We start from the raw sequence: 57671 nt of genomic DNA, 5'->3' as shown, positions 1-57671 counted from the left end.
GTCTCGGGGCGGAGCGCCGAGCAGCGACTCGCCATCGACCTGCTGCTCGACCCGAGCGTCGGGATCGTCTCGCTCGGCGGTCGTGCCGGAACCGGAAAGTCGGCGCTGGCGCTCGCCGCGGGGCTCGAAGCGGTGCTCGAGCGGCGACAGCACCGCAAGGTCATGGTCTTCCGGCCCCTGTACGCCGTCGGCGGGCAGGAGCTCGGCTATCTGCCGGGCGATCAGCAGGAGAAGATGAACCCCTGGGCTGAAGCGGTGTTCGACACGCTCGGCTCGATCGTCTCGGAGAACGTGCTCGATGAGGTCGTCGCCAGGGGACTGGTGGAGGTGATGCCGCTGACGCATATCCGCGGGCGCTCCCTGCACGACGCCTTCGTCATCGTGGATGAGGCGCAGTCGCTCGAACGCGGCGTGCTGCTGACCATGCTGAGCCGCATCGGCCAGAACTCGCGGGTGGTCCTCACGCACGATGTGGCGCAGCGGGACAACCTCAGGGTAGGGCGCCATGACGGGATCGCCGCGGTGATCGAGAAGTTGAAGGGGCACGCGCTCTTCGGACACGTCACGCTCACCCGGTCCGAACGCAGTGCGATCGCGGCACTGGTCACGGAGGTGCTCGAGGATCACGCCGGCTGAAGCTCACGATCGGGGCTGACGATCGGCGCCTCGACAAGAGCGTTGCGCCGACTCGACGTTCATTGATGTACGACACGTAGAGTGTCCTCGTGACGCTCCTCTCGTGCTCCCCCGAGCCGACCGGGAGCCCGCAGTAAGGGGAGGCGATATGTCGGCGATCGCAGCGGCATACGGCGCATTCGATGCGGACACGGGATGGCGGATGCTCGAGCGCATGCGCCATCGCGGGCCGGACGGGCTCGATGGTCGCGCACTCGCGCACGCCTGGATCGGCACGGCCCGACTCGCGACGAGCGACATCGCCGACCCGGAGACGTCGGCGATGCTGGGGGGTGATGCGTCGGGAACCTGGCTCGTGGGCGACGGCGAGATCATCCACGGTCGTCGATCGCGCCCGGAGGCAGCACCGGATCGACGCACGACGGCGCCAGACCTCGATGCGGCGCTCCGTCTCTTCACGGAGAGCGGCCCGCAGTCGTTCCCGCGGCTGTGGGGGTCGTTCGCCCTCGTGATCGCGGGTGACGGAGGAACGTTCGCGGCGGCACGCGACGTGTTCGGCATCGCCCCGCTCTACTGGGCACAGCGTGACGGCACGGTCCTGTTCGCCTCGGAGATGAAGGCGTTCGACGCGGACTGGCGGCGCGATGTGCGGCCGTTCCCGCCCGGCCACTCGTGGACCCCCGAGGCCGGACTCGTCGCGTTTCCGGATCCGCCGGGGCGCTCGCCCGTTCTGATGCAGAGCCGCGCGCCCGCCGAAACTCCGCCCGAATGGGTGCTCGGGGCGGTGCGGGAGACGCTCACGCGCGCCGTGGAGCGCCGGCTCGATGCGGAAGCACCCGTCGGCATCCTGCTCTCCGGTGGCGTCGACTCGAGTATCGTGGCGGCGATCGCGAGCCGGATCGCTGCGGAGCGCGGGGTCCGCCTCCCGACGTTCTCCGTGGGTATGGAGGGCTGCCGCGACCTCGAGAGCGCGCGGGCGGTCGCCCAGCATCTGCGCACGGTGCACCGCGAGCACGTCTACACTGCTAACGATGCGATCGCGCTGGTCCCGCAGATCATCGCGGATCTGGAGGGGTTCGATCCCACGCTGGTGCACAGCGCGGTACCGCACTTCCTGGTCGCAGAGCTCGCGTCTCACCATGTGGGGGTCGTGCTCGCGGGCGAGGGCGCCGATGAGCTCTTCGCCGGGTACGCGCACTTCGGTCGTCATTCGGATGCCGAAGGGCTGCACGCCGAATTGCTGGCGACACTGCGCGACATGCATGCCGGGGGCCTGCAGCGTGTGGACCGCATGGCCGCAGCGCACGGGCTCGAAGCACGATTGCCCTATCTCGACCTCGATGTGGTCGAGCTGGCCATGTCGCTTCCACCCGCCTGGAAACTCATGAACGCACGTCGACCCGCCAAGTGGTTGCTGCGCCGCGCGTTCGCGGGCTGGTTGCCCGATGACGTCCTGTGGCGACGGAAGGAGCAGTTCGGCCAGGGGACGGGGATGAGCGATGTGCTGCGGACGCACTACGGCAGCCGCGTCGGACCGCAGGACTTGGCTCAGCACGCTGCGCAGGTGGACCCGCCACTGCGCACCGGTGAGGAACTGGCCTACTACCGGATGTTCGTCGAAGCCTTGACCGGCATCGATGCCGATCGCACCGTGGTGCGGTTCGCGGAGGCGTAACCGCGAACCGCACTCGGCGCAGGGCTCGACGGATCAGGAGAGGAGACCCTGCTCCTCCAGCCACTCTTCGGCCACATCGCGCGGATCCTCGCCATCGTTGTCGACCTTGCCGTTCAGCTCGATCATCACCTCGTTGGTGAGTTCCGCGCTGATCGGGTCCAGGATCTCGGCGATGGCCGGGTACTCGTCGAGGGTCTCCTGACGCAGGGTCGCGACACCGGCGTACGGCACGAAGAAGTCGGCGTCGTCCTCGAGCACCGTCAGCTCGTTCGACGTGATGCGCGCATCGGTCGAGAAGACCTCGCCGAACTGGCAGGAGTCCCCGACCTGGGTGTAGATGAGGTTCAGGTCGAGCTCGACGACCTCGCCGAACTCGAAGCCGTAATCCTCTTCGAGCCCGGGAAGCCCGTCGTCCCGGTTGATGAACTCGCTCGCAGCGCAGACGGACGACTGATCCGAGTTGTCGTTGATGAACGCCGCCGCCTCGGTCATGTTGGTGAGCGAGTTCTCGGAGGCGAACTCATCGGTCGTTGCAATGCGATAGGTGTTCTCGAACGGTGCGGGCTCGAGCCAAGCAATACCGTTCTCGGCGTCGGCTTCGACCACGGCTCCGTAGAGGTCCTCGGGAAGATCCTCGGTGGTGTTGCCGAGAATGTTCACCCAGGCCGTCCCCGTGTAATCCCAGTAGAGATCGATCTCGCTGGTCTCCAGTGCCTCGCGCACCGTCGCGCTGCCCGAGATGCCGGTCTGGTCCGTGATGTCCGCACCCGCGTTCTCGAGCGCGACCATGCTGATCTGTGCGAGCACGTGCGACTCGGTGAACTCCTTCGAGCCGACGGTGAAGGACGCACCGGACAGCTCGCCCTCGCCGCCACCGCCTGATCCGCCGTCGCTGCAACCGGTCAGGGCGAGTGCGACCGCCGCACCGACCGCGGTGAGCGCTGCGAATGTTCTGCGCGGGGTTCTCATATGTTCTCCTCGGATCGTGGTGATGTCTCAGGACATCGGTGGGTGGACGAAGTCGTGGGCCCGGGTCACAGACCTTTCGGCCGTAGCAGGTCTTCGGCGATGCCGGCCAGGTAGTCGATGAGCAGGGCGAGCACGGCGGTCAGCACGGCTCCGACGAGCTGGACGACGAAGCGGTTCGTCGTCAGGCCGGCGACGATGATGTCGCCGAGACCCCCCGCGTTGATGTAGGTGACGAGTGTGGCGGTTCCGACATTGATGACGAGCGCGGTGCGGATCCCCGCCAGGATCACCGGCACGGCGAGCGGCAGCTCGAGGCGACGCAGCACGGTGCTCCGCGACATCCCCATGCCGCGTCCGGCCTCGAGCACGGTCGCGTCGACCTGCTCGAGCCCGACGATCGTGTTCAGGAGGACCGGGACGATGGCGTACAGCACGAGACCGAGGATCGCGGCCGGGAAGCCGAGGAAAAGGAATGCGACGGCGAGGAGGACGAGGATCGCGATCGTCGGCACCGCCTGACCGAGCGTCAGGATCGTGATGATCACCGGCCGCACGCGCCGGGTGAACCGGCGGCTGAGCAGCACGCCGAGCGGTACGGCGATGAGCAGGGTGAACACCGTCGACACGGCTGCGAGCTGCACGTGCTGCCAGATGGCGGTGGTCAGTCGAGCGGGGCTCAGTGCGCGCGCCTCGATGGTGTCGAGGGACTGCGACTGCACGTAGAGGAACAGGGCCAGGCATACGCCCGCCAGCACGAGGGGCATGGTGAGGTACCGGCCCCACGCGATTCGGCGGCCGCCTCCAGGCCGGCTCGTCACCGCGGCGGCGGGGGTGAGCCCGGTCGTCGCGGTCATTCGCGCTCCTGCGGGGCGGCCCCGCTGCCGACCTCGGCCAGCCCGGCGCGCGCTTCGCCGACGGCGACACTGCGCATCTCTCGAATCGTCTCGTTGATCTGGTCGAAGTCGATCACGCCACGGGCGACACCGGTGTCGTCGAGCACGACGGATACGCTGTGCCGCGCGGTGATGAGCTCGTTGAGCACGTCGCTCAGCGTGGCACGCGGTTCGACCGTGTGGTCGATGGGCGTTCCGAGGGCGGAGAGGGGACGGCCCTCCGGGGCGCGCAGGTCGTCCGCCAGGAGCCAGCTCACGGGTCGCCCCGCGCCGTCGACGACGAGGAGCGCGCTCTCCGGAACTCCGCGCAGTACCTCGAGGGCCGCTTCGGGCGGTGTATCGATGTCGACGGTCGGCCATTCCCGCAGCGGCACATCGGCGACGCGCGTGAGGTTCAGGCGTTTCAACGACGCACCGCGGCCGATGAAGCTGCGGACGAAATCGTTGGCCGGCGCCGTGAGGATGCGCTCGGGGGTGTCGTACTGCGCGATCCGCGATCCCTCCTGCAGAATCACGATCCGGTCGCCGAGTTTGATCGCCTCATCGATGTCATGGGTCACGAAGACGATGGTCTTGCGCATCTCGGCCTGGAGGCGCAGCAGCTCGTTCTGGAGTCGATCGCGCGTGATGGGGTCGATCGCTCCGAACGGCTCGTCCATGAGCAGCACCTCGGGGTCGGCCCCGAGCGCGCGTGCGACGCCGATGCGCTGCTGCTGACCGCCCGAGAGCTGCTTGGGGTAGCGATCGCGGTACTCCTCCGGATCCATCCCGACCGTGGTGAGCAACTCATCGACGCGGGCCGCGATGCGATCCTTCTTCCACCCCAGGAGTTTCGGCACCGTCGCGATGTTCTCGCCGATCGTGAGGTGCGGGAACAGTCCGATCTGCTGAATGACGTAGCCGATGCGGCGGCGCAGCTGGTCGGGATTCGCCTCGGTGACGTCTTCGCCGTCGAGCAGAATGCGACCGGTCGACGGCTCGATGATGCGGTTGATCATCTTCATCGTCGTGGTCTTGCCACACCCGGACGGCCCGACGAAGACGACGATCTCACCCCGCCGGATGTCGAGATCCAGCGATGCGACGGCATCGCGCTGCTGGCCTGGGTACCGCTTCGACAGGCCGTCCAAGCGGATCATGATGTCGTGCGCTGTGGTGTCGGTCATCGGAGTCCCTGAGAGGTCGTGAGGCGTCGAGCCACGTGGAAGAGGATGTCGAAGAGGATCGCGAGGACCACGACCCCGAGCGTGCCGGCCAGCACCAGGTTGACGGCTACCGGAGTGCCGACCCTCGCGAGACCCGTGAAGATGAGCTCGCCGTATCCGGGACCGTTGACGATCGCACCGATCGCCGCGATGCCGAGGAGGGTGAGCGTCGTGACCCTGATCCCCGTCAGAATGATGGGCCAGGCGAGCGGAAGTTCGATGCGCAGCAACCGCTGGATGCGGGTGAGCCCCATCCCCTGAGCCGATTCCGACACCGCGGGATCGACGCTGTTCAGACCGGCGACCGTGTTGCGGATCACAGGCATCAAGCCGTACATCGTGAGTGCCACGATGACGGGTCGCGCGCCGAGCCCCAAGGGCCCCAACAGGAGGATGAAGAGCGCGAACGATGGGATCGTCAGCATCGCGCCCGTGAGCGAGAGCACGAAGTCTCGGGCGCGACGGTTCCGATAGACGAGCACGCCGAGCCCGATACCGATCACGGAGGCGAGGACGACGGAGATGCCGACCACCGCCGCGTGGCCCAGGCCCAGCTCCCACATGTCGTCGGCGCGCTTGCCGAGAAAATCGATGAACTCTATCGCATGCTCCATTCGGTGCGGCGCGAGGGGTTCTCGGCCTGACAAGACGTACTTACTTTACAGTAGGCGATTTTCTGAACGGCCGAGTCGTGGAACGGTCACGGTGCGGTCTCTCGGATGCGTGCGGCAACGGCGCGCGCGTGCGCGTCGACCCGCACATAGGCCTCGCGCGCCAGTGCTCGCCACAACCGCACCGCGAGTTCGGGGTCATCGGCCTCCAGGGTCGCGATCGCGTCGGCGCTCAACAGTAGGGCCCGCGTGTCGGACTCGGCCTTCACAGTAGTCTCCTGCCGATCCGTGTCTGCGAGGGCGAGGTCGCCGATCATCATGCCGGCGCTGAGGGTGCTCAGCCGGAACCGGTTGCCCTCGGCGTCCGAAGCGATCGTCGACACCGCGCCGGACAGGATGAAGAAGACGCCCGCGAAGCGCTGACCGACGCGGCGGATCACCTCGCCGGAGTCGTAGGAGACGGGCTCCATGAGTGCCGTGATGACTCGAAGATCGTCGGCGTCGAGCATCGCCAGTGCCGGAGCATCCTCGATCGGCACTTCTGCGGGCATCGACTCCGCGCCGTACCGCTCGAGCAGGGTGCGTTCGCAGTGGATGATCGCGAGGTCGTGATCGTCGAACGTGTGGGTGTGCTCGTCGTCGAACGCGTGATCGATCAGTCCATCGGGATCGACCAGGATCAGCTGTCGTCCCTCCGCTTCGAAGCGCTCCGCCGTACGGGGGAGCACCGAGAGGGCCAGCGGGCCCACCTCGTTCACCCGGCGCAGGTCGAGCACCGCCATCTCCACGTCGTCGGGGAGGTCGCTCAGCTCGCGGACGACGGACTCGGTGCCGGCGAAGAAGAGATCCCCCGACAGCTCGACGACGACGGCGCGCTGGCTGTGCTCGGCGAGGACGGCCGACGCCTCCTCCGTGCGCCGGATCCGTGAGGGGACGCGGTCGATCGTGTGCGTGCTGCGGATCGCGGAGCGCCCCGCGCGCGCCGATCGCACGAAGTGGAGCTCCATGTCCTGCGAAACCCGTCGGCTCGTCGCCGTTCCCCGCACGCTGTTGCCGTGCTGGTCGAGCGGAGGCGAGAAGACCGCGAGGCCCGCCTGACCGGGGAGGACGGCCATGATGCCGCCTCCGACTCCCGACTTCGCCGGCATGCCGACGCGCGCGACCCAGTCACCGGCGTCGTCGTACATGCCGGACGTCATCATGACCGAGAGGGTGCGCTCGACGGCCTGCGGATCGAGGGCCTCCACACCCGTCACGGGGTTGGTGCCGCCGTTCGCGAGCGTCGCCCCGATCATGGCGAGGTCGCGGGTCGTGACCTGCACGGTGCACTGTCGCAGATACGTCTCGAGTGCTGCGGAAGGACGGCCGTCGATGACCCCGACCGAACTCAACAGGTAGGCGAGCGCGTGGTTGCGGTCGCTGATCGCACGCTCGCCCTGGTAGGCGCGACCGTTCGTGCGGAGTGTTCGACCCGCGCAGGCGGAGTAGGTGTCGACGATGCGCCGGATCGCGCTGCGCCCGCCCGAACCCTTGATGAGCGAGGCGATGGCGATAGCGCCGGCGTTGATCATGGCGTTCGCCGGGCGGCCCGTCTCCTCGGCGAGCGACATCTCGTGGAAGGGGTCGCCCGAGGGCTCGACATCGACCTTCGCGTCGACCGCCTCGGTGCCGAGGTCGCTGAGCGCGAGCGCGTAGCTCAGCGGCTTCGACAGCGACTGCAACAGGAACTCTTTGTCAGAGTCGCCGACCTCGTACACCTGACCGTCGACGGTCGCAAGCGCGATCGCGAAGTCGTCCGGGTCGATAGCGCCGCCCGGGATGTTCACCGGATACGGCTCGCCGTCGCGGAGTTCGGAGAACTCGTCGAGCACTCCGCGGAGGTAGGTGATGATCGGCGATTCCATGGGAGTCGAGCCTAGCCTGCGTGCTCCTCCGCAGACGAACGAGCTCGCGTGGTTGCGTCGATGCGGGCGCGAACGTAGGGCCAGAACGTGTCGGCCCAGACGGTGTACCCGCTGTCGGTCGGGTGGAAGCCGTCGACGGCGAATTCGGTGAGGATGCCGCGGATGCCCCGCGCACGAGTCGCCGCGTGCAGCGGGACCACGGTGAGGCCTCGGGCCGCGGCGAGCGTGTGGAGGATCCGGTTCGCGGTGCGCACGCGGCGCTGCGCCCGAGGGGTGAAGAAGCAGGGGAGCTCGGCGACGAGCGCGTGGTCGGGGACGGCGTCGAGAATCTCGGAGAGGTTCCGGTGGAAGACCACGGGGTCCCACTGAGCGATGTCGTTCGCGCCGATCGCCACCGTCACGACCTCGGGATCCTTCGTGAGGGGGTTCACCAGTCGGGGCAGCTGGTCGCGGGCGCAGAGCGTCGTCGTGGCGCCGGAGACCGCCAGGTTGGTCACGTGCACTGGGGCTGCGGTGTACGCCTCCATCCGGTCCACCACCTGCCCGACGTAGCTGTATCCCGGCCGGCTCGCGCCGATGCCCTGCGCCGTCGAGTCTCCGAGTGCGATGATGAAGACGTCGCCCGGGGTTTTCCGGCGCGCGCGCCACCAGTCCGCCGTCACGGGCTGCTGATCCGAGAGCGCCATGACCGGTCGGTTCGCGAACTCCGCGGCCTGCTGCCAACCGAGACGTCGGGCCACCGTTCCGAGTACGACCGTGCCGAGCGCGACGAGACCCCGGAACGGATGCACGGGCGGCATGTGCTCGGACATGCGCTCCTCCGTTCCGGGGTCTCGTGAGACGTCGATGGAGGCGTCGATTACTGAGCGACGCCCGGGTGCGTCATCGAGAGCAGGTCGAGTGCCCGATCGAGATCCGACTCCGAGACCTCTCCGCGCTCAACGTACCCGAGGTCGACGACCGCCTCCCGCACCGTGATGCCCTTCGCCACCGAGTGCTTCGCGATCTTCGCCGCGGCCTCGTACCCGATGAGTCGGTTGAGCGGGGTGACGGTCGAGGGGCTCATGCCCGCGAGCTCGGCTGCCCGGTCGAGGTTCGCCTCGAGGCCGTCCACCGTCTTGTCGGCGAGCACCGTCGCACCGTTCGCGAGCAGGCGAATCGACTCGAGCAGCGCGGTCCCCATCACCGGGATCTGCACGTTGAGCTCGAACGAGCCGGACGCTCCGGCCCATGCGATGGTCGCGTCGTTGCCGATGACCCGCGCGCACACCATGAGCACGGCCTCCGGGATCACGGGGTTCACCTTGCCCGGCATGATCGATGAACCCGGCTGCAGGTCGGGGATGTGGAGTTCGCCGAGTCCCGTGTTGGGGCCCGACCCCATCCACCGCAGGTCGTTGTTGATCTTCGTCAGCGACACGGCGATGGTGCGCAGGGCACTCGACGCCTCGACGAGTCCGTCGCGGTTGGCCTGCGCCTCGAAATGGTTGCGCGCTTCGGTGATCGGCAGGCCGCTCGACTCGGCGATCTCGGCGATGACCTTCTCCGGGAACCCGGCGGGCGTGTTGATGCCCGTGCCGACGGCGGTGCCGCCCTGCGGTACCTCCGCGACGCGGGGGAGTGCCGCCTGGACGCGCTCGATGCCGTAGCGGATCTGGGCGGCGTAGCCGCCGAACTCCTGTCCCAGCGTGACCGGGGTCGCATCCATGAGGTGCGTGCGACCCGGCTTCACGGCCTCGGCCCACAGATCGGCCTTGCGCTCGAAGGCCTGAGCGAGGTGCTCGAGTGCCGGCGTGAGCTGCTCGATCAGCGCACCGGTCACCGCGATGTGCACCGAGGTCGGGAACACATCGTTCGAGGACTGGGACGCGTTGACGTGATCGTTCGGGTGCACGGTGCCGCCGAGGTGGCGACTCGCCAGCGTTGCGAGCACCTCGTTCATGTTCATGTTCGACGAGGTGCCCGAACCGGTCTGGTAGGTGTCGACGGGGAACATGTCGTGGTGGTCGCCGCCGATGATCTCGTCCGCAGCGGCGACGATCGCGTCGGCGATCCCCGAGTCGAGAATGCCGAGCTCGCCGTTCGCGATGGCCGCCGCGCGCTTGATCCGGGCCAGCGCGATGATCTGAGCTGGCTCGAGTCCCGACCCCGAGATCGGGAAGTTCTGGACGGCGCGCTGCGTCTGCGCGGCGTAGAGGGCGTTCTTCGGAACGCGGACCTCTCCCATGGTGTCGTGCTCGATGCGGTAGTCGGTCTCTGCGGTCACGGTGATCCTTCGTTCGGTGGCTGGGGGTCTGAGGCGGTTACGCCCGCGACGCGAGGTCGGGTGCGCCGCTGGAAGCGAGGTCGAGGGGGCCGACGGCTGAAAGCGGCACGGCGAACCCCTCGGCGAGGCGGTACTGGCATCCGACCACGGCGAGCTGCCCGGCGGCGACGGCGTCGCTGATGATGCGCGAGCTCCGCAGGAGTTCGCTCACGGTGGCCGCGAGGTGGATGCGACCGACGTGGTCCGCATCGATGTTCGCCGGATCGGCGTACGGGGTGTCCGTGTGCTCGGCGAGCCACAACTGCTGCACCGACGGCACGATCGATCCCAGCACGTTCTCGACAGCCTGCGGCACCGGCGTCGGGGTGCTCGACGCGCGATCGATCGCGGCCGCGACAGCGCCGCACGAGTCGTGCGCGAGCACGACGATGATCGCGACACCGAGCTCGCTCACCGCGTACTCCATGGACGCCGTGATCGATTCCGCGACGACGTGGCCCATGTTGCGCGCGACGAACAGATCGCCGAGCCCGGCATCGAAGATGATCTCGGCCGAGAGGCGCGAGTCGGCGCAGCCGAACAGTGCCGCGTCCGGCGTCTGCACGGCCTGCAGTTCACTGCGGCGCTCGACGTCCTGCCTCGGGTGCTGGGGGGTGCCCTCGATGAATCGGGTGTTGCCCTGGCGCAGGGCGTCCCACGCCTGCTGCGGGGTCACGCGGGGTGCGGTCACGCGTTCTCTCCTTCGGTTGTTCGGCTCTATTCCACGGCCTGCTCGGCGACGGACGTCGCCAGGGCGTCGATCGACTCGGCGCTGTCGGTCCCGTACACCAGCAGAGTAGTGTCGCCGCCGACTCCCTGCACGCCGTACAGCATGTTCGCCTCGTCGGGGTTCCGATCCCGGTGGTCGTAGACCGTCCAGTCGACCCCGCCGAGCGCGGTCTCGCCCGTTGCGGACTGCTGCTCCATCTGCGTGGCGATCCACCGGTCCTCGACCGGGGCGCCGTCGGGCGTGAACGCCTGCACCACGGCGGCGTACCGTTCGTCGTCGGTGGTGTACCCGATGTACCAGTACGTGATCCGGGTGTCCGAGTCGTGCCGCAGTTCGGCCTGCTTCGCTTTCCAGCCCTCGGGAACCTCGGGCGCGACGAGCGTGTGACCCGCGCTGGGCGAGGCTTCGGCGGCGAGCGAGGCGACATCGACCTCGTGCTCGGAGAACCCTCCGGTGCCGCGCGGGACGATGAGGACCATGAGGAGGACCAGCGCCAGGCTTACGAACAGCGAGAGGACGAGGTTGTTCACCGTCTTCCGCTCGCGGTACAGACGGCTGTCGCGCGCTTTCCGCGTTGCCGTCTCCTGAGGGGTCTCGGGTCGTCCGAGTTCGGCGACGACCGCGGGTGGCTTCTGCTTCCGCGCCATTACTCCGCGTCGCCTCCGACCGTCTCCGATGCGGCATCGGACGTCCCTGCGTTGCGGGCCTGCTCGAGCCGCTTTCGCGCGCCGAGCAGCCACTCCTCGCAGCGGGCTGCCAGCGCTTCGCCGCGCTCCCAGAGCTGCAGGGACTCCTCGAGGGTGGTGCCGCCCTGCTCCAGGCGGTTCACGACCTGGATCAACTCGTCGCGCGCCTGTTCGTAGCTCAGCTCATCGGGTGCGGCGATGGCATCGGCCGGCGTCGAGTCAGACATGCCCTCAACTCTACCCCTCGTCGCGCGGTCCCCCCTCGGAGACCGCGGAGAGCCGGCCCCCGGCCAGCGAGAGGCGCAGCGACGCGCCCTCGGGTGCCTGCACCGGGTCCCGCAGCACGGTCCCGTCGCCGAGCTGGGCGATGGCGTACCCGCGCTCGAGCGTCGATTTCGGAGAAAGCGCGGACAGACGGAACCGGTCTTCGGCGAGCGATCGCTCGCGATCCTCGACGGCGCGATCCGCCAGCTCCGTTCCGCGCGCGATCCAGCGCACCAGTTCCTCCGCGCGCTGGTCGACGATGCGCTCGGGGTCGGCGAGGACGGGGCGCATCCGCAACTGCCCGATCCGCTCCGTCTCGGCGGTGAGCAGGTGACCCAGGCGCGAAGTGAGTCGTCCGCGCGCCTGATCGATGCCGGCGAGCTCTTCGCCGACGTCCGGCACGATGCGCTTCGCCGCATCGGTCGGCGTCGACGCCCGGAGATCGGCGACCTCGTCGAGCAGCGGCCGGTCCGCCTCGTGACCGATCGCACTGACGATCGGTGTCGTCGCCGCGGCCGCCGTGCGCAGCACCTGCTCGTCGCTGAAGGGCAGCAGATGCAGGAAGTCGCCGCCGCCGCGGGCGACCACGATGACATCGACCTCGGGGTCCGCATCGAGTGCACCGATCGCGGCGGCCACCTCGCTTGCGGCGCGATCCCCCTGCACCGCGCTGTGCCGCACGCGGAACTGCACGCCGGGCCAGCGCAGCGTCGCGTTGCGGATCACATCCTTCTCGGCATCGGAGTCGCGACCGGTGACGAGTCCGATGCGGTGGGGGAGGAAGGGGAGCCGCCGTTTGCGTGATGCATCGAACAGGCCTTCGCGCTGCAGCTGGGAACGGAGCCGCTCCAGCCGTTCGAGCAGCTCGCCGACGCCGACGTGCGAGAGGTCGAAGACCTGCACCGTGAGCGACCCGCCCTTGACCCAGAAGTTCGGCTTCACCAGCGCGATCACTCGATCGCCCTGCGCGAAGTCGCTGGTGAGCCGCTGCGCGACGGACCGCCAGACGGTGAAGCTCACCGTCGCATCCTGCTCGAGGTCCCTGAGTCGCCCGTAGACGTGGCCGCCGCGCACCTGCCACTGCGTGATCTCGCCCTCGATCCAGAGCTGCCCGAGACGGTCGATCCAGTCGCGGATCTTCTGACTCATGAGTGCGACCGGCCACGGCTGCTCTCGAGTGGCGGGCGCGGGCGAGGAATCTGCCATGTTCCGACCCTACCGGGAGCTCCGCACTGAGGTCGGGCCCAGCGCGGGCGCGTAACATGGGGTGCATGGTGGAGACTCAGCTTGCGGAGACGGCGGCGGGTGCGGGGATGACGGATCGCACCCGTGATCAGCGAACCATCGGTGCTCCGGTGGTGACCCTCGCCATGCCGCGCATGCGCCGTCAGTCCGGTCGGTTGAAGAACGTGCCGGTGGACGGCGAGAAGAAGGTGCTGCTCGCGGCGCCCCGCGGCTACTGCGCCGGTGTCGACCGTGCGGTCGTCGCCGTCGAGAAGGCGCTCGAGCGCTACGGTGCCCCGGTGTACGTGCGCAAGCAGATCGTGCACAACGTGCACGTCGTGAAGACGCTGGAGAAGATGGGAGCCATCTTCGTCGAAGAGGTCGACGAGGTGCCCGAGGGGGCGAACGTCGTGTTCTCCGCCCACGGAGTCTCGCCCGCAGTGGTGAACGAAGCGGCGGACCGCGGTCTGCACGCGATCGACGCCACATGCCCGCTCGTGACCAAGGTGCATCGCGAAGCGGTGCGGTTCGCGAAGCAGGACCGCGAGATCCTGCTCATCGGTCACACCGGTCACGAAGAGGTCGAGGGGACGGCCGGCGAGGCCCCCGAGCACATCACGATCGTGAACTCGCCCGAAGACGTCGACACGCTCGAGGTTCGGGATCCGGATCGCCTCGTCTGGCTCTCGCAGACCACGCTGTCGGTCGACGAGACCATGGAGACCGTGCGGCGGCTGCGGGAGCGCTTCCCGAACCTCCAGGATCCGCCGAGCGACGACATCTGCTATGCCACGCAGAACCGCCAGGTCGCCATCAAGAAGATCGCGCCGCAGGCCGACGTGGTCATCGTGGTCGGCTCGTCGAACTCGTCGAACTCCGTGCGGCTCAAAGAGGTCGCCCTCGAGTACGGTGCCCGTGCCGCCTACCGTGTCGACTTCGCCAGCGAGGTGCAGCAGGAGTGGCTCGACGGCGCACGCACCGTCGGCGTGACGAGCGGTGCTTCGGTGCCCGAGGTGCTCGTGCAAGAACTGCTCGACGACCTCGCCGACGCCGGCTACGCCGACGTCGAGGCCACCGTGACCGCCGAAGAGGATCTGGTCTTCTCGCTGCCCAAGGAGCTGCGTCAGAACGCCGATGGCCAGCGCGATGCACGCGCGTTGGGCGGCCGCGTCCGAGCGTAGGCGCGAGGCCCTCGTCAAGGGGCTCAGCATGTTCATGGGACGCACACATTCCTGCGCTACTGTCGAGGAGTGACTGCATTAGACGACTCGGAGTACGACACTCTCTCGACCGAATGGGTCGACGCCACCGGCGAAGGAGCCCCGGCGATCGATCTCTCGGCCATCGACCTCTCGAAGTCGGAGGATCGACATGAGCTGCGCGAGGTGCTCACCCGCTTCTTGATGCCCTACAAGTTCGCCATCGACGAAGTCACCACGCGCTTGAACATTCTGCAGGAAGAGTTCGTGCACACAGGCGAGTACAACCCGATCGAGCACGTGTCGGGGCGCCTGAAAGATCCCGACAGCATCATGGAGAAGATGCAGCGACGCAACGTATCGGGCGACTTGAGTGCGGTGCGCAGCGAGATCACCGATATCGCGGGCGTGCGCGTGGTCTGCAGTTTCATCTCGGACGTCTACCGGGTCTTCGAGCTGATCACCAGCCAGGACGACGTGAGCGTGCACACCGTCAAGGACTACATCGCTCGGCCGAAGGAGAACGGGTACCGATCGCTGCACGTCATCCTCGAGCTGCCGGTCCACCTGTCCAGCGGCCCGGTGAAGACCCTCGTCGAACTGCAGATCCGCACCATCGCGATGGATTTCTGGGCGAGCCTCGAGCATAAGATCTACTACAAGTACGACCGGGAGGTGCCCGACAAGCTGCTCGGAGGCCTGCGCGACGCCGCGGAGCAGGCCGGGCAGCTCGATGCGAGCATGGAGTGGCTGCACATCGCGATACGCGGTGGCGATCGCGGCGTCCTCGTGCGCCGATCCACTGATGCGCTGCTCGCCAGCGGGCAGAAGTTCGAGCGGGCCGCGCTCGAGTCGGGCAACTCGAGCGCGACCTGAGCCGCTCAGCTGGGCGGGGTCTGCATCGCCGTGAGCTGCTCCACGATCTCCGGGGTCTGCAGCATGGCGGCCGTCAGCACGATGATCGCGGGGACCATCGCGATGCCGGCGGCGGCGAGCGGCACCCAGAAGGCTCGCTTGCCCGCGCGCATGCGCTGAATCGAGAAGAGCAGGTTCAGCGCCCACACCAGCAGCACGAACAGGCCAGTGATCGTACCCACGGTGCCGGCCCATCCCGGCGGCGTCGCGCCGTCGGCCCCGACCAGCGACGCGCTCATGGACAACTGCGGCCCGAGATTGAACATGCTGCTCGACATGTTGAACGCGCCGAACGCGCCGATGGCGAGCAGGATGATCGTGACGACGCGGTCGCCCGTCCGGACCCGGGGTGCTCCCGCAGCGGACGGTTCGTACCGGGGAGCCGCCGGAGCTGCTGCGGGGGGAGCCGTGGGCCGCGTCGCGGGCGGGGCGGCATCATCGCGGTACTTGCGCGGCGTGTGAGCGGCTGCCTGCTCGGGCGTCGCGCGCTCCGGTTCGGGCTGACCGGTGCGCGTCTCGCGCCGGGACGTATCTGTGCCGCCCGGGGTGGGCGCAGCGCTCTGACCACTCCGGTTGGACCGCTTCGACGCCTTGCCGGCACCGCGAGTGGGTTTCGCCGCACCGGCACCGAGGTTGTGCGGCACGCCGTTCACCCGGGCGGGCTGAGCCCCGCCGGCGGTCGGCGTCGCCGACCCCTCGCCAGCGGACGGAGGAGCCACGCTCGCCGAGCCGTCCTCATCACTGGGCGGTGTCCACGACCACCCCTCAGGGGCGTACTCGCCGTACTGCGGCCGCGGCCGCGCGTCCCGGACCGGCTGGGTCGACTCGGCGGACTGATCTGATTCCGGACGGTGCGACTGCTCAGGCCGGTCCGTCTGCTCGGGCTGCTGCGCCTGCTCCGGGCCATCGCCCGTCGCGTCGGCGCGGTGAGCCGAGTCGTCCTCGGGGGAGTGCGGGTATTCGGTCGACACTTAGGCGCTCACCGACTTCCCTGCGGAGCCGAGCCACTGCGTCGCCTCGACCACGCGCGCAGCCATGTCGGCCTCGGCGACCTTGCCCCACGCCCGGGGGTCGTACTTCTTCTTATTGCCGACCTCGCCGTCGACCTTCAGCACCTCGTCGTAGTTCGAGAGCATGTAGCCGGCGACGGAACGCGTGAACGCGTACTGGGTGTCGGTGTCGATGTTCATCTTGATGACGCCGTTGCGCACCGCCTCATTGACCTCTTCCTGCGACGAACCGGAGCCGCCGTGGAAGACCAGATCGAGCGGGTTCGCACCGGTGCCGTACTTCTCGGCGACACCCGCCTGGATCTCGGCGAGCAGTTCGGGGCGCAGCTTCACATTGCCCGGCTTGTAGACGCCGTGCACGTTGCCGAAGGTCAGCGCGGTCAGGTAGCGGCCCTGATCCCCGAGTCCCAGCGCCTCGACCATGGCGACGGCATCGTCGAGGGTCGTGTAGAGCTGATCGTTGATCTCGTTCGCAACACCGTCCTCTTCACCGCCGACCACGCCGATCTCGACCTCGAGGATCATGCGCGCTGCCGCGATGCGCGGCAGCAGATCCTTCGCGATCTCGAGGTTCTCGCTGAGCGGCACCGCCGAGCCGTCCCACATGTGCGACTGGAAGTAGGGCAGGCCGCCGTCTTTCACGCGCTCCTCGCTCGCCGCGAGCAGGGGGAGGAGGAACGTGTCGAGCGCGTCCTTCGGGCAGTGGTCGGTGTGCAGCGCAACGGTGACGTCATAGGCCTTCGCGACTTCTTCGGCGAACTTCGCGAACGCGATCGCGCCGCCGGCGCGGTTCTTCACCGTGCGGCCGGCGAAGTAGTCGGCGCCACCCGTGCTGACCTGGATGATGCCGTCGGATCCCGCCTCGGCGAAACCCTGGATCGCGGCGTTCAACGTCTGCGAACTCGAGACGTTGACCGCGGGGAACGCGAATCCACCGCTCTTGGCGGCGTCCAACATCGCTGCGTACTGTTCAGGGGTAGCGACCGGCATCAATAGCTCCTTGCTTCGTAGCGACAGGGTGTCACCAGTCTAGGGCGTTCCGACTGTAAACTGGGGCCGGATCGGTCCAACCAGCACGGAGGCTATACGCATGACTCAACCAGACTCTCTCGACACCTGGCAGCCCGATCGCAACCTCGCGATGGAGCTGGTGCGAGCGACTGAGGCGGCGGCGATCCGAGCCACACCGTACGTGGGCCGTGGCGACAAGAACGCCGCGGACGGGGCAGCCGTCGATGCCATGCGCCGCTTCCTCTCCACCGTCTCGATGAACGGAACCGTCGTCATCGGTGAGGGCGAGAAAGACGACGCCCCGTGGCTCTACAACGGCGAACGCGTCGGCAACGGCATGGGTGCCGGCTGCGACGTGGCCGTCGACCCGATCGACGGGACCCGGCTCACCGCCGAGGGGCGCCCCGGCGCCATCTCGGTCATCGCGGTCGCCGACCGCGGCAGCATGTACGACCCGTCCGCCGTGTTCTACATGGACAAGCTCGTGTGCGGCCCCGACGGTGTCGGCATCGTCGATATTCGCAAGCCAATCGGCGAGAACATCCGCGCCTTGGCGGCGAAGAAGGGCGTCGACGTCTCGGACCTCCGCGTCGCGGTGCTCGACCGCCCCCGCCACGCGCAGCTCATCGCGGATATCCGTGAGGCCGGCGCGGGTACGCGGCTCCTCATGGACGGCGATGTCGCCGGTGGCGTGAACGCGGCCCGGTGGGACTCCCGCATCGACCTGTGCGTCGGCGTCGGCGGCACTCCCGAAGGCATCATCACCGCCTGCGCCGTGAAAGCGCTCGGGGGCGTCATCCAGGGCAAGCTGTGGCCCAAGGACGACGACGAGCGTCAGAAGGCCATCGACGCCGGACACGACCTCGACCGCGTGCTCGAAGCCGACGACCTCGTGAAGAGCGACAACTGCTATTTCGTGGCGACGGGCATCACCGACTCCGACTTCATCGATGGGGTGCAGCGCAACGGTCCGTTCGTGCGCGCCGAGAGCATCGTGATGCGGTCGCACTCGGGCACGATTCGTCACGTCGTGAGCGACATGAAGGCGGATCGCTGGACGTAGTCCCGGCGGCCACGTGGCTTGGGGGTGCCGCTCGGCGGCGGCGCCTCCCGTGCGGCATCACCGCTCGGCGCGCGCTGCCACGCTGCGGACGTCCCGCTGCACCTCGGGCGGTCGAGTGGGCCCTTCCGCAGGGTATGGGGCCCGAATAACCGGCGAAACCCTCCACTGAATCCGTGCCCTGAGGGACTGGCCGCTGCGGGCCTTTCAGTGCGGGATTCTGTGTACTTTGCTTCCGAATAGAGCACAGAATCCCGCACAGAATGGCCGGGCGGTCGCACCGGTGCGGGCGGTCGCACCGGTGCGGGCGGTCCCACCGGTGCGGGCGGTCCCACCGGTGCGGGCGGTCCCACCGGTGCGGGTGGTCTCACCGGTGCGGGCGGTAACGCCCGGCGCTGGGCGCGGGTGGCGGCGTCGACGGGCGCCGAGTGCAGTGAGAAGGGACCCGGGTCACCGCGCTCAGTCTCGGGTAGAGGATGCGGTCCCGGTCGTGGCCGACGCGGGGCCCGCGGGCTCAGGAGCCGACGTGCCACTCACCCCAGTGCCACTCACCCCAGTGCCACTTGCCCTAGCGCGACCTGCCGCAGTGGCACCCTGCCCGGCGCCACCTGTCCCGTCGCGATCGGAGCCGGCGTCATCGGGACGGTCGTCATCGGCTCCGGCGTCGGGTTCCGGGGTGCGGAGTTCGGGGGCCACGAGCGGACGTGTCGCATCCTCGAGTTGGCGTGGTTCGGTGCCGATCTTCTCACCGTTGAGCGCGCCGATCTTGCGCGCAGTCGGGAGCACCTGGCGTTCCAGCGATCCGACGTAGGCGTTGTAGTCCTGCACGCCGCGCGAGAGGGTGCGCCCCAGCTTGTCGAGGTGGGTCGCGGTGCGGCCGATGCGTCGGTGCAGTTCGCGGCTGAGGTCGAAGAGGGTGCGCGCCTCCGCGGTCAGCGATTCCTGTCGCCAGCTGTGTGCGATGGACTTCAGGATCGCCCACAGACTGACTGGTGAGGCGAGCGCGACGCGGCGCTCGAAGGCGAACTCGAGCAGCAGCGGGTCGGCATCGAGAGCGCTGGAGAGCAGCGACTCGCTCGGAACGAACGCCACGACGAGTTCGGGGGAGTCTTCGAGCGCGCTCCAGTAGTCGCGGTTGCTGAGCGCGAGCACGTGGTCGCGCAGCGCCTTCGCGTGCTTCGCGAGGAGTTCCCTGCGTCGCGCGCCGGTCTCGTCGTCACCGGGGTCGAGGTGCTGCGCCTGCAGGTGCGCATCGAAGGGGACCTTCGCGTCGATCGCGAGCGCCTTGCCCCCGGGCAAGTGGATCACGACGTCGGGGCGAGCCCCGCCGTGCTCGGTGGTGAGTTGCTGCTGCACCGAGAAGTCGACGTGCTCGAGCATGCCGGCCGCTTCGATGATGCGACGCAACTGGGTTTCGCCCCAGATGCCTCGCGTCGTGTTCGAACGCAGAGCTGAGGCGAGGGACTCGGCGGTGCCGCGCAACTTCTCCTCCGCCGTCGCCGCCTGGCGCAGCTGCTCGGTCAGTTCGCCGTGCTGGGCGGCGCGCTGCTGCTCGAGCGAGGTGACGGTGCGCTCGAGTTTGCCGACGCTGTCGCGCAGGGGCGCGAGGTGCTGGAGCACGCGCTGCTCCTCCCGATCCTGCTCGGCGCGCTGCTCGAGTGCGGCGTGCGCGTCACGCAGGCGTTCTTCGAGGCCGCGCGCGCGAGCTTGGTGGGTCGCGAGTTCTTCGCGGACACGGCGGTGCTCACCCTCGGCATCGAGCCGAGCCTGCTGCACGGCGAGCGCGCGCTCCTGCTCGGCGCATGCCCGCGCATCCGCCGCTCGGGTGTCGCCGAGGGCGAGACCCGAACGGCGTCCGGCAAACCAGGCGATGGCCGCGGCGGACAGAGCGATCACCACGGTGAGCAACGATGCGGCGAGAGGAGTCATGGGCTCATCGTCTCAGGTGCCACCGACATCGTCGGCGCGACCCGTCGCCGCGGCGCCGGCAGACGCACGCGCTGCCCCGCTAGAGCTTCAGCGGGATCGCCTTGAGCGTCTGGATGCGGAGGCCGGTGGTCTTCGCGAGTGCGGTCACGCTGGGCGCCGCGTGGCGCTTCGCGGCATCGATGATGATGGACGCGCACGCCTCGGCGTCGGCGAGCGCGTTGTGATGCGAGAACTCGCCGAATCCGGCTGCCGCGGCCGCCAGGGGCAGACGGTGCGACGGAATGTCGTACGTCTTCCGGGAGACCTGCACGCTGCAGAGATAGCGCAGCTTCGGTACCGGGGTGACCGTCTCGGCGCACGCGCCGCGAATCACGCCCATGTCGAAGCCGGCGTTGTGCGCGACAGCCACGTCAGACCCGATGAACTCGCGCAGCTGAGGCAGTTGCTCCGCCCAGTCGTGGGCATCGGTGACCATCGCGGGCGTGATGCCGTGAATCCGGATGTTCATCGACAGGAACTCGCCGTGGCCCGCCGGGGGCCGGATCAGCCACTCGGCCCGCTCGACGACGACCCCTCCGCGTACCCGCACGAGACCGACGGCGCAGGCGGATGAGGAGTGGCTGTTCGCGGTCTCGAAATCGATCGCGGTGAAGTCGACGGGCACGCATACAGGTTGCCACACCCCACTGACACTCGACCGAGGTGTGCAGTCGAACGTCGAGGGGGTCGGGACCGCAGTGGCGACCCCGACCCCCTCTCGTTCGACCGAAGGTCGACCCGCGTCAGCGCATCAGTGCTGCACGGGCGGCTCCGCTCCGTATCCGGTGAGCTCGCGCACTTCCATCTCTGCGGCGAGTGCGCGCGACTCCTTGGCGCGCGAGGTGACGGACCCGAGCCAGCCGAGGAAGAACCCGATCGGAATCGAGACGATTCCGGGGTTCGACAGCGGGAAGAGCGCGAAGTCGGCGGTCGGGATCATCGAGGTCTCGCTACCGGAGACGACCGGCGAGAACGCGATGAGCACGAGCGCGGAGATGAGTCCGCCCATCATCGACCAGACGGCGCCACGGGTCGTGAACTTGGACCAGAACAGGGAGAAGAGGATCGTCGGCAGGTTCGCGCTCGCCGCGACGGCGAACGCCAAGGCGACGAGGAACGCGACGTTCTGCCCCTGCGCGCCGATGCCGCCGAGGATCGCCGCTGCGCCGATCACGAGGGTCGTGATCTTGGCGACCCGCACCTCCTGCTTCGCCGAGGCGGTGCCCTTCTTGATGACGCTGTTGTAGATATCGTGCGCGAACGATGCGGATGCCGTGATGGTGAGGCCGGCGACCACCGCGAGGATCGTCGCGAAGGCGACCGCCGAGATGAAGCCGAGCAGCAGCGGTCCGCCGAGCTCGAACGCGAGCAACGGTGCGGCGGAGTTCTGCCCGCCCGGCGCGTTGGCGATCGTGTCCGGTCCGACGAGCGCACCGGCGCCGAAGCCGAGCACGAGCGTGAACAGGTAGAAGATGCCGATGAGCCAGATCGCCCAGACGACGGATCGACGGGCCTCCTTCGCCGTCGGCACCGTGTAGAACCGCATGAGCACGTGGGGAAGTCCGGCCGTACCGAGCACGAGGGCGAGGGCGAGCGACACGAAGTCGAGCGGATTCGCCCCGTACTGCAGACCGGGTGCGAGCACGTCGAGCCCGTTCTCGTTGAGCTCGGCCGCGCGACCGAGCAGCGCGGAGAAGTTGAACCCGAACATGGCGAGCGTCCACACCGTCATGACGGCGACGCCGCCGACGAGCAGTACGGCCTTGATGATCTGCACCCAGGTGGTGCCCTTCATGCCGCCGATCATCACGTAGAGGATCATGACGACGCCGACAACGACGATGACGAGCGACTGGCCGAGCGCGTTGTCGAGGCCGAGCAGCAGCGACACGAGTGCACCCGCACCGGCCATCTGCGCCAGCAAGTAGAAGAAGGAGACCGCGAGGGTCGTCGTCGCGGCCGCCATGCGCACCGGCTTCTGCTTGAGACGGAACGACAGCACGTCGGCCATCGTGAACTTCGCGGTGTTGCGCATGAGCTCGGCGACGAGCAGAAGCGCGACGAGCCACGCGACCAGGAAGCCGATCGAGTAGAGGAATCCGTCGTAGCCGTTCATCGCGATCGCGCCGCAGATGCCGAGGAAGGAGGCAGCCGAGAGGTAGTCACCGGCGATCGCGAGACCGTTCTGGCGACCCGTGAAGGATCGACCGCCGGCGTAGTAATCGGCGGCGGTCCGGTTGTTGCGGCTGGCGCGGATCACGATGACCATCGTCACCGCGACGAACGCGAGGAAGATCGAGATGTTCAGGACCGGGTTGTTGTCTTCCATCAGCGATCACCTCCCGGTGCGGCGGTACCGGCTCGTTCTTCGAGGTCGGCGCGGATGTCGACGCTCAGCGGATCCAGTCGCTTGTTCGCGAACTTCACGTAGATCATGGTGATTGCGAAGGTCGTGACGAACTGGCCGAGACCGAGCACGATGCCGAGGTTCACGTTGCCGAAGACCGGAGTCGCCATGAAGTCGTGCGCGTATGCGGCCAGCAGCACGTAGCCGATGAACCACACGAAGAATGCGACGGACACCGGAAAGACGAACCGGCGGAACCGGCGCTTCAGCTCGGTGAACTCAGGCGACTCTTGCACTGCGATGTAGTCAATCGGTGGTGCCTGGGCACTCTCCTGGCCTGGTGGGCGCTCGTCTGGCATACGACCTCCTCGTCGTGAATACGGATCGGGCGCGTGTACCGCTGCAGACGCCTCGAGGAGGGCGATGGGCGACAGTGCCTCGCGCCGATATGGCGTTTTCACCGTATCGGCATTGTTGTTCCGGGTGCAACGCTCTTCTGCGCCGCTGAATGCGGGCGACGCGGAGATGTAGAATTGACCCCCGTGGCTCTTACTATCGGTATCGTCGGACTCCCGAACGTCGGCAAGTCGACCCTTTTCAACGCGTTGACCCGCAATCAGGTGCTGGCGGCGAACTATCCGTTCGCGACCATCGAACCGAACATCGGAGTCGTGAACCTCCCCGACTCGCGGCTCGACAAGCTCGCCGAGATCTTCGGATCCGAGCGGATCCTGCCCGCGCCCGTGAGCTTCGTCGACATCGCCGGTATCGTGCGCGGTGCGAGCGAGGGCGAGGGGCTCGGCAACCAGTTCCTGGCGAATATTCGCGAGGCGGACGCCATCGCCCAGGTGGTGCGCGGATTCGAGGATCCCGACGTCGTGCACGTCGATGGCGACGTCAACCCGGCGAGCGACATGGAGACGATCAACACCGAGTTGATCATCGCCGACCTGCAGACCATCGACAAGGCCCTCGTTCGGTACGAGAAGGAGCTGAAGTCGAAGAAGATCGACCCGTCCGTCGTCGCCACCGCGAAGGCCGCGCAGGGGGCGCTCAACGACGGCAAGTTGATCTCGCTCACCGACATCGATCTCGAGCCCATCAAGGAGCTCGGACTGCTGACGGCGAAACCGTTCCTCTACGTCTTCAATGTCGATGAGGCGGTGCTGCAGGATCGCGCGAAGCTCGATGAGCTGGCCGCACTCGTGGCGCCCGCGAAAGCCATCTTCCTCGACGCGAAAATCGAGAGCGAACTCATCGAACTCGACCCCGAGGACGCCGCCGAGATGCTCGCCTCGACCGGTCAGGAGGAGAGCGGACTCGACCAGCTCGCCCGCATCGGCTTCGAGACGCTGGGACTGCAGACCTACCTCACGGCAGGTCCGAAGGAGGCCCGTGCCTGGACGATCGCCCGCGGGTCGACGGCGCCGCAGGCCGCCGGCGCGATCCACACCGACTTCGAGAAGGGGTTCATCAAGGGAGAGATCATCTCCTTCGACGACCTCGTCGAGGCCGGATCCGTCGCCGAGGCCCGCTCGAAGGGCAAGGCCCGCATGGAGGGCAAGGACTACATCATGCAGGACGGCGACGTCTGCGAGTGGCGGTTCAACGTCTAAGAGGTTCCACGGCAGACTGAACCCATGCCGTTTGCCGATCGGGCGCGATGTCGCCCGGTCGCTGAGGCGGTCTCTGCTCGCTGCGAGTCCCCGGGCCGAGCTCGGGGCGCTCGCGCTCGCCGCCGATGCGCTGACCGATCTGTCGTTGCGGGAGCGCGCCGATCTGCTGCGCAATGCGATTCTGGACGATGTGCCGGGCGACTTCGCGACTCTGGCGCGGGTCGTGCGCGCCGCGCGGAATCAGGATCCGGAGTTCACCGGGTGGATGATCTGGCCCGTGACGAGTGCTGTCGCCGCACGGGGAGTGTCAGAGGACCGCGTCGCATTCGATGATGCGATGCAGCTGCTCGCGGAGCTCACCGGTCGTCTCACGGCCGAGTTCGCGATCCGCACGCTGCTGCGGCACGATCCGGATCGCGCGCTCGGAACGATGTTCGAGTGGACCGCGTCACCGGATGAGCATGTGCGGCGTCTCGCGAGCGAGGGAGCTCGCCCGTACCTGCCGTGGGCGGTTCGGGTGCCCGAGCTGTTTGCGCGGCCAGGGGTGACGATCCCGATCCTCGACGCTCTGGTCCGCGACGAGAGCGAGTACGTGCGCCGGTCGGTGGCGAACCACCTGAACGACCTCAGCCGCGATCACCCCGACCTCGTGATCGATACGGCGCAGCGATGGATCGACATCGGAAGCGCGACCACGCCGGCACTCGTGCGGCACGCCCTGCGGACGCTCGTGAAACGCGGGCACCCCGGTGCCCTCGCCGTGCTCGGATTCGCACCCGCAGACATCGACGTCGACGGGCCGCACCTCGATCAGAGCTTCGTCGACTGGAACGGTGCCGTGCGCTTCACGGCGGTCCTGCGCAATGCGGGCGCGGAGCCCGCTCGGATCGTCGTGGACTACGCGGTCCACCACCGTCGAGCCAATGGCACGCTCGCGGCGAAAGTCTTCAAGCTGACGACGACGGAGCTCGCTCCCGGTGCGGAGATCCGGATCGAGCGCGCGCACTCGTTCCGCCCCATCACCACACGCAGGTACTACCCGGGCGAGCACGCCATCGGTCTGCAGGTCAACGGTGTCGCGACGCCGCTCACTGCGTTCGACCTGCGCCCCGAGTAGCGCGCCGCTCAGGCGGCCGCGGCGCGGGTCTCGGCGAGCGACCGTTCGAGCAGCTCGCGCAAGACGTCGCGATCGAGTGCGCTCAGTCGGGTGACATACAGGCACGCGGTGCTCGCGCGGTGCGGGCCGAGCCGGGAGAGCAGTTCAGGCCACTTCTCGGAGAAGTCGCTCACGAGATAGATCGTGTGCCGCGCAGCGCCCGGTGCGAAAGCGAGCAGCGGTATGCGGCCGCCGTGTCCACTCGCATACCGGTACTCGACGTCGCCGAAGCCGATGATGCGGCCGGCCCACACGACCGGAGGCTCGTGCGTGATCTCGCCGAACAGGTCGAGGAGTGCGTCGACTTCGGGCCTGCGAGGGCCAGTGGCGCGTTCGAGGACATCGGCGACGGGGGTGTCGGACGGAAACATTGCGGGTGATGCTGGTGGCATGAGGGCTCCCCGTCTCGAGGCGGATGGGTTTCATTGTCCCTCGATGAGGCCGATCGCGCACCTGGTCGTCCGAGAGGGAATCGTCGTCTGAGAGACTGTGCCGATGATCGCACTCGAAACGTTCATCGCGGCCCCGCGCGAGGACTGCTTCGCGTGGAGTCTGTCAGTCGACGCGCACACATCCTCGATGGGGAGGAGCCGTGAGCGCGCGGTCGCGGGAGTCACTCAGGGTCAACTGCGCGCGGGGGAGAGCGTCACCTGGCGGGCGACGCACTTCGGGATCCCGTGGCGGATGACCTCGGTGATCACCGAGTACACACCACCGCATCGGTTCGTGGATCAGCAGACATCCGGCCCATTTGCGAGGTGGTGGCACGAGCACCGCTTCGAGGTGTGCGACGGCGGCACTCTCATGCACGACGTCATCGACTTCGCGGCTCCACTCGGAGTGCTCGGTCGTGTCGCGGATCGGTGGATCGTGAAGCGCTACGTCACCGGGCTCATCACTGATCGGAACGCCTGGTTGAAGCGTGAACTGGAGCGTCCCGATCGACCGCGAAATCGAGGTGCGGCATTGTGATGCCGCGGCGTCTGCAGGATCGCGCTCACTCGGACGCGTCCGCGCGATGGGTCTGGACGCCCGCCTCCCGCGTCGCGGAGCGGGGGCTGAGCGCCGCGAGTTGTTCGACGACGGGCATGTGATCGACGGGCACGCTCACCAGTCGCTGGAGGGTCACGAAGAGCGCGAGCATGATGAGTCCGCTCAAGAGTTTGTCGAGCACGGAGGCGATGATGTTCGAGCCGAACACGGCGGCGGCGAGGTGAACGCCGCTGTCTGCGAGGGTGCCGGTGAAGAGGTCGGAGAGGTGCCCGTGCGTGCCGGCCGAGAGGATGACCAGAATGGGGGTGACGATCGTGGTGCACGTCAGTGCGACGAGCAGGTTCAGGAGGAGGTAACGGGAGAGGTTGGTGCCGAGGCGCCAGCGGCGAACGCCATACCCCCAGACGAGGGCGCCGGCCGTGCTCACGAGGAGGAACGGCAGCTCGGCGGCATTGCCGAGGTTGCGCACGTCGGCCGCTTGCGAGGCGACGGCGACGAGCACGCCGTACCAGGGTCCGAGCGCGATGGCCGCGAGCCCCGTGCCGATCATGTCGAGAAAGACCTGGAGCGACAGTGCGCGCTGCGCAGCCAGTCCGAGCGCATTGATCAGCACGCATCCCAGCAGGATCGCCGTGGTCACGCCCAGCGGGAGCTGTCGTAAAGAGAACGCCGTATGAGATGACGTGGCCGCGGGCTCCGGTGCGGGCGACGCAGGGGCGGGGGCGGGGGACCCGACGCGGTGCGCTTGACGGCAGCGCTCGACCCAGGCGTCCGCCGTCTCACCGCTCTCGCCGAGCGCGAGCACGATATCGCGCAGCAGTGCATGATCCATGCGTACGCGGCCCGCTTTGAAGAGGTTGTAGACCGTGGACCGTGCAGGGACTGCGGCAGCGGGCCTGACGCCGCGCTCCACGCGCAACTCGCCGACCCGTCGTCCGAGTTCTGCATACGACGGGGATCCCGACGCTGACCGAAGCTCGCGCAGATCGGTGACGATGCCGTCGATCGTGTCCGGTTCAGTCCGGTGAAGCGGGGTCGAGTGCGGCATCCAGGAGCCCTCCGAGGCGCAAATTGCACAACGTGTGCGTGGTAACGCCCACGATACACAGTGCTTTCCTGCGCCGGCGAAGTGGCGCATACTGATCTTCGTACGCTTCACCGGAGAAGGAGTCGCTCATGGTCACGTCACTCGCAACTTACATCGCTCTCCCCGGCACGACTGCCGAAGCGATGGAGCACTGGCACGAGGTGTTCGGGGGTGAACTCGAGATCGCGCGGTACGGCGACATGGACCTGCAGGGGATGCCCTTCACTCCCGACCCGCAGGCGGTGGCGCACGCCACGCTGACGCTGCCCGGCGGCATCATCGCCGGGGGCGACGCGATGGATGACGGGACCGACTATCCGGTGCGCGGAACCGCGTACTCGTTGCTCTACACGGCCGACTCTCCGGACGAGGCGCGTGAACTGATCACCAAGCTCCTCGACGGCGGTGGAAGCGACGGTATGCCGTTCGAGCGCGCACCCTGGGGCGACTGGTACGGCCAGGTGTTCGATCGCTACGGCGTCATGTGGGCGTTCTCGTCGCCAGGTGCCTGAGAACTGCCGGGTGCGCCTCCAGCCGAGAGCGGGATCGGAGGGCTAGGTTGGAGACGTGGCAGATCGTCTCTCGCACCCGATTCACTCCGTCGCCGTCGGGCACGGAGCGCGTGACGCGCGCCGCATCGTGTTCCTCCACGGTCTCTTCGGGCGCGGCAAGAATTTCACGCGGATCGCATCGGGGCTCGAACCCGACGCGCAGAGCCTGCTGGTCGACCTGCCGAACCACGGCCAGTCCGGCTGGACCGCTGGCATCGACTACCGCGAGCTCGCCGACGACGTCGCCGAGCACCTCCGCACAGATTTCGCGGCGGACGGTCCCGTCGATGTCGTGGGGCACTCCATGGGAGGCAAAGTCGCGATGGTGCTCGCATTGCGCCACCCCGATCTGGTGCGCCGGCTGGTCGTCATCGACATCTCCCCGGTCGAGGCGGTGCGCGCGCGAGGCGAGTTCCAGCACCTGCTCGACTCGCTCGCAACGGTCGACCTCGCCGCCATCGAGCGCCGCACGGATGCGGGGAAGCAGCTGCGCGAGGCGATCCCCGACGACACCGTTCGCGGTTTCCTGCTGCAGAACCTCAAGCGCGAGGACGACGGTTTCAGGTGGGAACCCAATCTGGAGCTGCTGCGGAGCGAGCTGCCGACCATCATGGGGTTCCCCGACATGGGCGACGTGTCGTATCGGGGCCCGGTGCTCTGGATCGCGGGCGAGCGCTCCGGCTACGTCACCCGCGACGATGAGCCGGCGATGCGCGCACTGTTCCCCCGCACCGTCCGCATGACCGTGCATGGAGCCGGGCACTGGGTGCATGCCGAGAAGCCCGACGAGGTGATCGCCGCACTGCGCTCGTTCCTGCTCGCCGGCTGACGGGCGGGCGTTCAGTCGCCGGAGTCCACAAGGCAGAGGCAGAACGGGTGCCCGACCGGATCCAGATAGACGACGAAGCTGCCGGTCTCACTCGGTTGCGTCGCGTGCCGCGTGCCACCCGCTGCGATCACGCACGGTTCGGCCTCAGCGATCGAGGTGACATAAAAATCCAGGTGCGCCTGCTGCGCGATGTCGCCGACCGGCCACTCGGGTGCCCGGTAGTGCTCCACCTGCTGGCACGCGATGTGGTAGCCGACATCGCCTGAGGAAGGTCGCACATCGACCCACTCCGCATCGGGATCGGTGCGGTCGACCTCCCAGCCGAGCAGCGTGGCGTAGAAACCGGCCAGAGCCGGTGCGTCCGGGCAGTCGAGGGCGAACACGGTGTGCTGGGTCTGGATGGATCCGCTCATACGTCGGCAGTGTAGGCGGGAGTGCGCGGTCGCGGAAGGGGGCACTGCTCGTCCCCGCTCCGTCGCGATCAGCGTTACAGTGGCGGCATGACTGACAGCGCCGAGTTCACCCTCGCCGACGGCGGCATCGAAACCGCCCTGGTCGAACGGCTCGGTCAGCACCTGCCCGAGTTCGCAGCCTTCGTGCTGCTCGCCTCGGAGGAGGGACGGGAAGCGTTGCGCGCGTACTACCGACCCTTCGTCGACATCGCACGCGAGCAGGGCAGGTCCCTCGTGCTCGACACGCCGACGTGGCGCGCGAACGCTGACTGGGGCGCGCGTCTCGGCTACGACGCGGACGCGCTCGCCGCCGCCAACCGGGAAGCGGTCGAGCTCGTGCGCGAACTCGTGGAACGCGAGGTCGACGACTTCCCCGTCGCCGTCAACGGGTGCGTGGGGCCGCGGTTCGACGAGGAAGCGCGCATGTCGCCGGAAGAGTCGGAGGCGTATCACCGCCCGCAGATCGCCGCGCTCGCCGCTGCGGGTGCCGACCGGGTGACGGCCGTCACCGCTACGGGTGCCGATGAGGCGATCGGGATCGTCCGTGCCGCGGGCGGCGAGGGGATCCCCGTCGCGGTGTCCTTCGGTCTCGGTCCGAACGGGGCGCTGTTGGACGGACGCTCGCTCGCCGAGGGGATCGCGACGGTCGATGCGGCGACGTCGGGAGCCGCCGAAATGTTCATGGTCAACTGCGCGCATCCGATCGAGGTCGGGGCTGGCATGGCTGATGAAGCGGAACTGGCACGGATCGTCGGGTTGCGGCTCAACGCCGCGCGTCACGGCGATGACGGGCAGGGTGACGCGCCCGAAACGTTCGCGGCAGCGGTCTGGGCGCTCTGCGAGCGACTGCCGGCCGTTCGCATTCTCGGGGGATGCTGCGGGACCGATGCGCCGCATATCGAGGCGATCGCGCGGCTCGTTCGCTGAGCAGCACCGCGAGGAAAGAGCGGAGGAGCCTGCCAGGAACGTTCGGGATGGGTCGCTATGCTGACCCCGTGACCACGAAGCAGCTCCCCGAGGTCGATGGCTCGGCATCGCGCAAGCGGAACCCGCACATGATCCCCTGGATCGTGACGGGGCTCATCGTGATCGTCGCGCTGGTCGCGTCCATGGTGATCGTGAACATCGTGCGCGCGAGTTCATCCGATGCCGAGGCTCCCGCACCGACCCAGACGCAGAATCCGTCAGCATCGGCGGACGCCGACCAGGATCCTGCCGAAGAGACGGAGGATCCCGACGCTCCGCCGCCTGTGGAAGTGGGTAACACGTTCGAGCTGCCGATTCAGAACTGGGGCGTCACCGCGCAGGTGTCGTCGAAGTTCGGGAATCAGGTGCGGTACACGTTCGAGGGCGACAACCTCATCCTGAACTCCGAAGTGATCGATTCCCTTCCCGACTCCTGCGCCGCGATGCGTCAGCAGTGGGGTATTCAGAAGGATGGCGACTCGTATTCGGTGCTGAAGCCGGCGGAACGCTGCGCCGATGCACCGGAGCTCTACGACGAGATCTGGGGACTCACGGCCGCGGCCGTCGACTCGATCCAGTAGCGGGGCGCGGTGTTCCGTGCACCCGATCACTCGGGCGCGGGTGGACCGAAGAGCTCGGGCCACCACGCCACAGCGAAGGCGTAGCCGACGAAGCTCACGATGTCGAGGATCCAGTGCGCCACGACGAGCGGCAGCACGCGTCCGAAGCGGTGGTAGCACCAGCCGAAGAGCACGCCCATGACCACATTCCCGATGAACCCGCCGAACCCCTGGTAGAGGTGGTAGCTCCCGCGCAGGATTGCGCTCAGCCCGACCACGGCCCACGGGCGGAATCCCAGCTTGCGCAAACGGTCGAACAGGTAGGCGACGACGATCACCTCCTCGCCGACTGCGGCGCGGAGGGCTTGCAGAATGAGCACCGGGACCGTCCACCAGTAGGCGTCGATCGCCGCGGGAACCACCGTGGTGTTGATGCCGATCTCTTTGGCGAAGAGGTAGAACAGGATGCCGGGAGCGCCGATGATCAGGGCCAGCAGCAAGCCGCCTCCGGTCTCGCGCCCCCACCAGAATCGCGAGGCGCCAGGGATCCGACCCCACCCGAGCGCCCCGAGATGGGGACGCGAACTGCGCCAGAGCAGGAAGCACACGAGTGCGACCGGGGCGAGTCCGAACGCGAAGCCGAGCAGCTGATAGATCAGGTCGAAGAGGGGACGTTCGGCGAGGGTGCGGTTGATCGTCGCGGCCTGATCGGAGAGCGCGGTGTCGCGGGTGACGCGCTCGATGATCTGCACGATCGCATAGACGCCCGACGCGCCGAACGAGAGCGCGAGTACGATACCGAGCTCCCAGCGCAGGCGCACGTGAGACGCGGAGGGGAAGCCGCGGTCGCCAGTCTGCACGAGGTCAGCGTAGCGCCTCGGCTTCGTGCGTCGCTGGTGGGTACGCCGACACTGAGCGATGTCTGTCACTCACGTTTCTCGGAAATGCACAAGTCTGCAAAGAATTTTCCGTCGAACTTGCTGTCAGACAGATTTTCTCGTTAATCTGGCGGAGCTTATTGCCGATGATGAGGTGCTCGCTGTCGAGCGCTTCGTCGTGTCTCTGGAGAAATCAATGAAGAAAACTCTGCTGGGAACTGCTGTACTCGGAGCCGGGGCGCTCCTGCTGACCGCCTGCGCCGGGGGCGGATCGGGCGGTGACGGCGGCTCCGGGGGCGCGATCACGGTCGGCACCACCGAGGTCGTCACCTCGCTCGATCCGGCCGGTGCCTACGACAACGGGTCGTTCGCCGTCATGACGAACGTGTACCCCTTCCTGATGAACAACCCCGTCGACGAGTCCGAGGTCGCCCCCGACATCGCGGAGTCCGCCGAGTTCACGGCGCCGACCGAGTACACGGTGAAGCTCAAGGAAGGGCTCACCTTCGCGAACGGCAACGACCTCACCAGCTCCGACGTGAAGTTCACCTTCGACCGTCTGGTCACCATCAGCGACCCGAACGGCCCGCAGGACCTGCTGGCGAACCTCGACAGCATCGAGACCCCCGACGACACGACAGTGGTCTTCACGCTCAAGTCGGAGGACGACCAGACCTTCCCGCAGGTGCTGTCGAGCCCGGCCGGGCCGATCGTGGATGAGGAGGTCTTCCCGGCCGACGCCGTCGCCGACGACGCCGCGATCGTCGAGGGCAAGCCGTTCGCCGGCCCCTACTCGCTCGACAGTTTCGACAAGGGCAACCTCGCCTCGTTCACCGCGAACGAGAACTACCAGGGCCTCTGGGGCGCTCCCGCGACCGACACCGTCAACGTGAAGTACTTCGCGAACGAGTCGAACCTCAGCCAGGCGATCGAGACGCAGGGCGTCGATGTCGCGTTCCGCAGCCTCTCGGCCACCGACGTGGAGAAGTTCGAGGGCACCGACGGCCTGAATGTCGTGAAGGGCCCGGGCGGCGAGATCCGGTACATCGTCTTCAACTTCGACACCATGCCGTATGGTGCGCAGACCGACGACGCGGATGCCGAGAAGGCGAAGGCGGTTCGCCAGGCGGCCGCCGACCTCATCGATCGCGAGAAGCTGTCCGAGCAGGTCTTCAAGGGCACCTACGCACCGCTCTACGGCCACGTTCCCGAGGGGCTCTCGGGTGCGGGCGATCCGCTCATGGGCCTCTACGGCGACGAGGCGGGCGGTCCGGACGCGGCGAAGGCCGCGCAGCGTCTCGAGGACGCGGGAGTGGAAACCCCCGTCTCGCTGCAGCTCCAGTACGCCGGAGAGCGCTACGGCGCAGCGTCGGCCGAAGAGTACGCGCAGATCAAGGCGCAGCTCGAAGCCGACGGACTCTTCGCGGTCGACGTGCAGTCCACCGAGTGGACCCAGTACTCCAAGGACCGGGTCGAGGATCTGTACCCGGCGTATCAGCTCGGCTGGTTCCCCGACTACTCGGACGCCGACAACTACCTCACCCCCTTCTTCCTCGAGGGCGGGTTCCTGGAGAACCACTACAACAACGATGAGGTCAACGACCTGCTGCGCGAGCAGCTCGTCACGACCGACGCCGATGCCCGTGCCACGAAGATCGAGGAGGTGCAGGAGGTCCTCGCCGAAGATCTCTCGACCCTGCCGATGCTGCAGGGCGAGCAGGTCGCCGTTGCGGTCGACGGCGTCGACGGCGTCACCCTCGACGCATCGTTCAAGTTCCGTTTCGGAACATTGACGAAGTAACGGGAGTCCGCGCCTTCCATGGTCATCACCGACACCTCACTCACCGCCCCGCGTGCTCGAACGCGGGGCGGTGGTGGGCTCGGGCGCTACATTCTGTGGCGCGCGCTGCTCATCATCCCCACCATCTTCATCCTGGTGACGATGGTCTTCGTGCTCATGCGCTCGATCGGCGACCCGATCACGGCGTCGGTGGGCGATCGACTGCCTCCGGCGCAGCTCGCGGAGCGGATCGCGGCGGCCGGATACGACCGGCCCGTCATCGTGCAGTACCTCGAATATCTCGGCAACGTGCTGCGCGGAGACTTCGGGACGACGATCAGCGATAACCGCGCCGTCACCGAGGTGCTGCTCACCTTCGGCACCGCGACGCTGGAGCTCGTGATCTACACGCTCATCGTGGCGCTGCTCGTCGGCATTCCGCTCGGCATGCTCGCCGCCTACTACCGCGACCGCGGACCGGACGCCGTGCTGCGCGTCTTCGCGATCTTCACCTACGCGACGCCGGTGTTCTTCTCCGGCCTCATCATGAAACTGATCTTCGGCATCTGGTTGGGGTGGCTTCCGGTCTCCGGTCGAGCGTCCGTCGCGACCGAATTGCAGCTGCAACTCGTGCAGAATCCGAGCGGAATCTATCTCATCGATGCGATCCGCACCGGAAACTCCGAGAACGTGATCGATGTGCTCGCGCACGCGGTCCTTCCCGCCCTCACGCTGGGGCTCATGACCGCAGGCGTCTTCCTCCGGCTCGTGCGCACGAACATGATCGGCACGATCGGTCGCGAATACGTCGATTCCGGCCGATCACGCGGCGTGGGCGAGTTCCGTCTCGTCACGAAGCACGCGTACCGCCCCGCGCTGATCCCGATCATCACCGTCATCGGCATGCAGATCGCCCTGCTGCTCGCGGGCGCCGTGCTCACCGAGACGACGTTCGAGTGGAAGGGCCTCGGCTTCCAGCTCGCGCAGTACCTGAGCGCGCGCGACTTCGTCGCCGTGCAGGGCATCGTGGCGCTCCTCGCGGTGATCGTCGCCGTCAGCAACTTCGTCGTCGACGTGCTCGCCGCAGTCATCGATCCGAGAGTGAGGTACTGACATGAGTGCGACTCACGTGGAGCGCGCCTGGCACTCCTGGCCGCTCGTCAAGCAGGTGAGGCAGAGCGTCGGTCTGCAGCGCGGCATGCTCATCGCGGGGCTCACCCTGCTCGGGCTGTTCCTGCTCATCGCGATCTTCGCCCCGCTGCTCGCCCCTTACGGCTACTCGACGCTGAACGATCCCGATGGCGACTTCGGATCGCTCAGCGCCCCGTCGGCCGCCCATCCGTTCGGGACGACGATCGCCGGATACGACGTGCTCTCGCGCGTCATCTGGGGATCGCGAACCGCGTTCTTCGTCATCGTGATCGCGGTGGTGTGCTCGATCTTCGCGGGAACGCTGCTGGGTCTCGTCTCCGGCTTCCTGGGCGGCTGGCTCGACCGGGTGATGGTCATGCTGGCCGATGCGATCTACGCTTTCCCGTCCCTGCTGCTCGCGATCGTCATGTCCATCGTGATCTCGGGCGGTCAGTCGAGCCTCTGGGGCGGCATCCTCGCCGCCTCGATCTCGATCACGGTGGTCTTCATTCCGCAGTACTTCCGTGTGGTGCGCTCCGAGGTCATTCGGGTGAAGGCCGAAGCGTTCGTCGAGTCCGCGCGCGTCATCGGTGCGAGCCGCGGTCGGATCATGTTCCGGCACATTCTGCGCAACTCGACCCGGTCGCTGCCGCTCGTCTTCACGCTGAACGCCTCCGAGGCGATTCTCACGCTGGCGGGTCTCGGATTCTTGGGCTTCGGCATCGAGCCGAACTCCGCGGCCGAGTGGGGATACGACCTCAACAAGGCGATCGCCGACGTCTCGAACGGCGTCTGGTGGACGAGCCTGTGGCCTGGCCTCGCGATCGTGCTGGTGGTGATGGGACTCACGCTCACGGGCGAGAGCCTCAACGATCTCGCCGACCCGCGGTTGCGCAGTCGTCGCCGCGCCAAGCGGGGGAGCGGCAGTGTCGCTCAGACGTCGATGGTGCCGGTGCAGGCGAGTGGCGCGTCGTCGCCCGAGGAGGATTCCCGATGAGACACATTCTCGATATTCAAGACCTCGAGGTCACGTTCGCGACGGACCACGGTCCGATCACCGCCGTCGACGGCGTCTCGCTCACGGTCGAACCCGGCCGCGTGCTCGCGGTCGTTGGCGAATCGGGGTCGGGCAAGTCGGTGACGGCGCGCGCCGTACTCGGTCTGCTCGCCGAGACCGCGACCGCGTCGGGTGCCGTGGTGCTCGCGGCCCGCGACGGCTCGGGCGTGAGCGATGTGACGGCCATCTCCGCGGATCATCTGCGCGAGGTGCGCGGCCGCGACGTGGCGATGGTGTTCCAGGAGCCGTCGACGGCGTTGAACCCGGTCTTCACGATCGGGTGGCAGATCGCCGAGGGGCTGCGTGCGCACGAGAAGCTCTCGCGGAAGGCCGCGCGAACGCGTGCGATCGACATCCTGCGCAAGGTGGGCATTCCCGATCCGGAGTCGCGCGTCGACTCATATCCGCACCAGCTCTCGGGCGGGCAGAAGCAGCGCGTCGTCATCGCGATGGCGCTGGCGCTCGGACCGGGGCTCATCGTCGCCGACGAGCCCACGACGGCGCTCGATGTCACGGTGCAGGCCGAGATCCTCGACCTGCTCCGGGATCTGCGCGACGAGTTCGGCACTGCGATCCTGCTCATCACCCACAACATGGGTGTCGTCGCCGATCTCGCCGATGACGTCGCCGTGATGTACCAGGGCAAGGTCGTCGAGCAGGCGCCCGTGGCCGAGCTCTTCGCCCACCCTCGGGAGGCATACACGCAGAATCTGCTCGCGGCCGTGCCGAAGCTGGGGGAGCGCCGCGCGCAGGCGGTGGAGCGCGCTGAGCGGCGGTCGGCGGACGCTCCGCGTGCTCCGCTCGTCGTGGCTCGAGGACTGGAGATCCAGTACCCCGGTCGCTTCGGCAAACCCGGGTTCCGCGCGGTCACGGGCGTCGATTTCGAGATCGGTGCCGGCGAGGTCTTCGGCCTCGTCGGTGAATCCGGATCGGGCAAGTCCACGATCGGGCGCGCGATCGCCGGCCTGACGCCCGTCACCGGGGGCTCGCTGCAGGTGCTCGGCCACGAGATGCTCGGGTACCGCGAGCGCGACTTCCGAGCCACGAGGCGCGACATCGGCTTCGTGTTCCAGGATCCGGCGTCGAGCTTCAACCCGCTGCTCACGATCGCCGAGTGCGTCGCCGAGCCGCTGATCGTGCAGGGGCTCGCGAAGGACGCACGGGCGGCTCGGAAACGGGTCGACGAGTTGCTCGAGGCGGTGCAGCTGCCGCGGAGCTACGGCGATCGGTACCCACACGAGCTCTCGGGCGGACAGCGTCAGCGCGCCAGTCTCGCGCGCGGGCTGATCCTGGGTCCGAAGCTGCTCATCGCCGACGAGCCGACGAGCGCGCTCGACGTCTCGGTGCAGGCGCGTGTGCTCGATCTGTTCGTCGAGCTGCAGTCAGAGTTGGGGTTCTCGTCGCTCTTCATCACGCACGACCTCGCGGTCGTCGACGCCCTCGCGGATCGGCTCGGCGTGCTGTATCGCGGAGAGCTCGTCGAAACGGGCACGTGCGCCGAGGTGCTCGGGAACCCGAGAGAGGCCTACACCCAGCGCCTGCTCGCGTCGCTGCCGGTTCCCGATCCGGGAGAGCAAGCGGAACGACGGAAGCTGCGCGTCTGACGGCGGTCGCGGGTCGGCCGAGGATTCCGCTTCAGCGGCATCCGGAGCCGACCGTTGCCCTCGGGACGGACCCTTGGGGGCAATCGACAGATTGTACCAGTCTCGTATTTCCTCGCAATACGGACTGGATGGTCTCCACAAAACCTGTCCGACAACCGGGCAGCTTCATGGAGGAAGTCACGGACATTGCGGGATGGTTGAAATCGATGCCTTTTCGCGACCGAATCGAGGTGAGGTCGCGATTAGGGTAGTGGGCGGTACACCCGAGTACCGCGGCCGGCCGGCACTGTTGCTCTGCGCTTCGGTTGCGGTGCGCAACAATACAAAGGAGTTCTGACGTGGCGCGTTCACGCATGGCAATGGGAATGCTGTCTCTGGCAGCAGCTGGCGCACTGGTGCTGACCAGTTGCTCCGGCGGCGGCGGAGAGTCCGACGCGGGCAGCACGCCCGAGGGTCGCATCTCGGTCAACAACACGGAACCGCAGAAGGGTCTTCTCCCTGCGGACACCACCGAGGTGGGCGGCGGCAAGGTCGTCGACGCGCTCTGGGAGGGCCTCGTTTACTACGACGCCGAGGGCGCGACGCAGATGGGTGTCGCAGAGTCCATCGAGTCCGGTGACGACGGCGTGTGGACCGTCAAGCTGCGCGAGGATGCAGTGTTCTCGGACGGCACCCCGGTGCAGGCGCACAACTTCGTCGATGCGTGGAACTACGCGGCGAACGTCGACAACGCGCTCGGCAACCAGTACTTCTTCTCACCGATCAAGGGCTTCAGCGAGACCGAGCCGGTCGAAGAGATGGAAGGGCTGAAGGTCGTCGACGACTACACCTTCACGGTCGACGCGAGCCCCGACTTCCCGGATCGCCTCGGCTACTCGGCCTACTACCCGCTGCCCGACGTCGCATTCGACGACATGGAGGCGTTCGGCCAGAACCCGATCGGCAACGGTCTCTACGCGTTCGACGGCGACGACGCCTGGAAGCACGATGTCGAGATCAACCTCGTCGCGAACGACTCCTACGTCGGTCCGCGCGAGGTCTCGAACGAGGGCATCCACTTCAAGATCTACGCGTCGCTCGATGCGGCCTACGTCGACCTGCAGGCCGGCAACCTCGACGTGCTCGACCAGATCCCCGAGACCTCGTTCTCGGTCTTCGAGGACGAACTGGGCGACCGCGCCATCAATCAGGCCGGTGCGCTGAACACGACGCTCACCATCTCAGCGAACCTGCCGCACTTCGGCGAGGACGAAGAGGGCAAGCTGCGCCGCGCTGCACTTTCCATGGCGATCGATCGCGACGAGATCATCGACACCATCTTCGAGGGCACGAACATCGCCGCCACCGATTTCTCCTCGCCCGTCGTGGACGGCTACAAGGACGACCTCGAGGGCAGCGAGAAGCTGCAGTTCAACCCGGAAGAGGCTCAGAAGCTGTGGGCCGAGGCCAATGAGATCTCCGAGTTCGAGGGCACCATCGAGGTCGCGACGAACACCGATGGACCGCACCTCGCCTGGATCGAGGCCGTGGCCAACCAGTGGATCAACACGCTCGGTGTCGAAGCCGCTCCGAAGCCGTACCCGACCTTCCAAGCGTTCCTGGACGACCGAGAGGCCGACACCGTCGGCGGCCCGTTCCGCGCCGGCTGGCAGGCCGACTACCCGGGCATGTACAACTTCATGCAGCCCCTGTACTACACGGGTGCAAGCTCGAACCACGGCTTCTACGCCAATGAAGAGTTCGACAACATGCTGGACGAGGCCGTGAACTCGGATGATCACGACCAGATGATCACGAAGCTCCAGGACGCACAGGAGATCCTGCTCGAGGATCTGCCGTCGATCCCGCTCTGGTACCAGGGCACGACCGGTGGGTACAGCGAGCGCGTCGACAACGTCGCGTTCGGTTGGAACTCCGTGCCGCTCTTCAACGAGATCACCGTCACCGAATAACCCAGACCGCGTGCAGCTCCGGCGTCTTCCCGTCGCTGGAGCTGCACGCGTGTTGATCCTCAGGAATACACATCCCATGCACACACGAGCCGACCGCCGGGGAGCGAGCCTCTCATGCTGAGATACATCATTCTCCGCGTCCTCCAGGTGGTGCCCGTCCTTCTCGGCACCACGTTCCTCATTTACTTCATGGTCTTCGCCATGCCGGGCGACCCCGTCGCGGCGATGTTCGGCGACAAGGTGCCGAGCGAGGCCGTCCTGGAGCGCCTGCGCGAGCAGTACAACCTCGACAAGCCCTTCTTCGTGCAGTACCTGCTGTACCTCAAAGGCATCTTCGTCGGAGACTTCGGCATCAGCTTCTCGGGCGAACCCGTCTCTCAGGTGCTCGCGCGCACGTTCCCGATCACGATCAAGCTCGCCCTGATGGCCATCGCCATCGAGCTCGTCATCGCGATCGTCATCGGTCTCTTCTCAGGCCTGCGCAAGGGATCGTTCTTCGACAACATCAACCTGATCATCGCGCTCATCCTATTGAGCCTGCCGATCTTCGTCGCGGCATTCGTCGGTCAGTACGTGTTCGGCTTGCAGCTCGGCTGGTTCAGTCCGACGGTCGGCGGTTCGGCCCCGACGAAGGACCTCATACTCCCCGCGCTCGTGCTCGGTGTCAGTCTCTACGCGACGAGCATGCGCCTCACGCGCTCGTCGGTCATCGACACGCTCAACCAGGATTTCGTGCGCACCGCATACGCCAAGGGCCTGCCGCGGGGCCGCGTCATCCCGGTGCACGTGCTGCGCAACTCCCTGATCCCGACCATCACCAACACCGCGACCGACTTCGGCACGCTCATGGTCGGTGCGACCGTGACCGAGGGCATCTTCAACGTGCCCGGTGTCGGCAACGTGCTCTTCAACGCGATCCTCCGCGGCGAGAACGCGACGGTCGTCTCTTTCGTCACCGTGATGGTGCTCATCTACCTCGGCGTGAACCTGCTCATCGATCTGCTCTACGCCGTGCTCGACCCGAGGATCCGTTATGCCTGAATCTCAGAACCGCTCCTCGCGCCCGCCCATGGAGCACTTCGTCGCCCCGGTCGACGAGACCCCGGTCGCGGCCGTCGATGCCGTGCGCGTCGACGAGAAGAAGTCGAACCTCTGGCTCGACGCCTGGCGCGACATGCGCCGTCGGCCGATGTTCTGGATCGCATCGGTGATCATCGTGCTCGTGCTCGCGGTCTCCGCGTTCCCGAATCTCTTCACGCAGATCGATCCGCGCTCCTGCTCGCTCGCATTCTCGAACGCCGGGCCGGCCACCGGGCATCCCCTCGGCTTCAACAACCAGGGCTGCGACGTCTACTCGCGCATCATCCACGGAACGTCCACCTCGGTCTCCGTCGGTTTCCTGGTCATCGTGCTGACGTTCGTGATCGGCGGCATCATGGGTTCGCTCGCCGGATACTTCGGCGGCTTCATCGATACCGTGCTGTCGCGCGTCGGCGACATCTTCTTCTCGGTGCCTTACATCCTCGCCGGCATCATCGTGATGAGCGTGCTCGCCGACTACCGCAACCCGCTGGTCATCGCGCTGGCGATCGGTGGCTTCTCGTGGCCGATCTCGGCTCGCATCCTGCGCAGCGAGGTGCTGCGCGTCAAGAACTCGGACTTCGTGACCGCATCGGAGGCGCTCGGCGTCTCCCGCTTCAAGACGCTGCTGCGTCACGTCTTCCCGAATGCGGTGGCGCCGCTCATCGTGGTGACGACGCTCTCGCTGGCGTCCGCGATCGTGGCCGAAGCGGTGCTCTCCTTCCTCGGTGTCGGACTGCCGCCCGGAGAGTTCATCAGCTGGGGCAATGACATCAGCAGCGCGCAGCGCACGCTGCGCACCGATCCGGCGCCGCTCATTTACCCGTCGGTCGCGCTGACCATCACCGTCCTCGGGTTCATCCTGATGGGCGAGGTCATTCGCGACGCGCTCGACCCGAGAGCGAGGGCGCAGCGATGACGAACGCACCACGACAGACGGAAGCATCCGACATGGAACCGATTCTCAGCGTGCGCGATCTCAAGGTCGCGTTCTCCAGGCACAAGCAGGACAACGAAGTGCTCCACGGCGTGAGCTTCGACGTCTACCCGGGCGAGACCGTGGCGATCGTCGGCGAGTCGGGGTCGGGCAAGTCGACGACCATGCACGCGGTGATCGATCTGCTTCCGGGCACGGGCCGGGTCACCGAAGGATCGGTGATGTGGCAGGGTCGCGAACTCGTCGGTTCCCGTCGCCGCGACATGGAGTCTCTGCGCGGGCGTGAGATCGGCCTCGTGCCGCAGGATCCGATGTCGAACCTGAACCCGGTCTGGTCGATCGGCTTTCAGGTCGAGGAGGCGATTCGCGCCAACGGTCTCGCGAAGAACCGCAAGGACGTGAAGGCCCGAGCCATCGAAGTGCTGCAGCAGGCGGGCTTGCAGGATGCCGAGAAGCGTATGCGGCAGTACCCGCACCAGTTCTCCGGTGGCATGAAGCAGCGCGCGCTCATCGGCATCGGTCTCGCCGCGAACCCGCAGCTGCTCATCGCCGACGAGCCGACCTCGGCACTGGACGTGACGGTGCAGCGGGTGGTGCTCGATCACCTCCAGTCGTTGGCCTCCGAGCGGGACACCGCTGTCGTCTTCATCACGCACGACCTGGGCCTGGCGGCCGAGCGCGCCGAGAAGCTCATCGTGATGTACCGCGGCAACGTCGTCGAGTCGGGTCCCAGCCGGGAGATCCTGCAGGATCCGAAGCACCCCTACACCCGCCGTCTCGTCTCGGCAGTGCCGAGCCTGGCGTCGCGGCGACTCGGGTCGTCGCCCGATGTCGCGCCCGCGCCCACCGAGTCGTTCGACATCGCCTCGCTCGCCGAGACGGAACTGAAGGATCGTCAGATCGGTGCTCCGCTGGTCGAGGTCACCGATCTCACGAAGGTCTACAAACTCCGGAAGGGTAACTTCGGGCACGAGGATCTGACCGCCGTCGACCGCGCCTCCTTCACCATCAACCGCGGCGAGACGATGGCGCTCGTGGGTGAGAGCGGTTCGGGCAAGTCGACGATCGCGAAGATGGTGCTGCAGCTCGAGAAGCCGACATCCGGTTCGATCAGGATCGACGGCGCCGACACCACGCAACTGGGGTCGAAGCAGCTCTTCGATCTGCGTCGCAAGCTGCAGCCCGTGTTCCAGGACCCGTACGGTTCGCTGGATCCGCTGCGCAACATCGGCAACACCATTATGGAGCCGTTGAACGTGCACAAGGTCGGCGACAGCGCTTCACGCCGGGCGCGCGTGCTCGAGCTGCTCGATCAGGTCTCGCTACCGCGCGAACTGGCCACCCGGTACCCGAACGAGCTGTCGGGCGGTCAGCGCCAGCGCGTCGCCGTCGCTCGCGGGCTCGCGCTGAAGCCCGAGATCCTCGTGCTCGACGAAGCGGTGTCGGCTCTCGACGTGCTGGTGCAGGCGCAGGTGCTCGAGCTGCTCGCCGAGCTGCAGCGCGATCTCGGACTGACCTACCTGTTCATCACGCACGACCTCGCGGTCGTGCGCCTCATCGCCGACCGGGTCTGCGTGATGCGCAGCGGGGAGATCATCGAGCAGGCCACCACCGATGAGGTGTTCGAGAACCCCCGTGAGGAGTACACGAAGAACCTGCTCGCGGCGATCCCGGGCGCAAGCCTCAACATCGGCGCGTAATCGCGCCGATGTTCAGAGGGCCGACGTGCGCATCCGTTAGAATTGCACGTCGGCCCTTCTCGTGCGATGCTCCAGCCTCGCATCTTCGGCACTCCACGCCGCCGACACCACGCTGATTTCGTTAGGAACCACCTTTATGGCTCTCGCCACTCGCGAAGACCTCCGCAATGTTGCCATCGTCGCCCACGTCGACCACGGGAAGACGACCCTCGTCGACGCCATGCTCAAGCAGACGAACTCCTTCGACGCGCACACCGAGGTCGACGACCGTGTGATGGACTCCAACGATCTCGAGCGCGAGAAGGGCATCACCATCCTCGCGAAGAACACGGCCATCACGTACGAGGGCGCCCACGCGCAGAACGGTCCCATCGTCATCAACGTGATCGACACCCCCGGTCACGCCGACTTCGGCGGCGAGGTCGAGCGCGGGCTGTCGATGGTCGACGGCGTGGTGCTGCTCGTCGACGCGTCCGAGGGCCCGCTGCCGCAGACCCGCTTCGTGCTCCGCAAGGCGCTCGAGGCGAAGCTGCCCGTGATCCTCGCCGTCAACAAGACGGACCGGCCCGACGCGCGCATCGAAGAGGTCGAAGGCGAGGCGCAGGATCTGCTCCTCGGCCTCGCGTCCGACCTCAGCGAAGAGCACCCCGACATCGACGTCGACGCAGTGCTCGACGTGCCGACCGTGTACCTCTCCGGCCGTGCCGGTGCTGCTTCGCACACCCGTCCGGGTGACGGCGAGCTGCCCGACAACACCGATCTGGAGCCGCTGTTCGAGACGATCCTGAACCAGGTGCCGGCGCCGACGTACGACGACGAGCACCCGCTGCAGGCGCACGTGACGAACCTCGACTCCTCGCCGTTCCTCGGCCGCATCGCGCTGCTGCGCGTGCACAACGGCTGGATCAAGAAGGGCGAGACCGTCGCCTGGGTCAAGCAGGACCAGACGGTGCAGAACGTGCGCATCACCGAGCTCATGCTTACCAAGGCGCTGACCCGTTACCCGGCCGAGCAGGCGGGCCCCGGCGACATCGTCGCGATCGCCGGCATCGAAGACATCACCATCGGCGAGACGATCGCCGATGCCGAAGACGTGCGTCCGCTGCCGACCATCACCGTCGATGAGCCCGCCATCTCGATGACGATCGGTGCGAACACCTCGCCCCTCGTCGGCAAGGTGAAGGGCCACAAGCTCACCGCCCGCATGATCAAGGACCGGCTCGACCGCGAGCTCATCGGCAACGTCTCGCTCCGCGTGATCGACACCGGTCGCCCCGATGCGTGGGAGGTGCAGGGCCGCGGCGAGCTCGCCCTCGCGATCCTCGTCGAGAACATGCGCCGCGAGGGCTTCGAGCTCACCGTCGGCAAGCCGCAGGTCGTCACGCGCGAGGTGAACGGCAAGGTGCACGAGCCTTACGAGCACCTCACGGTCGACACCCCTGAGGATCACCTCGGCGCCATCACGCAGCTGCTCGCCGCGCGCAAGGGGCGCATGGAGAACATGACGAACAACGGCACGGGCTGGGTGCGCATGGAGTTCATCGTGCCGTCGCGCGGACTCATCGGCTTCCGTTCGGAGTTCATGACGATCACCCGCGGCACCGGCATCGCGAACGCGATCTCGCACGGGTACGGCGAATGGGCCGGCACCATCACGACTCGCAACAACGGCTCGATCGTGGCCGACCGCTCCGGTGTGGTGACCCCGTTCTCGCTCATCAACCTGCAGGAGCGCATGTCGTTCTTCGTGCAGCCCACGCAGGAGGTGTACGAGGGCATGGTCATCGGTGAGAACTCGCGTTCCGAAGACATGGACGTGAACATCACCAAGGAGAAGAAGCTCACCAACATGCGGTCGGCGAACGCCGACACGTTCGAGTCGATGACGCCGCCCCGCCAGCTGACCCTCGAGGAGTGCCTCGAGTTCGCCCGCGAGGACGAGTGCGTGGAGGTCACCCCCGAGCACGTGCGCATCCGCAAGGTCGAGCTCGCGGCGACTTCGCGCGCCCGCAGCGCATCGCGGCTCAAGAACCAGGCGAAGTAGCCGGGTCTGCGCATCACCCGGTCGCCGCTAGACTGGCCGGGTGATGCGACACTTCCTCCGCGACGATGATCTCAGCCCCGATGAGCAGCGCGAGGTGCTCGACCTCGCCGCCCGTCTGAAGCGGGAGCCGTTCGCCGAGCGACCGCTGGAAGGCCCGCGTTCGGTCTCCGTCTTCTTCGACAAGACCTCGACGCGCACGCGTTTCAGCTTCGCCGCCGGTATCGCCGAACTCGGGGGCAACGCGATCATCGTGAACCCCGGTGAGGCGCAACTCGGGGCCAAGGAGTCGATCGCGGACACCGCTCAGGTGCTCTCGCGCATGGTCGACATGATCGTCTGGCGCACCTTCGCCCACTCGGGGCTCGAAGAGATGGCCGCTCACGCGACCGTGCCGGTCATCAACTCGCTCTCCGACGACTTCCACCCGTGCCAGATCCTCGCCGATCTGCAGACCATCCGGGAACGCAAGGGCGAGCTCGCCGGCCTCACCGCCGCGTATGTCGGCGATGCGGCGAACAACATGGGCCACTCGTATCTGCTCGGCTTCGCGACGGCGGGTATGCACATTCGCGTGGCCGGCCCCGCGGGGTATCATCCGCGCGCCGACATCGTGCGCGACGCCGAGCGCATCGCGGCGCAGACCGGCGGGAGCGTCACGGTGACCACCGATGTCGACGCGGCCGTGTCGGGTGCCGACGCCGTCATCACCGACACGTGGGTGTCGATGGGGCAGGAGTCCGAGAAGGCCGCCAGGGTGGAGACCTTCGGCGCCTACCGCGTGACCCCCGAATTGATGGATCGTGCCGATGACGACGCGATCTTCCTCCACTGCCTGCCGGCGTACCGCGAGTTCGAGGTCGCCCCCGAGGTGATCGATGGCCCGCAGAGCGCCGTCTGGGATGAGGCCGAGAACCGCGTCCACGCCCAGAAGGGGCTCATGGTCTGGCTGCTCTCGCGAGCCTGAACCGCCCCGTCGACCCAAGACTGCCGTAGATAGAGAGATACCCCCTATGACTTCCGAGAGCCAGAACTCCGCTTCGGGTAACCGTGCCGCTGAAGCGGGCGCACTTTGGGGCGGACGCTTCGCCAGCGGCCCGTCGCCCGCGCTCGCCGCGCTGAGCAAGTCCACCCACTTCGATTGGATCCTCGCGCCGTACGACATTCGCGGCTCGAAGGCGCACGCCACGGCCCTCGCCGCGGCCGGGTACTTGAGCGATGACGAACTGCACGATATGCGCGCTGCGCTCGACGAACTCGCCGCCCGCGTCGCCGACGGGCGATTCGTCGCCGCCGAGAGCGATGAAGACGTGCACTCGGCGCTCGAACGCGGGCTCATCGACATCACCGGCGTGCAGCTCGGCGGAAAGCTCCGCGCCGGCCGCAGCCGGAACGACCAGATCGCCACGCTCGTGCGGCTCTACCTCATCGATCACGCGCGAGTCATCGCCGCACTGCTGACCGACCTCGCCGAGGCGATCCTTGAGCAGGCCTCGGCCCACGCCGAGGCGATCCTGCCCGGTCGTACCCACCTGCAGCACGCTCAGCCGGTACTGCTCGCGCACCAGCTCGGCGCACACGCCTGGCCGATCATCCGCGACCTCGAGCGGCTGCGCGACTGGGCCCAGCGGGCGAGCGCGTCGCCGTACGGCGGGGGCGCCCTCGCCGGCAGCTCACTCGGGCTCGATCCGCGACTCGTCGCGGAGGAGCTCGGACTCGGGGCCCCGCTCGAGAACTCCATCGACGGCACCGCCGCACGCGACGTGGTCGCCGAGTTCGCGTTCGTGTGCGCCCAGATCGGGATCGATCTCTCCCGCTTCGCGGAAGAGATCATCATCTGGAACACGAAGGAGTTCGGCTTCGTGCAGCTGCACGACGGCTTCTCGACCGGATCCTCGATCATGCCGCAGAAGAAGAACCCCGACATCGCCGAACTCGCGCGCGGCAAATCGGGTCGTCTCATCGGCAACCTCACCGGCCTGCTCGCCACACTGAAAGCGCTGCCGCTCGCCTACAACCGTGATCTGCAGGAGGACAAGGAGCCGGTCTTCGACTCCGTCGACCAGCTCGAGCTGCTGCTGCCGGCATTCACCGGCATGGTGGCCACCATGCGCTTCGACGAGCGGCGCATGGCCGAGCTCGCGCCGCAGGGCTTCTCGCTCGCGACCGATGTCGCCGAGTGGCTCGTGAAGCAGGGCGTGATCTTCCGCGACGCGCATGAGATCTCGGGCGAGCTCGTGCGCTACTGCGAGGAACGCGGCATCGAGCTCGACGAGCCGAGCGACGCTGAGCTCCGCACGGTCTCCGAACACCTCACGCCGGGTGTGCGCGAGGTGCTGACGATCGAAGGGTCGGTGAACTCCCGGCTGGGCGCCGGCGGAACCGCGAGGGCGCGCGTCGACGAGCAGCTCGCGCGTCTTGCCGAACGGGTCGCCGAGTTCCGCGTCTGAACGCGATACACTCTCTGCGTGTCGGTAACGAGTGAACGCGCAGAGATCCTGGCCTCCCAGCGGAACGATGACAGCTTCGAGACGCTGTGGGACGAGCTCGAGTGGCGTGGGCTGATCCACGTCTCCACTGATCAGGGGGCGCTGGCCGAAGCGCTCGAGGGCGATCCGATCGCCTATTACTGCGGGTTCGACCCGACGGCGGCGAGCCTGCACCTCGGCCATCTCGTGCAGTTGCTGCTCATGCGCCGCTTGCAGCTGAAGGGGCACCACCCGATCGGTCTCGTCGGCGGGTCGACGGGGCTGATCGGCGACCCCCGCCCGACCGCGGAGCGCACCCTGAACTCCCCGGAGGTGGTGGGGGAATGGGTGCAGTCGCTCGGCGAGCAGGTCTCGCGGTACCTCGACTTCGACGGAGGGAACGGCGCGAAGCTCGTCAACAACCTCGACTGGACGGCACCGATGAGCGCTATCGACTTCCTCCGCGAGATCGGCAAGTACTTCCGCGTGGGCACGATGATCAAGAAGGACATCGTCGCCACGCGTCTGAACTCCGACGAGGGGATCAGCTACAGCGAGTTCAGCTACCAGATCCTGCAGGGGCTCGACTACCTCGAGCTGTTCCGCCAGTACGGATGCCGACTGCAGTCGGGCGGCAGCGATCAGTGGGGCAACCTCACGAGTGGCACGGAACTCATCCGCAAGGTCGAGGGGGAGCACGTGCACGCGATCGGCACGCCGCTGATCACCAACTCGGACGGCACGAAGTTCGGCAAGAGCGAGGGCAACGCCATCTGGTTGAACCCCGAGATGTGCTCGCCGTACGCGTTCTACCAGTTCTGGCTGAACCAGGCAGACGCCGACGTGATCGACCGGTTGAAGGTCTTCACCTTCCTCTCGCGCGCAGAGATCGCGGAGTACGCCGAGCAGGTCGAGCGCGAACCGTTCAAGCGCGCCGCCCAGAAGCGCCTCGCGATCGAGGTGACCACGCTCGTGCACGGAGCGGCGGCCGCGCAGGGAGCGATCGATGCGTCCGGAGCGCTCTTCGGTCGCGGAGAGCTCGATGCACTGGATGCGCCCTCGCTCGCCGGTGCCGTGCACGAGCTGCCGCGCGCGATCGGGACCGTCGGAGCCCCCATCACGCAGTTGCTCGTCGACGCCGAACTCGTGTCGAGCCTCGGTGAGGCGCGCCGAGCGCTGACGCAGGGCGGGGTGTACCTCAACAATGTTCAGCTCGAGGATCAGGATCGCGTGCTCGGTGCCGACGACCTGCTGCACGGCCGGTTCGCCGTGCTGCGTCGCGGCAAGAAGACGCTCGCCGGAGTAGTCGTCGACTCCACGTCGGACGCGTAATGGCCGCGGAGCGCGGGAGCGCGGGAGTGCGCATCGCCCTGCTGCAAGCGGAGGCCGCCCCGCTCGATCCGGAAGCGAATCTGAGGACACTGCGGGACGCGGCCGGGACGGCGCGGGACGCCGGTGCTGCACTGCTGCTGACGCCCGAGCTCTTCTTGACGGGCTACGCTCCGGCGCAACTTCGCTCATGGATGGCACCGGAGCTCGTCGATGGTCTTCCTGCCCGTGTGGCGACGCTCGCCCGGGAGTGCGGCGTCGCGATCGTGACGAGTTTCCCGGTCGCTCGTGTCGACGGCTCCTTCGGCATCGCGGCGAGTCTCACCGATGCGTCGGGAGCGGAACTGCTGCGGTACGAGAAGGTGCACCTCTGGGGCGACGATGAACGGGCGGCGTTCTCCGCATCCACCGCACCGCCGACTGTCATCGAGTGGAACGGACGGCGCGTCGCGCTGCAGATCTGCTACGACATCGAGTTCCCCGAACCCGTCCGTCTGATCGCCGAGCGCGGTGCGGACCTCGTGCTCGTGCCCACGGCGATCGACGGGTTCTCCGCGTATGTTCCCGAGGTGCTGGTGCGCGCCCGTGCCGCCGAGAACGCACTCGTCGTCGCCTACGCGGATTATCCGCGTACTCAGGGATTCGTCGGCGCGGCCCGAACGGACTTCGCCGGACTCAGCGTCGTCGCGGGCCGGGAGGGAGTCGTGCTCGCAGAGGCGGGGGCCGATGCGGAGATCCTCATCGCCGACGTTCCCGGCCCGGAGGAGCGGTCGCCGCACGCTGCGGACTACCTGCGGGATCGCCGGCCAGACCGGTACGCGGACTGGCGCTGAGGCGGTCGCCCTCGCCGTACTGCTCCTTCACGATGCGCAGATTCGACCAGGACTCCACACCGGATACCTCGTCGAAGCCGCGCAGTCGATCCATCACCTCGAGCAGCTCCTCCGTGCTGTCGGTGGAGATGGTGGCGATCATGTCGAAGGTGCCGACCGTCACGGCGAGAAATTCGGGTTCGAGCGCACGGACGCGTGCGACCGCGTCGTCGATGCGCCCGTGCACGTGGATGCCCACCCCGAGAGAGGCGCCGGTGAGGTGGGTGCCGCGCACGGGTATTCCCACGACCTTGATCGCTCCGTGCTCGACCAGGCGCTCGAAGCGCAGTCGCGCCCCGCTCGGTGAGACGCCGGCGGCGGCCCCGAGTTCACGAAACGAGGCACGACCGTCGGCCTGTAGGTGACGGACGATGGCGCGGTCGGCATCATCCACTTGAAAGCGGGTGCGACGGGCCCAGAGCGGTGAGAAGAGGTTCACTTCGATGGACTCGTACATGTGCGTGCGGATGTTCAGCACCTGGGGCAGGCTGCGGACGGCATCGACGGTCTGTCGCAGATGGGGATCGGCGCCGACGCGGATCTCGGCGTCGAGCGCGAAGCCACCGCTGATCACCGCCACGAACGTGGTCTCGGGCATGGCGACAAGTGCGTCGCGCACCGGCGCCACCGGTCCGTCGACAGCGATCTGCAGGTAGGCGAAGCGTTCGAGCCCCATGAGGTCCGGGCTGATGGAGACTGCGAGCCGCAGCTCGTCGCGGTCGAGCGCGCCCTGCACGGTCTGAGTCACCTGTCGCCGGGTGACCCCGAGTCGCTCGGCGATGCGGGCGTAACTCGCTCGTCCGTTGTCGCGCAGTTCGCGGAGCACTCCGAGTCGCAGATCATCGGTATCCATGACGTCACCTCGGGCAATCGTACGCGGATCGGCAGACCGCGAGCGGGCAAATATGCAGTCATTGCTCATTCTAGGCGGACATTGCATCGCTTTGTGTGCCCGATAGGTACGATTGTGCAGATCACTACGGTGTGTGGTGTTGTTCTGTGTTGTGCGCGTCGGTCGACCCACTTAGGCTGACGATGTTCTACGCCGCAGTGGCGGGTCACAAGGAGGTCGGACCCCATGAATCATCAGAGTCAGCTCGACGACGAGCTGGAGCGCCGGTTGATCGAACTCGAATCCGTGGAGGCCGCAGACCCGGTCCATGCCGCACTCGGCGGCAGGAGTCTCGGGTGGTTTCTCGGCGTCGTGCTCGGCATCACCGCCATTGCCTGGATCGGATCGGCGCTGTGAACTCCGCGAAGCACGAGACGACCGAGACGCAGGCGGTGCGCGTCGAGCAGGCCGTGGCCCGCGAGGCGACGTTCGGGTCGCTTCCGCTACTGAAAGCCGAGCGAGTGTGGCGCGCGGGTGACTTCAGTTGGGTCACCATCAGCCTCGCGATCGCGACATGGGCGTTCCTGACCGGAGGATCGACGGTACTCCTCGTCGGGTTCACCGATGGCATCGCAGCGATGCTCATCGGCAACAGCCTCGGTCTGGCGATCATGGCGCTCGGCAGCGTGATGCTCAGTCAGCGTCTCGGCGTCGAGCAGTATCGTGCCCTCAAATCGGTGTTCGGCATCGTCGGCGTCGGCATCGTGGTGTTCACGGTCGTCCTCCTCGTCGAAATGGGGTGGACCTCGCTGCTCGGCGTCATGTTCGGACGCGCCTTCACCGAGATCTCGAATCAGGCGTTCGGAGCGGGGCTCGATACGTTCGGGCCGCTCGTGACGGTCTTCGCACTCGCCGCCATCTTCGTCGGATGGATCGTGCTCTCGCGCGGTCCGGTCACGATCAGCAAGCTCAACCGCTTCGTCGCCCCCGGACTGATCGTCATCGTCACCGCCATGATGGTGCTGCTGATGTCGCAGCACTCCTGGAGCGATCTGCTCGCCGCACCTCCCATGGCGCCGTTCGAGAACGAGCAGCTGAACTTCATGATGGCGGTCGAATTCAATCTCGGCGCAGGCCTCTCCTGGTGGCCGGTCATGGGATCCCTATCGCGACTGACCCGCGGCCCCCGGGCGGCACTGTGGCCCGCCTACGGCGGCATCATTCTCGGCACCGTCGCGGCGCAGATCGTCGGAATGGCCGCGGCGCTCATGATCGGCGAGGCGGATCCGACGGCGTGGATGGTGCCGCTCGGCGGTCCGATTCTGGGCGTGTTGACACTGCTCTTCGTCGGCTTCGCGAACGTGACGAGCATGGCGTCCATCGCGTACTCGACGGTGCTCGCAGTGAAGCAGTCGAGCGGTGAGGTGCTCACCCGTGTGCGCTGGCCTCTGCTCTGCGCCGGATTCCTCGTGCTCCCGGCGATCCTCAGCTTCTTCCCCGGCTTCATGTACGAGAAGTTCATGACCTTCGTGGTCATCTCGGGCGCCTTCATCGCCGCACTGTGCGGGGTGATCATCGCCGATTATTTCATCGTGCGTCGTCAGCGGATCTCGCTGCGCGCCCTCTACGCCAGCGGCGCTGATGACCCGATGCGGTTCACCGGCGGCGTGAATGTGGCAGCGATGGCCGCCGTCGTGATCGCGTCGGCGTTCTACCTCTGGATCTACAACCCGATCACGCTCGAGACCCAGGCGATCTTCGCCTACGCGACGGCGACGATTCCGACGGTCGTCATCGCCATGGTGGCGCACGTCGTCTTGACGAACGTGCTGTACGTGCGCCGCGGCCGCGGCGCGTACCGCGACATCGACACCTTCGCGGCCGCCGGGAGGAAGTAATGCAGGCTCAGACCATCGACGTGCGAGCGGCCGTCTATCGCGGCGACGCCGACGGGCGGACCGAGGTCGAAACGCTCCGTCTCGATCCACCGTGGCAGGGCGAAGTGCGCGTGCGCGTGCGTGCCGCAGGCGTCTGCGGATCGGACCGTCACGTGCTCGACGGGGAGTGGCAGGTGCCGCTTCCCGCAGTCATGGGCCACGAGGCGGCGGGCGTCATCGAGGCGGTCGGACCCGGTGTCACCCACCTCGCCGTCGGCGACCACGTGGTCATCGCCTGGCATCAGGCGTGTCAGCGGTGCGGCGAATGCGCGAGCGGAAAGCCGTGGGCGTGCCGGTATGCGCAGTCGAACGATTCGCTGCTGCCCGACGGAACGACGCGCTGGACGGACCGCGATCGATCCGCCGCCTACCCGTACCTGGCCGTCGGTGCCATGAGCGAGTACATCGTCGTGCCCGAGTTCGCGGCGATCCGCATCGATTCCCGCGTTCCCTTCGCCGTGGCGAGCCTGATCGGCTGTTCGGCCGGCACAGGGTACGGAGCAGTCGTGAACAACGGGAAGGTGCTGGCGGGAGAGTCGGCGGTGGTGGTCGGAGCCGGCGGCGTCGGACTTTCGATCATCGCGGCACTGCGGCTCGCGGGTGCGACGCCGATCGTGGCGGTCGACATCTCCGAGCAGAAACTCGCAGAGGCCGAGCGTGCGGGTGCGACCCACACCGTGATCGGGGGAACCGATCTCGGCGATCGGATCTCCGAGATCACTGGCGGTGGCGCGGATGTCGCCTTCGAAGCCATCGGTCGGGTGCAGACGATGGAGCAGCTGCCCGGCCTCATCCGCCCGGGTGGTCGCGGCGTCTTCGTCGGGCTTCCGCCCGAAGATCAGCCGCTGATGATCGACGGACTGCAGCTCGCGTACGACGGAAAGACGCTGATCGGGTCGAACTACGGCGGCCTGGTGCCGGCGCGCGACTTCCCGCGGATCGCACGGGCCTACCTGGCAGGGTCGTTTCCGGTCGACGCGCTCATCAGCACCACGATCCGTCTCGATCAGGTCGACGACGCGTTCGACGCCATGCGTCGCGGGGAGCGGACGCGCAGCGTCATCGTCTTCGACGACTGATCGGGATCACCCCGCTCCGCTCCATGCCGCGGGCACCAGGGTCCACACCGTGGTCGCACCCCGAGGGCCCGCCCGCCAGTTGTGAGGCGTATTACCGGGAAACGTCAGCGTGTCACCCGCGACGAGTTCTTCGATCCGGTCGTTGAACGAGACCGTGAGTTCGCCGCTGATGAGGTGCAGCACCTCGACGCTGCAGTTCACGGTGTAGAGCTCGTCGCCCCCGTCGGCGTCCGGTGCGAGGGTCGAGTGGATGACCTGGAGGCGCTCCTCGCTGCGGGGCGTCACCAGGCGTTCGTCGGCACCGCGACCGCCCATGTTGATGCGCGGAGCATCGTCCAACGAGAGCCGCTGTACATCGGGCGCTTCGAACAGGCTGCCGATGGGAAGCGAGAGCGCTTCGCAGATCTGCACGAGCGAGGTGAGACTGGGCTGGGTGTCGTCGCGTTCCACACGACTGAGGAACCCCTTGGTCACCTGCGTGGCAGCGGCGAGCTGTTCGAGGGTGAGCCCCTGCGCGAGACGTGACGCGCGCAGTCGCGCGCCGATCCGTACCGGCTGCTGCCCGGCAGTGGGGTGGACTGGACGCATCGGGATCCCTATCATGAGATTGTTCACCTACAGAGTTCTTCTGTTTACTATATGACAACTTGAAGGGAAGGGACACGTGTCCGCTCACACCCCCCAGGGCCCGGTCGATGCCAGCAAGACACCCCGGTACGCCGGTCTCGCCACCTTTGCGAAGCTGCCCCGCATCGAGGATGTGCCCGAGGCCGACATCGCGATCGTCGGCGTGCCGTTCGATACCGGCGTGAGCTACCGGCCCGGCGCACGATTCGGGCCGAACCACGTGCGCGATGCGTCGCGCCTGCTGCGTCCGTACAACCCGGCGCAGGACGTGTCCCCGTTCGCGAGCGTCCAGGTCGTCGACGCGGGTGACATCGTCGCGAACCCGTTCAATCTGGATGAGGCGGTGCAGCAGGTCGATGACGCCGCCACCGAGCTCGGAGAGCAGGTCGACAAGATCGTCACGATCGGCGGCGATCACACGATCGCGTTGCCGCTGCTGCGGGCGATCAACAAGAAGCACGGTCCGGTGGCGGTGCTGCACTTCGACGCCCACCTCGATACCTGGGACACCTACTTCGGTGCGCCGACCACGCACGGGACCCCGTTCCGCCGGGCGTCTGAGGAGGGGCTGATCGATCTCACCGCGAGTATGCACGGCGGCACTCGCGGCCCGTTGTACGGCAAGGGCGACCTCGACGACGACGCGAAACTCGGGTTCCAGATCGTGACGAGCGAGTTCATCGAGGAGGAGGGCGTGCCCGCCGCGCTGCGGCGGATCAGGGATCGGGTGGGTGACAAGCCGCTGTACATCTCGATCGATATCGACGTGCTCGATCCCGCTCATGCGCCGGGCACGGGTACGCCGGAGGCCGGGGGACTGACCAGTCGCGAGATGCTGCGTCTGATCCGCGGGCTCGCTGATCTGCACATCGTCGGCGCGGACGTCGTCGAGGTCGCGCCGGCGTACGATCATGCGCAGATCACGGCGGTGGCGGCAAGCCACGTCGTATACGAGCTCGTGAGCGCGATGGCGGCGCGGGTCTGACACGGTTCGGCACGAGCGGGGGAATCATGACGAGTCCGGAGACCATGGCGGTCAACCTCGATGGAGCCGAGGGATCGGCCGGACCGGTGCGCGGCACCCAGGGCCCGTTCCGGATCGGCATGATCTGGCTCGCCGCGAACCTGGTCGTGACGACCCTGCTCACCGGCACACTGTTCGTGCCGGGCGTCAGCTTCGCGGTCGCGACGACGATGATCGTGGTCGGCACGCTCATCGGTGTCGGGGTGCTCGTGCTCGTCGGCAACATGGGGACGAGAACCGGGTTGCCGACGATGGCGCTCACGCGCGGGTCGTTCGGCATCCGGGGGAGTCTGCTTCCGGCTGCAGCCAACCTGGTCGTGCTCATGGGCTGGAGTTGGGTGCAGGCGATGCTTGCCGGAGTGACGGTGAACGCCCTCGTGTTCTCGGCGACCGGCTTCTCGAACCCGGCGCTCTTCTCGGCACTGTGCCAGGGGATCGTCGTCGTCCTGGCGATTTTCGGGCACACCGGGATCTCGCGCGTCGAGCCGTGGCTCGCGGTCCTCATTCTCGTGGTCATGGGGTTCGTGTTCGTGGCGGCGTTCGGTACGTTCGCCCCCGGAGATTTCGCCGCGATCCCCGTCGATCCCGAGCTCGGCGGATCGCCCCTGGTCACCCTCGACCTGGTCATCGCGACCGCGATCTCGTGGACCGTGCTCTCGGCGGACATGAATCGTCATGCGCGCAGCAGCGTCGCCGGCGTCGTCGGAGCCGGCGTTGGCTACACGCTCTCGACGACGATCTCGATGTTCCTCGGTCTCGTCGCGTTCAGCGCGGTGCTGCTGCGCGGTGACGATGCGATCGCATTCGATCCGACCGTCATCGTCGCGGAGTTCGGGTGGCCGTTGGGCGTCGCGATCTTCCTCTCGGTCATGGCGACCAACACGATGGTGGTCTTCGGGATGGTGACCTCCGTGGTGAACGCGCAATCCCGGTGGCACCTCAGGTTCCTTCCGACCGCGATCGTGCTCGGCACCATCTCCATCATCGGATCGACATTCCTCGGTCTCCTCGATCAGTTCACCGACTTCCTCTTCGTGATCAGCGCGTTCTTCGTCCCGGTGTTCGCCATCATGATCGCCGACTACTACGTGCTGAAGCGGCGGGGGTACTCTCGGCAGCTGCTGCATGAGCGACCGGGAAGCCGGTACTGGTACCTCGGCGGAGCGAACTGGATCGCCGTCCTCGTCTGGATCGTCGGTGCGGCGGTCTCATATGTGCTGGCCTACGTCACTGCGAGCCCGATCGGAGCGAACATCCCCGCCTTCGTGCTGAGCTTCGCTCTGTACCTGGCGCTCATGGCGGCGTTCGGACGGGTGCGTGGCATGCGGCTGCGCGACCCCCGGGACAGTGCGCCGACCGGGCATCTGCTCGACGGTGCAGACCAGACCGCAGCGTTGCGTCTCGAGCACTGACGACCATGCGTCTCATCGACCTCACCCAGCCCATCACCTCCGGGATGCCGGTCTACCCGGGCGATCCCGCCGTCACCATCTCGTCCGCGTTGACCGTCGAGGCGGACGGTGTCGCCGTCACGAGACTCGATCTGGGAAGCCACACCGGCACGCACATCGACGCCCCCGCGCACTCCATCTCGGGTGGGAGTACCGTCGACGAGCTTCCGCTCACACTTCTCATCGGTCAGGCGGCCGTGCTCCACTGCACTGCGACGACCGGACCGACCATCACTCACGCCGATCTCGTCGGGGGCGTGCCAGACACCCTGCCGGAGATCGTCTGCATCGCCACGGGGTGGGATCGTCATTTCGGTTCCGTTCAGATGGAATCCCACCCGGGCCTCTCGATCGCGCTGGTCGAGATGCTGTGGGCGCGAGGGGCGCGGGTGCTCGGAGTCGACATGCTGAGTCCTGATCCGACGAGACCGTCCTCGGGGGCGGCGCTCGAGGTGCACGAGTACTGGCTCGGACGGGGCGGGGTCATCGTCGAGAACCTCACCTCCCTGACGACACTCCCGGGATCGGTGGAGATCTCGCTGCTTCCCCTTAATATTCGAGGAATCGACGGGTCTCCGGTGCGCGCGGTCGCCAAGCTGGCGGACACCGAAGCTCGCCCTGCCTGAGGGCAATTCCGCGGTTTGGTGCGGAGACACGCCCGGGGTGCGGGCGGTGTTTGCTGTGGGGAGCACGGTCCGCGTAATGTATTCCCTTGTCAGCGAGACGGAGTGAGACACGGAAGTGAGTCACTCGGAATCGTGAGCAGGACCTTCGGGTACATCCGCGGTCATGGCTTGAGAGTCGTGTGCGTCGGGGTGTACAGTGGAGATCCGCTTCTGCTCTCCGGGTCGAGAGCTTCACTTCAGGGTGAGGAACTTTTGGCCTGCCGGTCTGAGTATCGGTGTGATGAGCTGCGAATGAGATTTGCGGCTGGTGAGAGAGCCTGGTAAGCTTGACAAGTTGCCTATCGGATGCCCTGGTGAGGGGTTACGGTGGGTGTCTGGTCCTTGAGAACTCAATAGTGTGCACTTGATTGTCAAATGCCAATTTATTATCCCCGGCATCGATCA

54 protein-coding genes (1 of these 54 running past the window's edge) are annotated in these 57671 nt (G+C 67.2%); 31 read left to right on the top strand and 23 right to left on the bottom strand.

The features are described from left to right. Positions 1–636, top strand: the 3' end of a protein-coding gene (gene phoH2, locus J4H85_RS13270) for an RNA 5'-3' helicase PhoH2 (protein ID WP_208240617.1). It extends 690 nt beyond the left edge of the window; the window shows 636 of its 1326 coding nt (coding positions 691–1326); its start codon lies beyond the left edge, outside the window; its stop codon occupies positions 634–636. A 148-nt stretch (positions 637–784) separates the two neighbouring features. Further along, complete coding sequence (locus tag J4H85_RS13265; RefSeq protein WP_208240616.1) at positions 785–2311, top strand: asparagine synthase-related protein; 1527 nt, start codon at positions 785–787, stop codon at positions 2309–2311. A 33-nt stretch (positions 2312–2344) separates the two neighbouring features. On the opposite strand, the gene J4H85_RS13260 is transcribed toward J4H85_RS13265, so the two are convergent. The 11 genes from J4H85_RS13260 to xseA all read right to left on the bottom strand — a co-directional run bounded on the left by J4H85_RS13260 (position 2345) and on the right by xseA (position 13084). Further along, entirely contained in the window at positions 2345–3280 is a 936-nt protein-coding gene (locus tag J4H85_RS13260; RefSeq protein WP_208240615.1) for a glycine betaine ABC transporter substrate-binding protein, read from the bottom strand. Positions 3281–3345: 65 nt separating this feature from the next. Next, the gene (locus J4H85_RS13255) at positions 3346–4134 is read right to left on the bottom strand and encodes an ABC transporter permease (protein ID WP_208240613.1); all 789 of its coding nucleotides are present in this window, start codon (positions 4132–4134) and stop codon (positions 3346–3348) included. Next, entirely contained in the window at positions 4131–5339 is a 1209-nt protein-coding gene (locus tag J4H85_RS13250) for an ABC transporter ATP-binding protein (RefSeq protein WP_208240611.1), read from the bottom strand. The genes J4H85_RS13255 and J4H85_RS13250 overlap by 4 nt, the downstream gene beginning before the upstream one ends. After that, complete coding sequence (locus J4H85_RS13245) at positions 5336–5992, bottom strand: ABC transporter permease (protein WP_243893837.1); 657 nt, start codon at positions 5990–5992, stop codon at positions 5336–5338. The genes J4H85_RS13250 and J4H85_RS13245 overlap by 4 nt, the downstream gene beginning before the upstream one ends. Before the next feature lie 86 nt (positions 5993–6078). After that, entirely contained in the window at positions 6079–7893 is a 1815-nt protein-coding gene (glsA, locus tag J4H85_RS13240; RefSeq protein ID WP_208240609.1) for a glutaminase A, read from the bottom strand. An 11-nt stretch (positions 7894–7904) separates the two neighbouring features. Further along, entirely contained in the window at positions 7905–8705 is an 801-nt protein-coding gene (locus tag J4H85_RS13235) for an SGNH/GDSL hydrolase family protein (protein WP_243893836.1), read from the bottom strand. A 47-nt stretch (positions 8706–8752) separates the two neighbouring features. Beyond that, positions 8753–10159 carry a class II fumarate hydratase gene (locus J4H85_RS13230; protein ID WP_208240607.1) on the bottom strand — a complete coding sequence of 469 codons (1407 nt, stop codon included), beginning with the start codon at positions 10157–10159 and terminating at the stop codon, positions 8753–8755. Between the two features lie 37 nt (positions 10160–10196). Continuing rightward, on the bottom strand, positions 10197–10889 hold the full coding sequence (locus J4H85_RS13225; RefSeq protein ID WP_208240605.1) for a carbonic anhydrase: 693 nt from the start codon (positions 10887–10889) through the stop codon (positions 10197–10199). A 26-nt stretch (positions 10890–10915) separates the two neighbouring features. Beyond that, a complete protein-coding gene (locus J4H85_RS13220) occupies positions 10916–11575 on the bottom strand; it encodes a DUF4245 domain-containing protein (RefSeq protein WP_208240603.1) in 660 nt (219 codons plus the stop codon). Next, positions 11575–11841: an exodeoxyribonuclease VII small subunit gene (locus tag J4H85_RS13215; protein WP_208240601.1), complete on the bottom strand. Its 267-nt coding sequence runs from the start codon at positions 11839–11841 to the stop codon at positions 11575–11577. The genes J4H85_RS13220 and J4H85_RS13215 overlap by 1 nt, the downstream gene beginning before the upstream one ends. Before the next feature lie 10 nt (positions 11842–11851). Next, the gene (gene xseA, locus J4H85_RS13210) at positions 11852–13084 is read right to left on the bottom strand and encodes an exodeoxyribonuclease VII large subunit (RefSeq protein WP_208240599.1); all 1233 of its coding nucleotides are present in this window, start codon (positions 13082–13084) and stop codon (positions 11852–11854) included. A gap of 164 nt (positions 13085–13248) precedes the next feature. On the opposite strand from xseA, the gene J4H85_RS13205 reads away from it, so the two are divergent. Both J4H85_RS13205 and J4H85_RS13200 read left to right on the top strand, forming a co-directional pair. Beyond that, complete coding sequence (locus J4H85_RS13205) at positions 13249–14283, top strand: 4-hydroxy-3-methylbut-2-enyl diphosphate reductase (RefSeq protein ID WP_208240823.1); 1035 nt, start codon at positions 13249–13251, stop codon at positions 14281–14283. 69 nt (positions 14284–14352) lie between these two features. Beyond that, complete coding sequence (locus J4H85_RS13200) at positions 14353–15177, top strand: GTP pyrophosphokinase (RefSeq protein ID WP_307863700.1); 825 nt, start codon at positions 14353–14355, stop codon at positions 15175–15177. A gap of 5 nt (positions 15178–15182) precedes the next feature. On the opposite strand, the gene J4H85_RS14310 is transcribed toward J4H85_RS13200, so the two are convergent. Together J4H85_RS14310 and fbaA are read right to left on the bottom strand one after the other, a co-directional pair. After that, positions 15183–16187, bottom strand: coding sequence for a DUF6264 family protein (locus J4H85_RS14310; RefSeq protein ID WP_208240597.1), 1005 nt, complete (start codon positions 16185–16187; stop codon positions 15183–15185). Then, the gene (fbaA, locus tag J4H85_RS13190; protein ID WP_208240595.1) at positions 16188–17216 is read right to left on the bottom strand and encodes a class II fructose-bisphosphate aldolase; all 1029 of its coding nucleotides are present in this window, start codon (positions 17214–17216) and stop codon (positions 16188–16190) included. A 100-nt stretch (positions 17217–17316) separates the two neighbouring features. Here fbaA and glpX point away from each other — a divergent pair, with 100 nt between their 5' ends. Next, positions 17317–18300: a class II fructose-bisphosphatase gene (gene glpX / locus J4H85_RS13185; protein WP_208240593.1), complete on the top strand. Its 984-nt coding sequence runs from the start codon at positions 17317–17319 to the stop codon at positions 18298–18300. Positions 18301–18756: 456 nt separating this feature from the next. Here the strand turns inward: glpX and J4H85_RS13180 are convergent, their stop codons facing one another. The 4 genes from J4H85_RS13180 to J4H85_RS13165 all read right to left on the bottom strand — a co-directional run bounded on the left by J4H85_RS13180 (position 18757) and on the right by J4H85_RS13165 (position 22971). After that, positions 18757–20226, bottom strand: a complete 1470-nt coding sequence (locus J4H85_RS13180; protein WP_208240591.1) for a DNA recombination protein RmuC — start codon at positions 20224–20226, stop codon at positions 18757–18759. A 79-nt stretch (positions 20227–20305) separates the two neighbouring features. After that, the gene (locus tag J4H85_RS13175; protein ID WP_208240589.1) at positions 20306–20890 is read right to left on the bottom strand and encodes an exonuclease domain-containing protein; all 585 of its coding nucleotides are present in this window, start codon (positions 20888–20890) and stop codon (positions 20306–20308) included. A gap of 126 nt (positions 20891–21016) precedes the next feature. Next, positions 21017–22594 carry a monocarboxylic acid transporter gene (locus J4H85_RS13170; RefSeq protein WP_208240587.1) on the bottom strand — a complete coding sequence of 526 codons (1578 nt, stop codon included), beginning with the start codon at positions 22592–22594 and terminating at the stop codon, positions 21017–21019. Beyond that, a complete protein-coding gene (locus J4H85_RS13165; RefSeq protein ID WP_208240585.1) occupies positions 22594–22971 on the bottom strand; it encodes a DUF485 domain-containing protein in 378 nt (125 codons plus the stop codon). Before J4H85_RS13165 ends, J4H85_RS13170 begins: the two co-directional genes overlap by 1 nt. Before the next feature lie 183 nt (positions 22972–23154). Between J4H85_RS13165 and ychF the strand changes: the two genes are divergently transcribed. Further along, positions 23155–24228 (top strand): redox-regulated ATPase YchF, encoded by a 1074-nt coding sequence (gene ychF, locus J4H85_RS13160; RefSeq protein ID WP_208240583.1) that lies wholly within the window; start codon positions 23155–23157, stop codon positions 24226–24228. A 31-nt stretch (positions 24229–24259) separates the two neighbouring features. Further along, entirely contained in the window at positions 24260–25345 is a 1086-nt protein-coding gene (locus tag J4H85_RS13155; protein ID WP_243893834.1) for a DNA alkylation repair protein, read from the top strand. An 8-nt stretch (positions 25346–25353) separates the two neighbouring features. On the opposite strand, the gene J4H85_RS13150 is transcribed toward J4H85_RS13155, so the two are convergent. After that, the gene (locus J4H85_RS13150) at positions 25354–25776 is read right to left on the bottom strand and encodes a DUF1801 domain-containing protein (RefSeq protein WP_208240574.1); all 423 of its coding nucleotides are present in this window, start codon (positions 25774–25776) and stop codon (positions 25354–25356) included. Between the two features lie 103 nt (positions 25777–25879). Between J4H85_RS13150 and J4H85_RS13145 the strand changes: the two genes are divergently transcribed. Further along, positions 25880–26356 carry an SRPBCC family protein gene (locus J4H85_RS13145; protein WP_243893833.1) on the top strand — a complete coding sequence of 159 codons (477 nt, stop codon included), beginning with the start codon at positions 25880–25882 and terminating at the stop codon, positions 26354–26356. A gap of 25 nt (positions 26357–26381) precedes the next feature. Here the strand turns inward: J4H85_RS13145 and J4H85_RS13140 are convergent, their stop codons facing one another. Then, positions 26382–27425 carry a hypothetical protein gene (locus J4H85_RS13140; protein ID WP_208240570.1) on the bottom strand — a complete coding sequence of 348 codons (1044 nt, stop codon included), beginning with the start codon at positions 27423–27425 and terminating at the stop codon, positions 26382–26384. 128 nt (positions 27426–27553) lie between these two features. Between J4H85_RS13140 and J4H85_RS13135 the strand changes: the two genes are divergently transcribed. Both J4H85_RS13135 and J4H85_RS13130 read left to right on the top strand, forming a co-directional pair. Next, positions 27554–27976, top strand: a complete 423-nt coding sequence (locus J4H85_RS13135) for a VOC family protein (RefSeq protein WP_208240569.1) — start codon at positions 27554–27556, stop codon at positions 27974–27976. 55 nt (positions 27977–28031) lie between these two features. Beyond that, entirely contained in the window at positions 28032–28844 is an 813-nt protein-coding gene (locus J4H85_RS13130) for an alpha/beta fold hydrolase (RefSeq protein ID WP_208240567.1), read from the top strand. A gap of 11 nt (positions 28845–28855) precedes the next feature. Here J4H85_RS13130 and J4H85_RS13125 read toward each other — a convergent pair whose 3' ends face one another. Further along, a complete protein-coding gene (locus J4H85_RS13125) occupies positions 28856–29257 on the bottom strand; it encodes a VOC family protein (protein ID WP_208240565.1) in 402 nt (133 codons plus the stop codon). Between the two features lie 87 nt (positions 29258–29344). Between J4H85_RS13125 and J4H85_RS13120 the strand changes: the two genes are divergently transcribed. Both J4H85_RS13120 and J4H85_RS13115 read left to right on the top strand, forming a co-directional pair. Next, positions 29345–30223, top strand: coding sequence for a homocysteine S-methyltransferase family protein (locus J4H85_RS13120; RefSeq protein WP_208240563.1), 879 nt, complete (start codon positions 29345–29347; stop codon positions 30221–30223). 68 nt (positions 30224–30291) lie between these two features. Beyond that, positions 30292–30843, top strand: a complete 552-nt coding sequence (locus J4H85_RS13115) for a hypothetical protein (protein WP_208240561.1) — start codon at positions 30292–30294, stop codon at positions 30841–30843. A 26-nt stretch (positions 30844–30869) separates the two neighbouring features. Here J4H85_RS13115 and J4H85_RS13110 read toward each other — a convergent pair whose 3' ends face one another. Continuing rightward, complete coding sequence (locus J4H85_RS13110) at positions 30870–31682, bottom strand: CPBP family intramembrane glutamic endopeptidase (protein ID WP_208240559.1); 813 nt, start codon at positions 31680–31682, stop codon at positions 30870–30872. A gap of 214 nt (positions 31683–31896) precedes the next feature. On the opposite strand from J4H85_RS13110, the gene J4H85_RS13105 reads away from it, so the two are divergent. The 13 genes from J4H85_RS13105 (at position 31897) to J4H85_RS13045 (ending at position 49612) form a co-directional block, all read left to right on the top strand. Then, positions 31897–33501, top strand: coding sequence for an ABC transporter substrate-binding protein (locus tag J4H85_RS13105; RefSeq protein WP_208240557.1), 1605 nt, complete (start codon positions 31897–31899; stop codon positions 33499–33501). An 18-nt stretch (positions 33502–33519) separates the two neighbouring features. Continuing rightward, positions 33520–34593, top strand: a complete 1074-nt coding sequence (locus tag J4H85_RS13100) for an ABC transporter permease (protein WP_208240555.1) — start codon at positions 33520–33522, stop codon at positions 34591–34593. Between the two features lies 1 nt (position 34594). Continuing rightward, entirely contained in the window at positions 34595–35608 is a 1014-nt protein-coding gene (locus tag J4H85_RS13095; RefSeq protein ID WP_243893832.1) for an ABC transporter permease, read from the top strand. Then, positions 35605–37272 (top strand): ABC transporter ATP-binding protein, encoded by a 1668-nt coding sequence (locus tag J4H85_RS13090; RefSeq protein ID WP_208240553.1) that lies wholly within the window; start codon positions 35605–35607, stop codon positions 37270–37272. Before J4H85_RS13095 ends, J4H85_RS13090 begins: the two co-directional genes overlap by 4 nt. 338 nt (positions 37273–37610) lie before the next feature. Then, a complete protein-coding gene (locus tag J4H85_RS13085; RefSeq protein ID WP_208240551.1) occupies positions 37611–39224 on the top strand; it encodes a peptide ABC transporter substrate-binding protein in 1614 nt (537 codons plus the stop codon). A gap of 114 nt (positions 39225–39338) precedes the next feature. After that, positions 39339–40265 (top strand): ABC transporter permease, encoded by a 927-nt coding sequence (locus J4H85_RS13080; RefSeq protein WP_208240549.1) that lies wholly within the window; start codon positions 39339–39341, stop codon positions 40263–40265. Continuing rightward, the gene (locus J4H85_RS13075) at positions 40258–41223 is read left to right on the top strand and encodes an ABC transporter permease (RefSeq protein WP_208240547.1); all 966 of its coding nucleotides are present in this window, start codon (positions 40258–40260) and stop codon (positions 41221–41223) included. The genes J4H85_RS13080 and J4H85_RS13075 overlap by 8 nt, the downstream gene beginning before the upstream one ends. Positions 41224–41255: 32 nt before the next feature. Beyond that, on the top strand, positions 41256–42941 hold the full coding sequence (locus tag J4H85_RS13070) for a dipeptide ABC transporter ATP-binding protein (RefSeq protein WP_243893831.1): 1686 nt from the start codon (positions 41256–41258) through the stop codon (positions 42939–42941). Positions 42942–43077: 136 nt separating this feature from the next. Beyond that, the gene (gene typA, locus J4H85_RS13065; RefSeq protein ID WP_208240543.1) at positions 43078–44985 is read left to right on the top strand and encodes a translational GTPase TypA; all 1908 of its coding nucleotides are present in this window, start codon (positions 43078–43080) and stop codon (positions 44983–44985) included. Positions 44986–45025: 40 nt separating this feature from the next. Continuing rightward, the gene (argF, locus tag J4H85_RS13060) at positions 45026–45949 is read left to right on the top strand and encodes an ornithine carbamoyltransferase (protein WP_208240541.1); all 924 of its coding nucleotides are present in this window, start codon (positions 45026–45028) and stop codon (positions 45947–45949) included. Positions 45950–45995: 46 nt separating this feature from the next. Continuing rightward, positions 45996–47432, top strand: coding sequence for an argininosuccinate lyase (argH, locus tag J4H85_RS13055; protein ID WP_208240539.1), 1437 nt, complete (start codon positions 45996–45998; stop codon positions 47430–47432). 18 nt (positions 47433–47450) lie between these two features. Continuing rightward, positions 47451–48782, top strand: coding sequence for a tyrosine--tRNA ligase (gene tyrS / locus J4H85_RS13050; RefSeq protein ID WP_208240536.1), 1332 nt, complete (start codon positions 47451–47453; stop codon positions 48780–48782). Next, positions 48782–49612, top strand: a complete 831-nt coding sequence (locus J4H85_RS13045; RefSeq protein ID WP_243893830.1) for a nitrilase-related carbon-nitrogen hydrolase — start codon at positions 48782–48784, stop codon at positions 49610–49612. Before tyrS ends, J4H85_RS13045 begins: the two co-directional genes overlap by 1 nt. On the opposite strand, the gene J4H85_RS13040 is transcribed toward J4H85_RS13045, so the two are convergent. Next, positions 49518–50504: an Lrp/AsnC family transcriptional regulator gene (locus J4H85_RS13040; RefSeq protein ID WP_208240534.1), complete on the bottom strand. Its 987-nt coding sequence runs from the start codon at positions 50502–50504 to the stop codon at positions 49518–49520. The two genes, J4H85_RS13045 and J4H85_RS13040, sit on opposite strands and share 95 nt — an antisense overlap. A 225-nt stretch (positions 50505–50729) precedes the next feature. On the opposite strand from J4H85_RS13040, the gene J4H85_RS14095 reads away from it, so the two are divergent. Genes J4H85_RS14095 through J4H85_RS13030 form a run of 3 tightly spaced genes read left to right on the top strand, consistent with a single transcriptional unit; the run spans position 50730 to position 53499 of the window. Continuing rightward, complete coding sequence (locus tag J4H85_RS14095) at positions 50730–50900, top strand: hypothetical protein (RefSeq protein WP_243893829.1); 171 nt, start codon at positions 50730–50732, stop codon at positions 50898–50900. After that, positions 50897–52381, top strand: coding sequence for a purine-cytosine permease family protein (locus J4H85_RS13035; protein WP_307863697.1), 1485 nt, complete (start codon positions 50897–50899; stop codon positions 52379–52381). Before J4H85_RS14095 ends, J4H85_RS13035 begins: the two co-directional genes overlap by 4 nt. Then, entirely contained in the window at positions 52381–53499 is a 1119-nt protein-coding gene (locus J4H85_RS13030; protein WP_208240530.1) for an alcohol dehydrogenase catalytic domain-containing protein, read from the top strand. The genes J4H85_RS13035 and J4H85_RS13030 overlap by 1 nt, the downstream gene beginning before the upstream one ends. Positions 53500–53505: 6 nt before the next feature. Here the strand turns inward: J4H85_RS13030 and J4H85_RS13025 are convergent, their stop codons facing one another. Beyond that, positions 53506–54087, bottom strand: a complete 582-nt coding sequence (locus J4H85_RS13025; protein WP_208240528.1) for a helix-turn-helix domain-containing protein — start codon at positions 54085–54087, stop codon at positions 53506–53508. A gap of 76 nt (positions 54088–54163) precedes the next feature. On the opposite strand from J4H85_RS13025, the gene speB reads away from it, so the two are divergent. Genes speB through J4H85_RS13010 form a run of 3 tightly spaced genes read left to right on the top strand, consistent with a single transcriptional unit; the run spans position 54164 to position 57227 of the window. Beyond that, positions 54164–55111 (top strand): agmatinase, encoded by a 948-nt coding sequence (speB, locus tag J4H85_RS13020; RefSeq protein ID WP_208240526.1) that lies wholly within the window; start codon positions 54164–54166, stop codon positions 55109–55111. Positions 55112–55137: 26 nt separating this feature from the next. Further along, a complete protein-coding gene (locus J4H85_RS13015) occupies positions 55138–56562 on the top strand; it encodes a purine-cytosine permease family protein (protein ID WP_208240524.1) in 1425 nt (474 codons plus the stop codon). Positions 56563–56567: 5 nt separating this feature from the next. Then, positions 56568–57227, top strand: a complete 660-nt coding sequence (locus J4H85_RS13010; RefSeq protein WP_208240522.1) for a cyclase family protein — start codon at positions 56568–56570, stop codon at positions 57225–57227. Positions 57228–57671: the final 444 nt, after the last annotated feature.

Origin of the sequence: Leucobacter tardus (genome assembly GCF_017583045.1) — a bacterium.
Taxonomy (GTDB): domain Bacteria; phylum Actinomycetota; class Actinomycetes; order Actinomycetales; family Microbacteriaceae; genus Leucobacter; species Leucobacter tardus.
The sequence above is the reverse complement of the archived record's forward strand: the minus strand, read 5'-3'. Positions and strand labels throughout refer to the sequence as shown.

Bases quoted from the DNA above. Each gene is read 5' to 3' on its own strand.
- J4H85_RS13180 (WP_208240591.1), bottom strand. From the start codon at position 20,226: ATGACTCCTCTCGCCGCATCGTTGCTCACCGTGGTGATCGCTCTGTCC.
- typA (WP_208240543.1), top strand. From the start codon at position 43,078: ATGGCTCTCGCCACTCGCGAAGACCTCCGCAATGTTGCCATCGTCGCC.
- J4H85_RS13120 (WP_208240563.1), top strand. From the start codon at position 29,345: ATGACTGACAGCGCCGAGTTCACCCTCGCCGACGGCGGCATCGAAACC.
- J4H85_RS13080 (WP_208240549.1), top strand. From the start codon at position 39,339: ATGCTGAGATACATCATTCTCCGCGTCCTCCAGGTGGTGCCCGTCCTT.
- argH (WP_208240539.1), top strand. From the start codon at position 45,996: ATGACTTCCGAGAGCCAGAACTCCGCTTCGGGTAACCGTGCCGCTGAA.
- J4H85_RS13105 (WP_208240557.1), top strand. From the start codon at position 31,897: ATGAAGAAAACTCTGCTGGGAACTGCTGTACTCGGAGCCGGGGCGCTC.
- glpX (WP_208240593.1), top strand. From the start codon at position 17,317: ATGACTCAACCAGACTCTCTCGACACCTGGCAGCCCGATCGCAACCTC.
- J4H85_RS13040 (WP_208240534.1), bottom strand. From the start codon at position 50,504: ATGGATACCGATGATCTGCGACTCGGAGTGCTCCGCGAACTGCGCGAC.
- J4H85_RS13070 (WP_243893831.1), top strand. From the start codon at position 41,256: ATGGAACCGATTCTCAGCGTGCGCGATCTCAAGGTCGCGTTCTCCAGG.
- J4H85_RS13215 (WP_208240601.1), bottom strand. From the start codon at position 11,841: ATGTCTGACTCGACGCCGGCCGATGCCATCGCCGCACCCGATGAGCTG.
- J4H85_RS13260 (WP_208240615.1), bottom strand. From the start codon at position 3,280: ATGAGAACCCCGCGCAGAACATTCGCAGCGCTCACCGCGGTCGGTGCG.
- J4H85_RS13125 (WP_208240565.1), bottom strand. From the start codon at position 29,257: ATGAGCGGATCCATCCAGACCCAGCACACCGTGTTCGCCCTCGACTGC.
- J4H85_RS13245 (WP_243893837.1), bottom strand. From the start codon at position 5,992: ATGGAGCATGCGATAGAGTTCATCGATTTTCTCGGCAAGCGCGCCGAC.
- J4H85_RS13165 (WP_208240585.1), bottom strand. From the start codon at position 22,971: ATGCCAGACGAGCGCCCACCAGGCCAGGAGAGTGCCCAGGCACCACCG.
- J4H85_RS13250 (WP_208240611.1), bottom strand. From the start codon at position 5,339: ATGACCGACACCACAGCGCACGACATCATGATCCGCTTGGACGGCCTG.
- J4H85_RS13025 (WP_208240528.1), bottom strand. From the start codon at position 54,087: ATGCGTCCAGTCCACCCCACTGCCGGGCAGCAGCCGGTACGGATCGGC.
- J4H85_RS13205 (WP_208240823.1), top strand. From the start codon at position 13,249: ATGCCGCGCATGCGCCGTCAGTCCGGTCGGTTGAAGAACGTGCCGGTG.
- J4H85_RS14095 (WP_243893829.1), top strand. From the start codon at position 50,730: ATGAATCATCAGAGTCAGCTCGACGACGAGCTGGAGCGCCGGTTGATC.
- J4H85_RS13235 (WP_243893836.1), bottom strand. From the start codon at position 8,705: ATGTCCGAGCACATGCCGCCCGTGCATCCGTTCCGGGGTCTCGTCGCG.
- J4H85_RS13100 (WP_208240555.1), top strand. From the start codon at position 33,520: ATGGTCATCACCGACACCTCACTCACCGCCCCGCGTGCTCGAACGCGG.
- J4H85_RS13265 (WP_208240616.1), top strand. From the start codon at position 785: ATGTCGGCGATCGCAGCGGCATACGGCGCATTCGATGCGGACACGGGA.
- J4H85_RS13135 (WP_208240569.1), top strand. From the start codon at position 27,554: ATGGTCACGTCACTCGCAACTTACATCGCTCTCCCCGGCACGACTGCC.
- xseA (WP_208240599.1), bottom strand. From the start codon at position 13,084: ATGGCAGATTCCTCGCCCGCGCCCGCCACTCGAGAGCAGCCGTGGCCG.
- J4H85_RS13140 (WP_208240570.1), bottom strand. From the start codon at position 27,425: ATGCCGCACTCGACCCCGCTTCACCGGACTGAACCGGACACGATCGAC.
- J4H85_RS13145 (WP_243893833.1), top strand. From the start codon at position 25,880: ATGATCGCACTCGAAACGTTCATCGCGGCCCCGCGCGAGGACTGCTTC.
- fbaA (WP_208240595.1), bottom strand. From the start codon at position 17,216: ATGCCGGTCGCTACCCCTGAACAGTACGCAGCGATGTTGGACGCCGCC.
- J4H85_RS13010 (WP_208240522.1), top strand. From the start codon at position 56,568: ATGCGTCTCATCGACCTCACCCAGCCCATCACCTCCGGGATGCCGGTC.
- J4H85_RS13045 (WP_243893830.1), top strand. From the start codon at position 48,782: ATGGCCGCGGAGCGCGGGAGCGCGGGAGTGCGCATCGCCCTGCTGCAA.
- J4H85_RS13095 (WP_243893832.1), top strand. From the start codon at position 34,595: ATGAGTGCGACTCACGTGGAGCGCGCCTGGCACTCCTGGCCGCTCGTC.
- J4H85_RS13030 (WP_208240530.1), top strand. From the start codon at position 52,381: ATGCAGGCTCAGACCATCGACGTGCGAGCGGCCGTCTATCGCGGCGAC.
- J4H85_RS13075 (WP_208240547.1), top strand. From the start codon at position 40,258: ATGCCTGAATCTCAGAACCGCTCCTCGCGCCCGCCCATGGAGCACTTC.
- J4H85_RS13090 (WP_208240553.1), top strand. From the start codon at position 35,605: ATGAGACACATTCTCGATATTCAAGACCTCGAGGTCACGTTCGCGACG.
- J4H85_RS13015 (WP_208240524.1), top strand. From the start codon at position 55,138: ATGACGAGTCCGGAGACCATGGCGGTCAACCTCGATGGAGCCGAGGGA.
- J4H85_RS13255 (WP_208240613.1), bottom strand. From the start codon at position 4,134: ATGACCGCGACGACCGGGCTCACCCCCGCCGCCGCGGTGACGAGCCGG.
- J4H85_RS13170 (WP_208240587.1), bottom strand. From the start codon at position 22,594: ATGGAAGACAACAACCCGGTCCTGAACATCTCGATCTTCCTCGCGTTC.
- glsA (WP_208240609.1), bottom strand. From the start codon at position 7,893: ATGGAATCGCCGATCATCACCTACCTCCGCGGAGTGCTCGACGAGTTC.
- J4H85_RS13150 (WP_208240574.1), bottom strand. From the start codon at position 25,776: ATGCCACCAGCATCACCCGCAATGTTTCCGTCCGACACCCCCGTCGCC.
- J4H85_RS13220 (WP_208240603.1), bottom strand. From the start codon at position 11,575: ATGGCGCGGAAGCAGAAGCCACCCGCGGTCGTCGCCGAACTCGGACGA.